The sequence below is a fragment of the Clostridium sp. DFI.5.61 genome, from assembly GCF_024462915.1.
Taxonomy (GTDB): Bacteria; Bacillota; Clostridia; order Oscillospirales; family Oscillospiraceae; genus Lawsonibacter; species Lawsonibacter asaccharolyticus.
Genome location: NZ_JANGBZ010000006.1, coordinates 56332 through 113691, shown reverse-complemented (window position 1 = coordinate 113691; position 57360 = coordinate 56332). Strand labels below are relative to the sequence as shown.

53 protein-coding genes, 1 tRNA gene and 1 pseudogene (2 of these 55 cut by a window edge) are annotated in these 57360 nt (G+C 63.8%); 34 read left to right on the top strand and 21 right to left on the bottom strand.

Annotated elements, in window-relative coordinates; translation table 11 throughout:
- The 6 genes in view from NE584_RS05190 to NE584_RS05165 are tightly spaced (at most 44 nt apart) and all read left to right on the top strand, a layout consistent with a single transcriptional unit that may run on beyond the window.
- Positions 1-228, top strand: partial view of a V-type ATPase subunit gene (locus NE584_RS05190; RefSeq protein WP_108980533.1) — the end only. It extends 771 nt beyond the left edge of the window; the window shows 228 of its 999 coding nt (coding positions 772-999); the start codon falls outside the window, past its left edge; its stop codon occupies positions 226-228.
- 13 nt (positions 229-241) lie between these two features.
- On the top strand, positions 242-550 hold the full coding sequence (locus tag NE584_RS05185; RefSeq protein WP_050623427.1) for a V-type ATP synthase subunit F: 309 nt from the start codon (positions 242-244) through the stop codon (positions 548-550).
- Positions 547-1059 (top strand): GNAT family N-acetyltransferase, encoded by a 513-nt coding sequence (locus tag NE584_RS05180; RefSeq protein ID WP_108980534.1) that lies wholly within the window; start codon positions 547-549, stop codon positions 1057-1059. Before NE584_RS05185 ends, NE584_RS05180 begins: the two co-directional genes overlap by 4 nt.
- A 44-nt stretch (positions 1060-1103) precedes the next feature.
- Entirely contained in the window at positions 1104-2879 is a 1776-nt protein-coding gene (locus tag NE584_RS05175) for a V-type ATP synthase subunit A (protein WP_108980535.1), read from the top strand.
- Entirely contained in the window at positions 2876-4252 is a 1377-nt protein-coding gene (locus NE584_RS05170) for a V-type ATP synthase subunit B (protein ID WP_050623430.1), read from the top strand. The genes NE584_RS05175 and NE584_RS05170 overlap by 4 nt, the downstream gene beginning before the upstream one ends.
- 12 nt (positions 4253-4264) lie before the next feature.
- On the top strand, positions 4265-4978 hold the full coding sequence (locus tag NE584_RS05165) for a V-type ATP synthase subunit D (RefSeq protein ID WP_108980536.1): 714 nt from the start codon (positions 4265-4267) through the stop codon (positions 4976-4978).
- Between the two features lie 71 nt (positions 4979-5049).
- Here the strand turns inward: NE584_RS05165 and NE584_RS05160 are convergent, their stop codons facing one another.
- Positions 5050-5958 carry a LysR family transcriptional regulator gene (locus NE584_RS05160; RefSeq protein WP_133248298.1) on the bottom strand — a complete coding sequence of 303 codons (909 nt, stop codon included), beginning with the start codon at positions 5956-5958 and terminating at the stop codon, positions 5050-5052.
- 244 nt (positions 5959-6202) lie between these two features.
- Between NE584_RS05160 and NE584_RS05155 the strand changes: the two genes are divergently transcribed.
- The 3 genes from NE584_RS05155 (at position 6203) to NE584_RS05145 (ending at position 9134) form a co-directional block, all read left to right on the top strand.
- The gene (locus tag NE584_RS05155; RefSeq protein WP_108980538.1) at positions 6203-6955 is read left to right on the top strand and encodes an SDR family NAD(P)-dependent oxidoreductase; all 753 of its coding nucleotides are present in this window, start codon (positions 6203-6205) and stop codon (positions 6953-6955) included.
- 78 nt (positions 6956-7033) lie between these two features.
- On the top strand, positions 7034-8152 hold the full coding sequence (locus tag NE584_RS05150; protein WP_108980539.1) for a TRAP transporter substrate-binding protein: 1119 nt from the start codon (positions 7034-7036) through the stop codon (positions 8150-8152).
- A gap of 163 nt (positions 8153-8315) precedes the next feature.
- Complete coding sequence (locus NE584_RS05145; protein ID WP_050623435.1) at positions 8316-9134, top strand: sugar phosphate isomerase/epimerase; 819 nt, start codon at positions 8316-8318, stop codon at positions 9132-9134.
- A 63-nt stretch (positions 9135-9197) separates the two neighbouring features.
- Here the strand turns inward: NE584_RS05145 and sstT are convergent, their stop codons facing one another.
- The 11 genes from sstT to NE584_RS05090 all read right to left on the bottom strand — a co-directional run bounded on the left by sstT (position 9198) and on the right by NE584_RS05090 (position 19951).
- Entirely contained in the window at positions 9198-10409 is a 1212-nt protein-coding gene (sstT, locus tag NE584_RS05140; protein WP_108980540.1) for a serine/threonine transporter SstT, read from the bottom strand.
- A 119-nt stretch (positions 10410-10528) separates the two neighbouring features.
- A tRNA-Gly gene (locus tag NE584_RS05135) sits at positions 10529-10604 on the bottom strand.
- Positions 10605-10673: 69 nt separating this feature from the next.
- On the bottom strand, positions 10674-11834 hold the full coding sequence (locus NE584_RS05130) for a hypothetical protein (RefSeq protein ID WP_108980541.1): 1161 nt from the start codon (positions 11832-11834) through the stop codon (positions 10674-10676).
- Positions 11835-11865: 31 nt separating this feature from the next.
- Positions 11866-12456 (bottom strand): lactate utilization protein, encoded by a 591-nt coding sequence (locus NE584_RS05125; protein ID WP_108980542.1) that lies wholly within the window; start codon positions 12454-12456, stop codon positions 11866-11868.
- Positions 12457-12485: 29 nt separating this feature from the next.
- Positions 12486-13358 (bottom strand): YitT family protein, encoded by an 873-nt coding sequence (locus NE584_RS05120; protein WP_256182051.1) that lies wholly within the window; start codon positions 13356-13358, stop codon positions 12486-12488.
- A 59-nt stretch (positions 13359-13417) separates the two neighbouring features.
- Positions 13418-15661, bottom strand: coding sequence for a DNA topoisomerase (ATP-hydrolyzing) subunit A (locus NE584_RS05115; RefSeq protein ID WP_108980543.1), 2244 nt, complete (start codon positions 15659-15661; stop codon positions 13418-13420).
- A gap of 65 nt (positions 15662-15726) precedes the next feature.
- Complete coding sequence (locus tag NE584_RS05110) at positions 15727-16104, bottom strand: hypothetical protein (protein ID WP_108980544.1); 378 nt, start codon at positions 16102-16104, stop codon at positions 15727-15729.
- A 1-nt stretch (position 16105) separates the two neighbouring features.
- A complete protein-coding gene (gene sdaAA / locus NE584_RS05105) occupies positions 16106-16969 on the bottom strand; it encodes an L-serine ammonia-lyase, iron-sulfur-dependent, subunit alpha (protein ID WP_256182074.1) in 864 nt (287 codons plus the stop codon).
- Positions 16969-17646, bottom strand: a complete 678-nt coding sequence (sdaAB, locus tag NE584_RS05100) for an L-serine ammonia-lyase, iron-sulfur-dependent subunit beta (protein WP_108980545.1) — start codon at positions 17644-17646, stop codon at positions 16969-16971. Before sdaAB ends, sdaAA begins: the two co-directional genes overlap by 1 nt.
- Positions 17647-17669: 23 nt before the next feature.
- Positions 17670-17936 carry a hypothetical protein gene (locus NE584_RS05095; RefSeq protein WP_108980546.1) on the bottom strand — a complete coding sequence of 89 codons (267 nt, stop codon included), beginning with the start codon at positions 17934-17936 and terminating at the stop codon, positions 17670-17672.
- A gap of 32 nt (positions 17937-17968) precedes the next feature.
- Positions 17969-19951 carry a type IIA DNA topoisomerase subunit B gene (locus NE584_RS05090; RefSeq protein ID WP_108980547.1) on the bottom strand — a complete coding sequence of 661 codons (1983 nt, stop codon included), beginning with the start codon at positions 19949-19951 and terminating at the stop codon, positions 17969-17971.
- A gap of 216 nt (positions 19952-20167) precedes the next feature.
- Here NE584_RS05090 and NE584_RS05085 point away from each other — a divergent pair, with 216 nt between their 5' ends.
- Positions 20168-20647, top strand: a complete 480-nt coding sequence (locus tag NE584_RS05085; protein ID WP_108980548.1) for a hypothetical protein — start codon at positions 20168-20170, stop codon at positions 20645-20647.
- Positions 20648-20691: 44 nt separating this feature from the next.
- Here NE584_RS05085 and NE584_RS05080 read toward each other — a convergent pair whose 3' ends face one another.
- Both NE584_RS05080 and NE584_RS05075 read right to left on the bottom strand, forming a co-directional pair.
- A complete protein-coding gene (locus NE584_RS05080) occupies positions 20692-22839 on the bottom strand; it encodes a Tex family protein (RefSeq protein WP_108980549.1) in 2148 nt (715 codons plus the stop codon).
- A gap of 72 nt (positions 22840-22911) precedes the next feature.
- The gene (locus NE584_RS05075; RefSeq protein WP_108980550.1) at positions 22912-23409 is read right to left on the bottom strand and encodes a hypothetical protein; all 498 of its coding nucleotides are present in this window, start codon (positions 23407-23409) and stop codon (positions 22912-22914) included.
- Between the two features lie 678 nt (positions 23410-24087).
- Here NE584_RS05075 and NE584_RS05070 point away from each other — a divergent pair.
- From NE584_RS05070 to NE584_RS05045, 6 genes are all read left to right on the top strand, one after another.
- The gene (locus tag NE584_RS05070; RefSeq protein WP_050623448.1) at positions 24088-24315 is read left to right on the top strand and encodes a helix-turn-helix domain-containing protein; all 228 of its coding nucleotides are present in this window, start codon (positions 24088-24090) and stop codon (positions 24313-24315) included.
- A 754-nt stretch (positions 24316-25069) separates the two neighbouring features.
- Entirely contained in the window at positions 25070-26014 is a 945-nt protein-coding gene (locus NE584_RS05065; RefSeq protein WP_108980551.1) for a hypothetical protein, read from the top strand.
- Positions 26015-26042: 28 nt separating this feature from the next.
- Positions 26043-26768 (top strand): NAD-dependent protein deacylase, encoded by a 726-nt coding sequence (locus NE584_RS05060; protein WP_050623450.1) that lies wholly within the window; start codon positions 26043-26045, stop codon positions 26766-26768.
- A 9-nt stretch (positions 26769-26777) separates the two neighbouring features.
- Positions 26778-28034: a WYL domain-containing protein gene (locus NE584_RS05055; RefSeq protein WP_108980552.1), complete on the top strand. Its 1257-nt coding sequence runs from the start codon at positions 26778-26780 to the stop codon at positions 28032-28034.
- Positions 28035-28339: 305 nt separating this feature from the next.
- Positions 28340-28834 carry an RNA polymerase sigma factor gene (locus NE584_RS05050; protein ID WP_108980553.1) on the top strand — a complete coding sequence of 165 codons (495 nt, stop codon included), beginning with the start codon at positions 28340-28342 and terminating at the stop codon, positions 28832-28834.
- Positions 28824-29573 carry a zf-HC2 domain-containing protein gene (locus NE584_RS05045; RefSeq protein WP_108980554.1) on the top strand — a complete coding sequence of 250 codons (750 nt, stop codon included), beginning with the start codon at positions 28824-28826 and terminating at the stop codon, positions 29571-29573. Before NE584_RS05050 ends, NE584_RS05045 begins: the two co-directional genes overlap by 11 nt.
- 91 nt (positions 29574-29664) lie before the next feature.
- Here the strand turns inward: NE584_RS05045 and NE584_RS05040 are convergent, their stop codons facing one another.
- The 5 genes from NE584_RS05040 to NE584_RS05020 all read right to left on the bottom strand — a co-directional run bounded on the left by NE584_RS05040 (position 29665) and on the right by NE584_RS05020 (position 34913).
- Positions 29665-30363 carry an ABC transporter ATP-binding protein gene (locus NE584_RS05040; protein ID WP_050623453.1) on the bottom strand — a complete coding sequence of 233 codons (699 nt, stop codon included), beginning with the start codon at positions 30361-30363 and terminating at the stop codon, positions 29665-29667.
- Complete coding sequence (locus NE584_RS05035) at positions 30350-31204, bottom strand: ABC transporter ATP-binding protein (RefSeq protein WP_050623454.1); 855 nt, start codon at positions 31202-31204, stop codon at positions 30350-30352. The genes NE584_RS05040 and NE584_RS05035 overlap by 14 nt, the downstream gene beginning before the upstream one ends.
- The gene (locus NE584_RS05030; protein WP_050623455.1) at positions 31201-32571 is read right to left on the bottom strand and encodes a branched-chain amino acid ABC transporter permease; all 1371 of its coding nucleotides are present in this window, start codon (positions 32569-32571) and stop codon (positions 31201-31203) included. The genes NE584_RS05035 and NE584_RS05030 overlap by 4 nt, the downstream gene beginning before the upstream one ends.
- A 15-nt stretch (positions 32572-32586) precedes the next feature.
- Positions 32587-33495, bottom strand: coding sequence for a branched-chain amino acid ABC transporter permease (locus NE584_RS05025; protein WP_050623456.1), 909 nt, complete (start codon positions 33493-33495; stop codon positions 32587-32589).
- A gap of 191 nt (positions 33496-33686) precedes the next feature.
- On the bottom strand, positions 33687-34913 hold the full coding sequence (locus tag NE584_RS05020) for an ABC transporter substrate-binding protein (protein WP_108980555.1): 1227 nt from the start codon (positions 34911-34913) through the stop codon (positions 33687-33689).
- A gap of 368 nt (positions 34914-35281) precedes the next feature.
- Here NE584_RS05020 and NE584_RS05015 point away from each other — a divergent pair, with 368 nt between their 5' ends.
- From NE584_RS05015 to murI, 12 genes are all read left to right on the top strand, one after another.
- A complete protein-coding gene (locus NE584_RS05015; protein ID WP_108980556.1) occupies positions 35282-36871 on the top strand; it encodes an amidohydrolase in 1590 nt (529 codons plus the stop codon).
- A gap of 42 nt (positions 36872-36913) precedes the next feature.
- Positions 36914-37513, top strand: coding sequence for an HdeD family acid-resistance protein (locus NE584_RS05010; protein ID WP_050623459.1), 600 nt, complete (start codon positions 36914-36916; stop codon positions 37511-37513).
- Entirely contained in the window at positions 37506-37850 is a 345-nt protein-coding gene (locus tag NE584_RS05005) for a hypothetical protein (RefSeq protein WP_108980557.1), read from the top strand. Before NE584_RS05010 ends, NE584_RS05005 begins: the two co-directional genes overlap by 8 nt.
- A gap of 229 nt (positions 37851-38079) precedes the next feature.
- The gene (locus NE584_RS05000) at positions 38080-39453 is read left to right on the top strand and encodes a sodium:alanine symporter family protein (RefSeq protein ID WP_256182046.1); all 1374 of its coding nucleotides are present in this window, start codon (positions 38080-38082) and stop codon (positions 39451-39453) included.
- Positions 39454-39754: 301 nt separating this feature from the next.
- The gene (udp, locus tag NE584_RS04995) at positions 39755-40540 is read left to right on the top strand and encodes a uridine phosphorylase (RefSeq protein ID WP_108980559.1); all 786 of its coding nucleotides are present in this window, start codon (positions 39755-39757) and stop codon (positions 40538-40540) included.
- A gap of 20 nt (positions 40541-40560) precedes the next feature.
- Entirely contained in the window at positions 40561-40998 is a 438-nt protein-coding gene (locus NE584_RS04990) for a hypothetical protein (RefSeq protein ID WP_256182045.1), read from the top strand.
- Between the two features lie 158 nt (positions 40999-41156).
- Positions 41157-41693, top strand: a complete 537-nt coding sequence (locus NE584_RS04985) for an NUDIX domain-containing protein (protein WP_256182043.1) — start codon at positions 41157-41159, stop codon at positions 41691-41693.
- Between the two features lie 24 nt (positions 41694-41717).
- Positions 41718-42422, top strand: coding sequence for a response regulator (locus tag NE584_RS04980; RefSeq protein WP_108980561.1), 705 nt, complete (start codon positions 41718-41720; stop codon positions 42420-42422).
- Between the two features lie 369 nt (positions 42423-42791).
- Positions 42792-44561 carry an ATP-binding protein gene (locus NE584_RS04975; protein WP_050623466.1) on the top strand — a complete coding sequence of 590 codons (1770 nt, stop codon included), beginning with the start codon at positions 42792-42794 and terminating at the stop codon, positions 44559-44561.
- Positions 44554-45861, top strand: coding sequence for a hypothetical protein (locus NE584_RS04970; RefSeq protein WP_108980562.1), 1308 nt, complete (start codon positions 44554-44556; stop codon positions 45859-45861). The genes NE584_RS04975 and NE584_RS04970 overlap by 8 nt, the downstream gene beginning before the upstream one ends.
- A 25-nt stretch (positions 45862-45886) precedes the next feature.
- On the top strand, positions 45887-46744 hold the full coding sequence (locus NE584_RS04965; protein WP_108980563.1) for a hypothetical protein: 858 nt from the start codon (positions 45887-45889) through the stop codon (positions 46742-46744).
- Between the two features lie 67 nt (positions 46745-46811).
- Entirely contained in the window at positions 46812-47627 is an 816-nt protein-coding gene (gene murI / locus NE584_RS04960) for a glutamate racemase (RefSeq protein WP_108980564.1), read from the top strand.
- 81 nt (positions 47628-47708) lie between these two features.
- Here the strand turns inward: murI and NE584_RS04955 are convergent, their stop codons facing one another.
- Positions 47709-48773 (bottom strand): branched-chain amino acid aminotransferase, encoded by a 1065-nt coding sequence (locus NE584_RS04955; protein ID WP_256182041.1) that lies wholly within the window; start codon positions 48771-48773, stop codon positions 47709-47711.
- A 371-nt stretch (positions 48774-49144) separates the two neighbouring features.
- Between NE584_RS04955 and NE584_RS04950 the strand changes: the two genes are divergently transcribed.
- The 6 genes and pseudogenes from NE584_RS04950 to ftsH all read left to right on the top strand — a co-directional run bounded on the left by NE584_RS04950 (position 49145) and on the right by ftsH (position 57043).
- Positions 49145-51133, top strand: coding sequence for a DHH family phosphoesterase (locus NE584_RS04950; RefSeq protein WP_256182040.1), 1989 nt, complete (start codon positions 49145-49147; stop codon positions 51131-51133).
- 68 nt (positions 51134-51201) lie between these two features.
- A complete protein-coding gene (rplI, locus tag NE584_RS04945; RefSeq protein WP_050623471.1) occupies positions 51202-51648 on the top strand; it encodes a 50S ribosomal protein L9 in 447 nt (148 codons plus the stop codon).
- A gap of 137 nt (positions 51649-51785) precedes the next feature.
- A complete protein-coding gene (gene dnaB / locus NE584_RS04940; protein WP_108980566.1) occupies positions 51786-53141 on the top strand; it encodes a replicative DNA helicase in 1356 nt (451 codons plus the stop codon).
- Between the two features lie 2 nt (positions 53142-53143).
- Positions 53144-54508, top strand: a pseudogene (tilS, locus tag NE584_RS19680) (tRNA lysidine(34) synthetase TilS); the annotation flags it as partial.
- A 39-nt stretch (positions 54509-54547) separates the two neighbouring features.
- Complete coding sequence (hpt, locus tag NE584_RS04925) at positions 54548-55090, top strand: hypoxanthine phosphoribosyltransferase (protein ID WP_050625406.1); 543 nt, start codon at positions 54548-54550, stop codon at positions 55088-55090.
- 57 nt (positions 55091-55147) lie between these two features.
- The gene (ftsH, locus tag NE584_RS04920) at positions 55148-57043 is read left to right on the top strand and encodes an ATP-dependent zinc metalloprotease FtsH (protein WP_256182037.1); all 1896 of its coding nucleotides are present in this window, start codon (positions 55148-55150) and stop codon (positions 57041-57043) included.
- A gap of 247 nt (positions 57044-57290) precedes the next feature.
- Here the strand turns inward: ftsH and NE584_RS04915 are convergent, their stop codons facing one another.
- On the bottom strand, positions 57291-57360 hold the 3' end of the coding sequence (locus tag NE584_RS04915) for a hypothetical protein (RefSeq protein WP_242850285.1). It continues 149 nt past the right edge of the window; the window shows 70 of its 219 coding nt (coding positions 150-219); the start codon falls outside the window, past its right edge; its stop codon occupies positions 57291-57293.

The window sequence follows — 57360 nt, the reverse complement described above, 5'->3', positions numbered from 1 at the left end:
ACCCAGCCGGATTCTGGTCCTCTCACCGAATTTGAGCGCCTGTGTGATAATGCGGTCACGGGATATCTGGCCTCGGCCAGCCGGGTCCCCTTCGGGGAGGAGACGGTGATCGGCTATCTCTACGCCCGGGAGGCGGAGATCACCGCTGTGCGCATCATCATGGCGGGACGCATGGCCGGCCTGGATGGGGAGACCATCCGCAGCCGCCTGCGGGCCACCTATGTATAAGGGGGAGAGGAGCATGTATAAGATCGCGGTGGTGGGCGACCGAGACAGCGTGCTGGGCTTCAAGGCCCTGGGGCTGGAGGTCTGTCCTGCCCAGAGCGCGGACGAGGCCAGAGAGATCATCCACCGTCTGGCGAAAGAGAACTGTGCCATCCTCTACCTCACGGAGCAGCTGGCGGTCCAGCTCCAGAGTGAGCTTCAGCGCTATAAGGACGCCCTCACCCCCGCTATCATCCTGATCCCGGGCAAAGAGGGCTCCCTGGGGATCGGGATGGCCAATGTGAAGACCGCCGTGGAGCGGGCGGTGGGGGCGGATATCCTATGAGAGATGGATTCGGTACCTTCCGCAGGGCGGCAGCAGGGGAGGCGGAGCAGGTCTTTGACCTGATCCGGCAGCGGATCGCCTGGATGGATGAGCGGGGCATCCAGCAGTGGAACCACCCCGGCTACCTCAGGCGGTATCCCTTGGACTATTTCCGGCAGTGCGCTGAAGAGGGACAGCTCTACGCCCTGTGGACGGAGTGCGGCGCTCTGGCCGCGGGGGCCGTGGTGTTGGAGGAGGACCCGCGCTGGACCGGCTATGGCGGGAAAGCGCTCTATGTGCATAATCTGGCGGCCAGCCTCCACTTCTCCGGAGCGGGCACGGAGCTGCTCAGGCGCTGCCTGGCCCTGGCCGCGGAGCGGGGGCAGGACTATCTCCGCCTGGACTGCGCCCGGGACAACCCGGTTTTGCATGATTATTATGAACGTTTTGGCTTCCGATTTGTGGCGCCTGTGGAGGACCAGGGGTATCTCGGGGATCTCCTTCAGTACCCCCTGGGGTCCCGGGACTGAGCGGGACGGCGGCACAGGAAGGATCAGAAAGAAGGTTTGAGCCAATGGGAAAAATCGTCAAGGTCTCCGGCCCGCTGGTGGTGGCCACCGGGCTCCAGGAGGCCAACATGGCCGACGTGGTCCGGGTGGGCGAGCAGGGCCTGATCGGAGAAGTGCTGACCATGAATGGGGACACCGCCTCCATCCAGGTCTATGAGGAGACTTCCGGCCTGGGTCCCGGGGCGGAGGTGGTCACCACCGGCGCCCCCCTGTCCGTGGAACTGGGCCCCGGCCTGATCGAGAACATCTACGACGGCATCCAGCGCCCGCTGGAGGTCATCATGGAGACGGTGAAGGGAAATAACCTCCCCAGAGGTGTGGAGGTGCCCGCCCTGGACCGGGAGAAGAAGTGGGATTTCCAGGCCGTGGTGGAGCCGGGCACCCAGGTAGTGGGGGGCGACATCATCGGCACGGTGCAGGAGACCCCCTCTATCCTCCACAAGATCATGATCCCGCCCAGGATGCAAGGGAAGATCGTCTCCATCCAGTCCGGCTCCTACACCGTCACCGAAACAGTGGCCGTGCTGGAACGGGAGGACGGCTCCCGGGTAGAGCTGCCCATGATGCAGAAGTGGCCCGTCCGCGTGGGACGGCCCTATAAGCACAAATATCCCCCTGTGGTCCCACTGTCCTCCGGCCAGCGCATCGTGGACACCTTCTTCCCGGTGGCCAAGGGCGGCACAGCCGCCATCCCCGGTCCCTTCGGCTCGGGCAAGACGGTGATGCAGCACGCCCTGGCCAAGTGGTCTGATGTGGACATGGTGGTGTATATCGGCTGCGGCGAGCGGGGCAACGAGATGACCGACGTGCTGCGGGAATTCCCCGAGCTGGTGGACCCCCGCACCGGCGAGACCCTGATGAAGCGCACTGTGCTGATCGCCAACACCTCCGACATGCCGGTGGCCGCCCGGGAGGCGTCCATCTACACTGGCATCACCATCGCCGAGTATTTCCGGGACATGGGCTACGCCGTGGCCGTCATCGCCGACTCCACCTCCCGCTGGGCGGAGGCGCTGCGGGAGATGTCCGGCCGCCTGGAGGAGATGCCCGGCGAGGAGGGCTACCCCGCCTACCTGTCCTCCCGCCTGGCCCAGTTCTATGAGCGGGCGGGCTCGGTGTCCTGTCTGGGCTCTGAGGAGGACCGCAGAGGCTCCCTCACCGCTGTGGGCGCGGTCTCGCCCCCTGGCGGCGACCTGTCCGAGCCCGTGTCCCAGGCCACCATGCGCATCGTCAAGGTGTTCTGGGCCCTGGACTCCTCCCTGGCCTACCGCCGCCACTTCCCCGCCATCAACTGGCTCAACTCCTACTCCCTCTATCTGGACTCCCTGAAGCCCTGGTACGACGAGCACCTGGGCCCTGAGTTCCTCCAGAACCGGGAGTGGGCTATGGCGGTCCTCCAGGAGGAGGCCAGCCTGAACGAGATCGTCCAGCTGGTGGGCAAGGATTCCCTGTCCGCCAAGGACCAGATCACCCTGGAGACGGCCAAGATGATCCGGGAGGATTTCCTCCAGCAGAACTCCTTTGTGGACATCGATTCCTTCTCCGAGTATGACCGGCAGGAGAAGATGCTGGCCATGATCCGAAGCTATGACCGGCAGTGCCGGGCCGCCGCTGAGAAGGGCGGGGCGCTGGCCGAGCTGTTCACCATCCCCGCCCGGGAGGGCATCGGCCGGGCCAAGTCTGTCCCCGCCGACCGGTATGTGGAGGCCTATGCCCAGCTGGTCCGCCAGATGGAGGAGCAGATCTCCGCCGTGGCTGAGAAGGGAGAGAAAGCGCTGTGATTCGGGAATATAAGACGATCCAGGAGATCTCCGGCCCCCTGATGGTGGTGGACCATGTGCAGGGCGTCACCTATGACGAGCTGGGGGAGATCGAGCTGTCTGACGGTACCATCCGCCGCTGCCAGGTGCTGGAGGTCAACGGTGATTCCGCCGTGGTGCAGCTGTTTGAGAGCTCTGCGGGCATCAATCTGGCGGAGTCCAAGATCCGCTTTTTGGGGCACCCCCTCCAGCTGGGGGTGTCGGAGGACATGCTGGGCCGGGTCTTTAACGGCATGGGCCGGCCCATCGACGGCGGACCTGCCATCCTGGCTGACGAGTACCGGGATATCAACGGCCTGCCCATGAACCCTGCCGGCCGGGACTACCCCAACGAGTTCATCCAGACGGGCATCTCCACCATCGACGGACTGAACACCCTGGTCCGGGGCCAGAAGCTGCCAATTTTCAGCGGGTCCGGCCTGCCCCACGCCGCGCTGGCCGCTCAGATCGCCCGCCAGGCCAAAGTGCTGGATGGGGAATCCAACTTCGCGGTGGTCTTTGCCGCCATCGGCATCACCTTTGAGGAGTCGGAGTTCTTTGTCAGCGAGTTTAAGCGCACCGGTGCCATCGACCGCACGGTGCTCTTCACCAACCTGGCCAACGACCCGGCGGTGGAGCGCATTGCCACCCCCCGTATGGCCCTGACCGCTGCGGAGTACCTGGCCTTTGAAAAGGGGATGCACGTACTGGTCATCATGACCGACATCACCAACTACGCCGAGGCCCTGCGGGAGATCTCCGCCGCCAAGAAGGAGGTCCCGGGCCGCCGGGGCTACCCCGGCTATCTGTACACCAACCTGGCCACCATCTACGAGCGGGCGGGCCGCCAGCTGGGCAAGGAGGGCTCTATTACCCTCATCCCCATCCTGACCATGCCGGAGGACGACAAGACCCACCCCATCCCTGATCTGACGGGGTATATCACCGAGGGACAGATCATCCTCTCCCGGGAGCTGTTCCGCCGGGGCATCAATCCGCCGGTGGACGTGCTGCCCTCCCTGTCCCGCCTGAAGGACAAGGGCATCGGCGTGGGCAGGACCCGGGAGGACCACTCGGGCACCATGAACCAGCTCTTCGCCGCCTATGCCACCGGTAAGGAGAACAAGGAGCTGATGTCCATCCTGGGCGAGGCCGCCCTCAGCCCCACCGACCTGCTGTATGCCAAGTTCGCGGACGAGTTTGAAAAGCGCTATGTTTCCCAGGGAACAGAGGAGAACCGCTCCATCCAGGAGACACTGGACCTGGGCTGGGAGCTGCTGTCTATCCTGCCCACCGCGGAGCTCAAGCGCATCAAGCCGGAGCTGATCGAGAAGTATCTGCCCCAAAAGGGCTAAGGGGGGACCAGAATGCCTTCCACGACCATAAATCCCACCCGTATGGAGCTGACCCGCCTGAAGGGCCGCCTGCGCACCGCCCAGCGGGGCCACAAGCTGCTCAAGGACAAGCGGGATGAGCTGATGAAGCAGTTCATGGAGGTGGTGCGGGAGAACCGGGCCCTCCGCCGCCGGGTGGAGGAGCAGCTGATGCGCGCCCAGAGCTCCTTCACGGTGGCTGCCGCCGTCATGTCCCCGGAGATGCTGGAGCAGTCCCTGCTCTATCCCAAGCAGAGCGTAGAACTGGACATGACTTTTCAGAATATCATGTCGGTGGATGTGCCTCAGTACCACTTCAGGACCCACAGCCAGGACCCGGGGGAGATCTACCCCTACGGCTTCGCCAACACCTCGGGAGAGCTGGATGACGCGGTCTCTGCCATGTCCCAGGTGTTCCAGGATATGCTGAAGCTGGCCGAGATCGAAAAGACCTCCCAGCTGCTGGCGGAGGAGATCGAAAAGACCCGCCGCCGAGTCAATGCCCTGGAGTATGTAAAGATCCCGGAGATGCAGGAAAATATCAAATATATCACCATGAAGCTGGACGAAAACGAGCGGGCCAACACCATACGCCTGATGAAGGTGAAGGAGCTCCTGCTCAGAGACGCCATTGAGGAGCGGAGAGAGGCCGACGCCAAGGCGGTGGAGGCCTTCGCCGGATACCCGGAGAGGCCGGCAGGCGTTTGACGCCCAGCAGGATCTGCATGAAAGAGCCCGGATGGGACCATAGGGTCCCATCCGGGCTTTTCGCAGCCCGTTCAGCTGTGCCGCTGAGAGTCGGACTGCGCCCGGGCCCGCTGGAGGACGAAACGCAGGAAGGCCTGCATAGAGGGGGGCTGCTCCTCATCCCGGCGATAGGCCATATAGATGGTGCGCTTGTAGAGGCGGTCCTTCAGGTGAAGGAGCTTCACCTGGCTGTTGTCCAGCACGTCCGTTTTGGCCACAATGGACACTCCGAAGCCGCTGGCCACCAGAGAGGAGATGCTGGCCTCTCCGGTGGCATTGCAGAATACCTGAGGCGTCCAGCCGCTCTGGGAGATGTACGCCATGATATCCCGGTAGATCTGGACATGGGGCATATAGGTGATAAAGGGGTAGGGGGCGAGCTGACTGAGCAGGATCTGGTCCTCCGCAGCCAGCGGATGGTCCGGCGGCACGATGGCCACCAGCTCCTGGTCCAGCAGGGGGACGAACTCCACCTCCGGCTCGCCCTCCTCGTAGATACAGAAGACCACGTCATAGAGGAAGGTCTTCAGCCCGTCCAGCAGCTCCCGGGTGGGCAGCTCCCGAAAGCCGAAGGTGACCTGCTCATAGCCTGGCTGCTGGAGAAAGGCCCGCACCGTCTCGGGCATGAATTTGGGGGAGAGGGGGGCGATGTAGCCCACGTCGATGTGGCCCTGCCCCGGGCGGGCGGCCCGCTTCAGGGTGGCGTTCACAGAGTCCAGGCGGCCCAGGAGGGCGTCCACCTCCTTAAAATAGAGCAGGCCGTATTTGCTCAGTTCCAGGTGGCGTCCCTTTCGGAGAAAGAGGGGGACTCCCAGCTCCCGTTCCAGGCTGGCGATGGCGGCGCTGAGGGAGGGCTGGGAGATCATCAGCTGTTCCGCGGTCCGGTGGAAGTTCAGCTGTCCGGCTGCTGTCCTAAAATAATAGAGCTGATTCAATGTCAAATTGCTGCACCTCCCCAAAAATGCGGAAAAATATCCTATATATTTCCCTATATTTTATTAAAGATTGAGAAGTTTGTCAAGAAATAAACAAATATTAATAAAATTAAATCTATCAAAAAGGAAATGAATTGGTATTTTACTTTTTGACGGCTTGGCTGGATAATAGAGACAGGAAAAGGAAAAGAAAACCCGATTGGATTTGTGATAATATTCAAAGAAAGAGCTTTAGAAATGAGGGATCGATATGGAGCGTTATCAGGATAAAGTGGTGCTGATCACCGGTGCGGGTGACGTGGCCGAGGCGGCTGCTAAGCGGCTGCTGTGTGAGGGAGCAAAGGTGGCTTTCTCTGACTTCTCCCAGGAGGCGCTGGACGCAGCCATCTCCGGGCTGAAGGCCGAGGGGTGGGACGGGGAGCGCCTTATGGGCATAAAGTGCGACGTGCGGAAGTATGAGGAGTGCGAGGCGGCGGCCAATGCCGTCCTGGCCAGGTGGGGGCAGATCGACACCCTGGTAGCCACCGCCGGCATCATCCGCCACTGTCCCATCGACGAGATGACTGAAGCCCAGTGGCAGGATGTTGTGGACATCAACCTCACCGGCGTGTTCCACGCGGTGAAGTCGGTGGTCCCCTCCATGAAGGAGCGGAAATACGGACATATCGTGGTCATCTCCTCCATTGGAGGTCGGACGGGCCGTCCCGGCGTGGGTGTCAACTACGCTGCCACCAAGGCCGGTGTGAACGGGTTGGTGATGTGCCTGGGCTATGAGCTGGGGCCCTGGCAGATCACGGTGAACAGCGTGGCCCCCGGCCCCCTGAAGGGAAAGATGTTCGCCGGCATGACCCAGGACCGTATCGAATCCCTGTCCGCCGGTATCCGCCTCCAGAGGATGGGCGAACTGAGCGACGTGGCCGCCGCCATCGCCTATCTGGGCAGCGACGACGCCGCCTGGACCACCGGCGAGGTGCTGGATGTGAACGGCGGCCTCCAGTATTGAGGCCGGCAGATCCTTTGTGCAAAAGCCGTGAAAACGGCGCTGATCCATAGCTGATACATAAAACGAGGAGGAAAGACAATGAAAAAAGCGATTGCCCTGATTCTGACCCTGGCCATGTCCCTGAGCCTGGCCGCCTGCTCAGGCGGTGGAAGCGGCTCCGGAGCCGCTTCCAATCCCCCGGCTGCTTCCGGCGGTAGCAGCACATCTGGTACGGTCTCTTCCGGTTCTGCTTCCGGGGCCTATGCGGATCTGGAGCCTGTGGAGCTGACTCTGGCGGACTCTGCTGCGGTGGGAGCGGCTGGAGAGATTTTTGACCGCCTGTTTGCAGAGAAAGTGGAGGAGATCACCGGCGGCAAGATGACGGTCTATTTGTATCTTAACGGCGAGTTGGGCAACGATATGGATCTGCTGTCCCAGATGCAGGCGGGCTATATTGATCTGGTGGGCTGCCAGATCGCTCCCGTGGTCTCCTTTGTCCCCGAGATGGCCATCTTCGACCTGCCCATGGTGTTTGCCCAGTATGACGGTGAGACCATCGACCAGGTGCTCAACGGCGACAGCCAGACCCATGCCGCCATGTCCGCCGCCTATGAGAAAGTGGGTCTGGAGCTGCTGGGCATCCAGCAGTACGCCACCTACCGCCTCACCACTGCCAATCGGGAGTTGCGCAAACTGGAGGATTTCAAAAACCTCCAGATCCGCACCATGGAGAACAGCAACCACATGGCCTTCTGGACTGCCATCGGCGCCGCCCCCACTCCTCTGGCCTGGGCTGAGGTGTTCATTTCCCTTCAGAACGGCACCATCGACGCCCAGGAGAACGCAGCGGATACCTGCGCCAGCACCAACTTTCAGGAGGTCCAGAAGTACCTGGCCTGTACTAACCATATCCTGTACGCCAACCAGCTGTCCATGAACAAGGAGAAGTATGACTCCCTGGATCCCGCTTACCAGGAGGCGATCAATCAGGCAGTCGCAGAGGCGATTGAAGAGATGAAATCCCAGATGGTGGAGAGCGATGAGACCAACAAGCAGACCTTGGTGGATGGTGGCATGACCCTCATTGAGTATGATGACGCCTTCTTCCAGGAGATCCTGGCGCTGGATACTGTCCAGGCCCTCTACGATAAGATCGATGCGGATGTAAATGGTCTGGGCACCACCCTTCAGGAGGAGCTTGCCGCCGCTCAGGGCTGATCTATCCCGCGATATTCCGCTTAGCAGCAGTTTCTTCCTGTTGCTCCTCTTAAACCGAATGCCTCTTTGCGGTCCGCTGGTCAGAGCGGGCCGTAAGGGGGCATTCCCCTTCCAGCAATCAAACAGACGGGCGAACGCCCCACAGAATAAGGAGGTCTCTCTTATGAGCAAGTTTTTTTCCCTGGCCTATCTGACTCTGCCCAACACCCACCCGGTGGATCAGATCGAGATCGCCGCCCAGTGCGGCTATGAGGGGGTGGGCCTGCGGACCATCTCCCAGCACCTGCCCGGAGAGCCGGACTACGCCCTGGCCAACGGCCGAATGTTCCAGATGGTCCGCGCTGCCCTGGAGCGCACCGGCGTGAGGCTGATGGACATCGAACTGGCCCGGGTGGCGGACGGGGTGGACGTAATGAGCTACGAGAAGGAGTTCGCCCTGGGGGCCGAGCTGGGGGCGAAATACGCTATCGCCAGCGTGTGGAGTGCGGACCGGGACTTCTCCCGGGTGCAGTTCGAGAAGATGTGCGATCTGGCGGACAAATACGGCATGAAGCTCAATCTGGAGTTCGTCCCCTTCTCAAACATCCCCGGCCTGACCGAAGCCCTGGCCTGGATGGACCTGATGGACCGGCCCAATGTGCAGGTGCTGGTGGACACTCTGCACGCCCACCGGGTGAAGGTCACCCCAGAACAGCTGCGGGAGGTAGCGGCAGAGCGATTCGGCTTCGTCCACCTGTGCGACGGTCCGGCCTTCATCCCGCCGGTGGACCACCCGGACATGGTGGGCGTGGCCCGGGGCGGACGGCTGTACGTGGGAGAGGGCGGCATCGACCTGGCGGGGATGCTGAAGAACATCCCTGATCCCCCCTACTATTCCATCGAGCTGCCCAACGCGGCGGAGGTGGCGATCCGGGGCAAGCTGGAGCACGCCAGACGCTGCCTGGAGACCGCCAAAACCTTCTTCGCGGCGCACCAGATCTGAAGAGAAAAGAGGGCCCGGGGGGGCCCGGGATCTTCTGATCCCGGGCCTCTTTTTGGCGTTTGGTCAGTCCTGACGAGCGGCCAGGCGGCGGCTGCGGAACTCGGCGGCCGCGGTGAACAGCACGTCGGAGGAGGAGTTCAGTGCCGTCTCGCAGGAGTCCTGGACGACGCCGATGATGAAGCCGATGCCCACCACCTGCATGGCGATGTCGTTGGGAATGCCGAACAGGCTGCACGCCATGGGAATCAGCAGCAGGGAGCCCCCCGCCACACCGGAGGAGCCGCAGGCGGCGATGGAGGCTACCACGCTGAGCAGGAAGGCGGTAGGAAAGTCCACCGAGATGCCCAGGGTGTTGGCAGCGGCCAGGGTGAGGACCGAGATGGTGATGGCGGCCCCAGCCATGTTGATGGTGGCTCCCAAGGGGATGGAGACGGAGTACTTCTCCTCGTCCAGGCCCAGCTCCTTGCACAGCCGCAGGTTGACCGGGATATTAGCGGCGGAGCTGCGGGTGAAGAAGGCCATGATGCCGCTCTCCTTCAGGCAGCGGAACACCAGAGGATAGGGGTTGCGCCGGATGCACAGGAAGACCAGAATGGGGTTGACGATCAAGGCCACGAAGAACATGCAGCCCGCCAGGACGCAGAGCAGGCGGCCGTAGTCCAGGAAGGAGGAGAAGCCGGTCTCCGATACCGTGGTGAACACCAGACCCAGGATGCCGAAGGGGGCGCAGCTGATGACCCAGCGGATGGCGGTGGAGAGGGCGTCAGACAGATCGCCCAGCACCTGCTTGGTGCGGTCGGAGGCGTCCCGCAGGGCGATGCCGAAGACCACAGCCCACAGCAGCACCCCGATATAGTTGGCCTCCGCCATAGCGGAGATGGGGTTGCTCACCGCGTTGTTGAGCAGGGTCTGGAGGATCTCGCCGATGCCGCCGGGGGCGCTGGAGGCGGCCTCCTGGGCCAGCGCCAGGGTGGAGGGAAACAGAAAGCTGGCAACCACCGCACACAGCGCAGCCAGAAGGGTGCCGATGAGGTAGAGCGCGATGACGGTGCTCATGTTGCTCTTGGCCCCTTTCTTGTGCTGTGCCAGGGAGTGCAAGACCAGGAAAAAGACAAGCAGGGGGGCCAGGGCCTTCAGCGCGCCTACGAACAGGGTGCCCAGGAGGCTGAGGAAGGAGGCGCCGGGCAGGAGGAAGCCCAGGACAGCGCCCAGGATCAGGCCGATCAGAATACGTTTGACCAGGCTGAGCTGGTTCCATTTGCAAAGCAGTTCCATGAAGAGGTTCCTTTCTGGCCAAAGGCCGGGGAATGGAGGGTGTTCCGCCGGAAGAGGACATCTGTCCGTCCGGACAAAGAGGCCAAAAAAAGACACGCTTAGAAGCGTGTCTTTCTTTTTGGAGCGAGTGACGGGGCTCGAACCCGCTACCTCCACCTTGGCAAGGTGGCGCTCTACCAGATGAGCTACACTCGCAACAACAAAGCATATTATAGCAGAAAATTTGTCGCTGTCAAGCATAAAATGAAAAAATTGAGAATGATCTCATTCCGCCCCGTCGGAGGAGGCGGAGGAGGTGCCGGGAACCTCCTCCGTCCCCTCCTGGCTGTCCGACGGCTCCCCGCAGGGGGGGACCGCCTGGGTATCCCACTGGTAGCCCAGGGCGGCCATCTCCCGGTCAGAGAGGAGGGGGTACTGCCCGCGGCTGTCCGCCCCCCGGGTGAGGTCCAGATGGCGATAGCCGCTCTCGGTGCGGACGACGTTCCAGAAGTGGGGTGACCCGTCCAGGGTGCCCGGTACCACCATGCCGGTCAGCTCCAGCCGTTGGGCCAACAGCAGGGCGGCCAGGGCAAGTCCCTCGCTGTCTGCTGCCCCCGCCACCAGGGCGTCATAAGCGCTGGCCCCCCCCTCCGGATCGTAGTGTCCGGCGTCCAGCACGGCGGCAGATACGGTCTGGATGGCCTCGTCCCCCTCGGTCCCCCAGATGGAGACCACGATCTCATTGGCGCGCCGGGCCAGGGCAGTCCGGCGGCGCTGGAGCTCTTTCTGCTCCAGGTGGTAGGTAAGCAGGACCTCCACGATGCGCTGGCGGCCGCTCTCCTCCCCTTGGGGATAGATATAGACCTGGGCCTCGGGCAGATCCAGGGCGGTGTCCGGACTGGCATAGTAGGCCTCCCGGAAGAGGGTTTGGATGTAGGTCTCGTCCCCCTCGAAGTAGCTGATGCGCAGGGCGGCCTCGGTGCCGAAGGAGGAGAGCAGGTCCTTGAGTTGGGAGCGGATGGCGGTGGCACCGGTGGCGGCCACGATGGCGGAGACCTGCTCCCGGGTGCGGCGGTAGGTGATCTCCACAGCGGCCTCATAGTAGGAGACAATAGGGGTCACATCATAGCGGATGAAGTCCACTGAATAGGCTCCCAGAGGGTCCTCCTGGACCACCTCCAGACAGGCGTTGGACAGGGACTGCTCCACATCCTGGTCGTAGTTGTACATCCGGACAGTGCCCTCCTCCTCACCCAGGGAGATGAGGTAGATCAGGGCATTGACCAGCTCCTGGTAGTTCTCCACCCGAAGGATGGAGGAGTCCCCCTCGGCAGGGGGCGTGGCGCTGTGGGGAGTCACGCTGGTGTAGCTGCGGGCGAGCAGTGAGGAGCACCCGGACAGCAGCAGGGACAGCGCGGCCACGGCCGCGCAGAGCCTCCATTTCATCAGATCCCTCCTCCCATGTTCCCGCCGGGGCTCACATCCCCAGCGCCTCTCCGATCAGTACGACTTCCATCTCCTCTGTGGCATTGGGACGAGCCCAAAGAACCGCAAGTCCTCGGCAGATGCGCTCCGGGCTCTTGCAGTCATAGCACCGGTCTGCCTTGGCGGCGCAGGGGGTCCTGCACCCCATGGACTGTGCCCGCTTGGGGGCGGCCACGTTCCGGGCCCGCCACAGTGCCGCCTCAAAATCGGGGGCGACCTTGTTGACACCCACCAGGAAGTAGACCTTCTGGTGGCCGTACAGGGTGGAGGAGACCCGGTTGCCGTTGCCATCGATGTTGACGATCTCCCCAGTCTCCGCCAGCGCGTTGGCGGAGGTGATGTACACATCGGTGAGGACGGAGTCCCTCAGGGCGCCCCCCTCCCAGTGCCAGACCACCTGGTTGTGGGCAGCCAGCCTGGGGTAGAGCCCCATCTCCTTCACCGTCATGGACCCGCCGATGCCCACCGTTTTCCCATCGATCTGGCCGTCCAGATAGGCGGCCGCCTCATCTGCGGTGGGGAAGTAGGCGGTGCGGAAGCCGCGGGCCTCCAGGTTGGCGCGGAGTTTTTCCAGATCTGCCATGGTGATACCTCCCTGAAAAAATGAATGGATCACAGGTCATGCTGGTGATAGCTGTGGAAGCCCTGGCCCAGCACCTCGTGGGCATCGCACACGATGAGAAAGGCGGAGGGGTCGGTCTCCTTTACCGCCCGCTTCAGGGCCACGATCTGCTTCTGCTTGAAGGCGCACATGAGCACGTCTTTTGCCTCCCCGGACCAGGCCCCGGCCCCCCGGAGGATGGTGACGCCCCGGTCCAGCTCCGCACTGATGGAGCGGATGATCTCCTGGGGGCGGTCGCTGATGATATAGGCCACCTTGGCGTTGTCCAGGCCGTAGAGCACCCGGTCGATGACCAGGGAGGAGATATACAGGGAGACCAGCCCGTACAGGGCGCTGCTCAGGCTGTGGAAGGCCAGAGCGGCCAGGGCGATGACCACCAGGTCCACCGCCATGACCAGGGTGCCCATGGGCAGATGGCCGAAGCGGAGCTTCAGCAGCCGGGCGATGAGATCGGTGCCGCCGGTGGTGGCTCCCTGGAGGAACACCATCCCAAGGGACAGCCCGATCAGCGCGCCGCCGAAGACGGAGGCCAGCATGGGGTCCATGGGCGGGAAGGAGTAACGGGCGGCCAGCAGGTCCACCCCCAGGGAGGTGGCGGCGGTGGCGAAGAGGGAGGAGGCCAGCAGCTTCCACCCCAGCAGCCGCCAGCCCAGCAGGAACAGGGGCAGGTTGAGGGCGATGACCGCACTGCCCACCGGGATGGCGGGGACGATGGCATGGATGATCTGCCCCAGGCCGGTCATCCCGCCCAAGGTGATCTGGTTGGGAACATAGCACCAGTCAAAGCCCAGGGCAAAGACAGCGGAGGCCAGTGTGATCCACAGATAGGGCCGGAAGGCGGCCCAGAGCTTGCCGGTGCGCACAAAAAAACTTCCTTTCCTTTTCTGGTTGGGCGGCGCGGCGGCTGCCCGGGACGGTGGTGTTACAGCAGGGTCATCTGCTCCTCTCCCCGGTCGGGCTCCCGAAGGAGGGCTCCCGCAATGGGCAGGGAGCGGGCCCGGTAGCGGGCGGCGTTGCGGATGGGGGTCTGAGCCAGGGGCAGGGCCTTCTCCACCCGGTATTTAGGCTTGAGGGACATGACGTTGACCCCCTGGGTGGTGCGGGTAGTCTTGGGGGAGAGGGCGGAGGTGTGGAAGATCATGCAGCGCCCCTCGGTGGAGTAGACCGCCATCTCCTGGTCCTCCTCCAGCAGGAAGGCGGAGACCAGGGGGGCCTTGTCGGAATAGGCCCCGGTGAGCTTTTTCCGGCGGGTCTGGGTCTGGTAGGCGGACAGTTCCACCCGGGCCGCCTTGCCGTTGTCAAAGAAGAAGAGCAGCTGGCGGCGGTAGTCCCCGGGGATGCAGGCCCAGACCACCCGCTCCTCCTGGTCCATGGCAAGCTTGGTGGGCAGGTAGTCCCCCAGCACGCTGGCCTTGGTGTCCTCAAATTCGCTGAGCCGGGTCTTATAGCACTGCTGCCTGTCGGTAAAGACCAGCAGCTCGTCCCGGTTGGAGGCCTCCCAGGTAAGGAAGGGGCCGTCGCCGTCCTTATACTTCTGCTCGCCGGACATCCGCAGGGACTGGGGGGTGATTTTCTTCAGATATCCCTCCCGGGACAGGAAGAGATTCACCGGGTAGTCGGGGACCTCCTCCTCAGCGGTGAGCAGCTCCTCGGTCTGGTGGTCATAGACGATATCGGTGCGGCGGGGGAGGGCGTACTTTTTCTTGACTTGCTCCAGCTCACCGATGATGACCTGACGGATGCGGCGGGGGCTGTTCACCAGGTCCTGGAGGTCAGCGATCTCCTCCTCCAGGGAGTCCACCTCCTGGGTGCGCTTGAGGATGTACTCCTTGTTGATGTTCCGCAGGCGGATGTCGGCTACGAACTCGGCCTGGATCTGGTCAATGCCAAAGCCGATCATCAGGTTGGGCACTACCTCCGCGTCCTCCTCGGTCTCCCGGATGATGCGGATGGCCCGGTCGATGTCCAGCAGGATGCGCTTGAGGCCCTTGAGCAGGTGCAGCTTCTCCTGCTTCTTCTTCAGGGAGAAGTATGTGCGGCGGCGCACGCAGTCGCTGCGCCAGGCGGTCCACTCCTCCAGGATCTCCCGCACCCCCATCACCCGGGGCATCCCGGCGATGAGGATGTTGAAGTTGCAGGACTGGCTGTCCATCAGGGGGGTGGACTTGAACAGCTTGGCCATCAGCTTGTCCGGGTCAGTGCCCCGCTTCAGGTCGATAGTCAGCTTCAGGCCGGACAGGTCGGTCTCGTCCCGCATGTCGGTGATCTCACGGATCTTGCCCGACTTGATGAGCTCAGCCACCTTGTCCATGATGGCCTCCACGGTGGTGGAGTAGGGGATTTCGTAGACCTCGATGATGTTGTCCGCCTTGAGGTAGCGCCACTTGGCGCGCACCTTGAAGGAGCCCCGTCCGGTGCGGTAGATGGAGGCCAGCTCCGAGGCGTCGTAGAGCAGTTCACCGCCGGTGGGCAGGTCGGGGGCCTTCAGGGTGGACATGAGATCGTGGTCCGGGTCCTTCAGATAGGCGATGGTGGTGTCGCACACCTCCCCCAGGTTGAAGCCGCACAGGTTGCTGGCCATGCCAACGGCGATGCCCTGGTTGGCGGAGACCAGCACGTTGGGAAAGGTGGTGGGCAGGAGGGTGGGCTCCTTCAGCTTGCCGTCGTAGTTGTCCACAAAGTCCACGGTGTCCTGGTCGATGTCCCGAAACAGCTCGGCGCAGATGGGGTCCAGCCGCACCTCGGTGTATCGGCTGGCGGCCCAGGCCATGTCTCGGGAGTACACCTTTCCAAAGTTGCCCTTGGAGTCCACAAGGGGGTGGAGCAGGGCCCCGTAGCCCCGGGAGAGGCGGACCAAGGTGTCGTAGATGGCGGCGTCCCCGTGAGGGTTGAGCTTCATGGTCTGGCCTACTACGTTAGCGCTCTTGGTACGGGCCCCGCCCAGCAGTTTCATCTGATACATGGTGTAGAGCAGCTTCCGGTGGGAGGGCTTGAAGCCGTCGATCTCCGGGATGGCCCGGGAGACGATGACCGACATGGCATAGGGCATATAGTTGATCTCCAGCGTCTCGGTGATGGGCTGCTCCAGCACCTCGGCCCGCAGGCCCATGACGTTGGGGTTGGTTACCTTGGGTTTGGTCTCGTCGGGGTTTTTCTTCTTTGGCATAGGGATATCCGTCCTATCTTCTGCCCCAGCTTAGGGGGACATTTTCAATCAAACACTGAAAGAGATCACGCATCTGCCCGATATAGAGGGATCAGGCTGGCAAAACAAATGCTCAAAGATCCAAAGATTTGAGTACATAAAATAAGATCCTGGTCGAACCGCAGAAAAAACCACAGAAGAAAACCTGTGGGGCAGAGCGCTCCATTGAGCAAAAACAGAGCTCCGAGGATCTTTTTCCAGTGATCCCATACGGCGGAGGAAACTTTCCGACTTGTCCAGGCGGAAGGCATTCCGCTGGCCGTCAGAAAGGATACACCGAATAACAGAGAGAAAATGGTCATGCAGGCGTACAGAGCGGGGAGAGAGGGAAAACTGTGTGAGAAGACATTCAGAAAAGCGATGGATGCCAGTGTATAGAAAAAGAGATGTGTGAGCCGTTTCATATCACCCCTCCTTGGGTGCGTACGCCATCCCAAAGGGTGTTGCGGCCAGGCCGCCCTTTCCCGTCTCCCGGAGGGAGGGGGGCAGGGAACGGCCCACCTCTGCCATGGCGTCCAGAACCTGGTCTGGGGGGACCCGGCTCTCGATGCCGGCCAGAGCCATCTGGGCCGCCGAAAGGGCGTCCATGGCCCCGATGACGTTGCGCTTGACGCAGGGGACCTCCACCAGCCCGCCCACAGGATCGCACACCAGCCCCAGCAGATTCTTCACAGCCATGGCGCAGGCGTGAGCCATCATGGAGGGAGTGCCGCCCCGGAGGTGGACCAGGGCGGGGGCGGCCATGGCGGCGGCAGAGCCGATCTCCGCCTGACAGCCGCCCTCGGCCCCGGAGATGGAGGCCCGGGCGGCGATGACCATTCCGAAGCCGGAGGCCACATACAGGGCCTGGACCAGCTGCTCCCTGGAGAGAGAGAAGTGCCGGGCGCAGGGGAGGAGCACCGCGGGCAGCACGCCGCAGGCCCCCGCCGTGGGGGCGGCCACGATGCGCTTCATGCAGGCGTTGCACTCCCCCATCCGCAGAGCCCCGGCCATCACCTGGGAGAGAAGGGGGCCGCACAGGGGGTCCCCGGCGGCGTACAGGGTCATTTTGGCCCCGTCACCCCCAGACAGGCCGCTGTGGGAGCGGTCCTGGGCCTGATAGCTCTCGTCCGCCTGCACCATGGCGTCCAGCATGGCCCCCATCCGCTCCAGAGAGCGGGCGCGGGGCAGGTCCTGCCGCCGGCAGTCGGATTCCAGAATGTTTTCCCAGAGGGGCAGGCCGAACTGTTCCGTATCCTGGAGCATCTGGGCGATGGAGTCAAAGGCGATCAAAGGGGCACCTCCTGTTCTTCCGGGGTGTAGCGGGTGACCCGCAGGATGCCGGGCAGGGCCCGCACGTCCCGGGCGGCGTCCTCGGGGATAGGCTGGTCGCACTCGATGACCATGACGGCGCTGCCGCCCCGGCCGCCCCGATTGAGCTGGAGGGTGGCCACGTTGAGGCCCCGCCTGGCCAGCACGCCGGTGACCTGACTGACGCAGCCGGGCTGGTCGGTGTTGTGGACCACCAGGGTGGGCAGCTCCCCGCTGAAGGAGGTGTGCAGTCCATCCACCTGAAAGACCCGGATGCGCCCGCCCCCAGGGGAGGAGGCCCCCACCTCCAGCTGTCCGCCCCCGGCATCCTCAAGACGGATGAGGGCGCTGTTGGGGTGGACGTCCCGCAGGACGCAGGTGCCGAAGGAGAAGGACAGCCCCCGCTCCCGGGCCAGACGGAAGCTGTCTGGGACCCGGACGTCGGCCGGGGAGAGGCCCAGCAGCCCGGCCACCAGGGCCTGGTGGGTGCCGTGGCCCTCTCCGGTGGAGGCAAAGGAGCCGTGGAGCAGCAGCTGGGCCCGGACGGGCTCCTGCCCCAGCAGAGCCCGGGCCATGCGGCCGATGCGCACCGCCCCCGCCGTGTGGGAGCTGGAGGGCCCCACCATGACGGGACCCAGGATGTCGAACAGGTTCATAGGTGTGTTCCTCCGCTGCGATCTCATGTGAAGTAAAGCAATAAAAGAAAGAGAAACATCAGGCAGGAAAGGCCGATCACAAAGCGCCCCAGCCATCTGGCCAGCCGACGGCGGTCCTCCGGCGTGTCGTCGGCAAGTCGCCTGCCGTTTTTGACCAGATAGATGCCTCCGTCCTTAAAATAGCAGAGGGCCTGAATTGCAGCGTCAGTCCTGTACAGGATGATGCCCAGCAGGAGAAAGAAGATACACAGGATGGAAAATCCAAACATCACAATGGAATCGTCTGACATTGGGCTTCTCCCTGCCGCTCGTGATGAGATGATTACGAGATGTCCGCCAGCTCCAGATATTTGTAGCCGTTGTCCGCGATGTGGCTCTTGCGCCCCTGGAGGTCATCCCCCAGCAGCAGGTCAAAGACCTGGGCGGTGCGCTCCACGTCCTCCGGCATCACCTTGATGAGCCGGCGGGTCTCAGGGTTCATGGTGGTCAGCCACATCATATCGGGCTCGTTCTCGCCCAGGCCCTTGGAGCGCTGCACATCGCACTTTTTTCCCTCCAGAGAGGCGACGATGTCGTTTTTTTCCTTGTCTGAGTAGGCAAACCAGGTCTTTTCCTTACAGGTGATCTCGTACAGGGGGGACTCCGCGATGTAGACATAGCCCTGCTGGATCAGGGTGGGGGTTAGGCGGTAGAGCATGGTGAGGATCAGGGTGCGGATCTGGAAGCCGTCCACGTCGGCATCGGTGCAGATGACCACCTTGTTCCAGCGCAGGCTGTCCAGGTCAAAGGAGGCCAGGTCCTTCACGTGCTTGTCCTGGACCTCCACTCCGCAGCCCATGACCTTGAGCAGGTCGGTAATGATCTCGTTTTTGAAGATCTTGGCGTAATCCGCCTTGAGGCAGTTGAGGATCTTGCCCCGGACGGGCATGATGCCCTGGTACTCCGCGTCCCGGCTGAGCTTCACCGCCCCCATGGCAGAGTCTCCCTCCACGATGTAGAGCTCCCGGCGGGACACGTCCTTGGTGCGGCAGTCCACGAACTTCTGCACCCGGTTGGAGATGTCCATGGAGCCGGACAGCTTCTTTTTGATGTTCAGGCGGGTCTTTTCCGCGGTCTCCCGGCTGCGCTTGTTGATGAGCACCTGCTCGCAGATCTTGTCTGCGTCGAAGGGGTTCTCGATGAAATAGACCTCCAGCTGGGCGCGGAGGAAATCAGTCATAGCCTCCTGGACGAATTTGTTGTTGATGGCCTTTTTAGTCTGGTTCTCGTAGCTGGTCTGGGTGGAGAAGTTGTTGGAGACCAGTACCAGGCAATCCTGGATGTCGTTGAAGCTGATCTTGCCCTCCGACTTCTGGTACTTGCCCAGCTGCTTGAGCCGGGCGTCGATGGCGGAGACGAAGGCGGATTTCATGGCCTTCTCCGGGCTGCCCCCGTGCTCCAGCCAGGAGGAGTTGTGGTAGTGCTCCACGATGGACACCCGGTTGGAGAAGCAGAAGGAGACCGACAGCTTCACCTTGTACTCCGGCTTGTCCTCCCGGTCCCGGCCCTTCCGCTCGGTCTGCCAAAACACAGGCTGGGTCAGGGGATTTTCCCCGGCCAGTTCAGTGACATAGTCCAGGATGCCGTTGTCATAGCGGAAGTCGGTGGTCTCGAACTTCCCACCGGTCTGGTTGCGGAAGCGGAAGGTGACGCCGGAGTTAACCACAGCCTGGCGCTTCATCACGTCCAGGTAGTACTCCACGGGGATGTCGATGTCGGTAAAGACCTCCAGGTCGGGCTTCCAGCGGAAGGTGGAGCCCGTCTTTCTGCCCCGGTCAGTGGGCTCTTTGTGGAGCCCGCCGATATTCTCCCCCTTCTCAAAGTGGAGGGTGTATTTGGAGCCGTCCCGGTAGATGGTTGCGTCGAAATACTCGCTGGCGTACTGGGTGGCGCAGGAGCCCAGGCCGTTGAGGCCCAGGGAATACTCATAGTTGTCGCCGTCCCCGCCGTACTTGCCGCCGGCGTACAGCTCACAGAACACCAGCTCCCAGTTGTAGCGCTGCTCCTTTTCGTTCCAGTCCACCGGACAGCCCCGGCCGAAGTCCTCCACCTGGATGGACTTGTCCTCGAACCGGGTGACGATGATGAGATCGCCGTGGCCCTCCCGGGCCTCGTCGATGGCGTTGGACATGATCTCAAACACGGCATGCTCGCAGCCCTCCAGCCCGTCGGAGCCGAAGATGACGCCGGGGCGCTTGCGGACCCGGTCGGCCCCTTTTAGGGCGGAGATGGATTCGTTGCCGTAGCTGGGTTTCTTCTGAGCCATAGTAATAAAGATCCCTCACAGTACAATGCGGCGCGGGACCGCGCAAAATAACAATTATAATAATACCCCATTTGGACGGAGAAAGTCAAGAAAAGGGCGGAGCGGCCTGGGACAGAAAAAAGAGGCTGGGAGACAGACAAAAAAGGGAAAGAATGGGTGGGACGGGAATAAAAAGAGGGGAAATGCCCCAGACTGAGGAGGAAAGGGGCGGGATCTGTGGAGAATTTCTGGGTAGCCGAGGAGAGCGAGGGCATCGGGGAGGCGGTGCGCCGGCAGCTGGGGGAGCGGGACCGGCGCACTGTAGCGGGAGGATCACCCTGGCTGCTGGTGGTCTCCCCCCGGGCAGCGGAGCGGAGGAGGCAGCTGCCCACTGGGTGCCGGACGGTGCTTCTGCCCGGCGGAGCGGGGGGGCTGCTCTCCGGGCTGGACCCCGCGGCGGCGGTAAGCTACGGCACCGGGCCCAGGGACACCCTGACCCTGTCCAGCCGGGAGGGGCGGCAGCTGTGGTGCGCCATCCAGCGGGAGCTGGTGACGGTGGAGGGACGGGTGGTGGAGCGGCAGGAGCTGCCCCTCCGCCTGCCGGATCACATGTCTCCCCTGTCTGTGCTGGCGGCGGCGGGGGCCCTGCTGCTGCTGGGGGTGCCCCCGGAGGAGCTGGGCCGGGACCGCGGGGCGGTCAGGGGCGGCCAGGGATGAAAGACCGGCGGCCGGAGGTGTCCCCTCCGGCCGCCGCACCCGTGTTACGGTTTTTTCATGGTCAGGCTGATGCGCTTTTTCTTCTCGTCCACCTCCAGAACCCACACCGTGACCACATCTCCCACGGAAAGCAGCTGGGAGGGGTGCTTCACCCGCTGGGGCAGCTTGCTGATGTGGACCAGCCCATCCTGATGGACCCCGATGTCCACAAATGCCCCGAAGTCGATGACGTTGCGCACCGTCCCCTGGAGCTCCATCCCGGGCTTCAGGTCCCGGGCCTCCATCACATCGGTGCGCAGGATGGGGGCGGGCAGCTCGTCCCGGGGGTCCCGGCCGGGCTTCATCAGCTCCTTGATGATGTCCGCCAGGGTGGGGACGCCCACGCCGCACACCCGGGCCAGCGCCTCCAGGCCCATGGCCTCCGCCTTCTCCTTCAGGGCCCCCATGGCCCCCGCCCTGACGTCGGACAGGGTGTAGCCGCACTGGGCCAGCAGCGCCTCCGCGGCGGCGTAGCTCTCCGGATGGACACCGGTGTTGTCCAGAACGGAGGCGCTCTCCGGCACCCGCAGGAAGCCGGCGCACTGCTCAAAGGCCTTGGGGCCCAGCTTGGGCACCTTCAGGACCTGCCTGCGGGTGGTGAAGGCCCCGTTCTCCTCCCGGTATTTCACCAGGTTTTTGGCAGTGGCGGCGGTGAGGCCGGACACCCGCTGGAGCAGGGAGGGGGAGGCGGTGTTCACATCCACGCCCACCGCGTTGACGCAGTCCTCCACCACCCCGTCCAGGGCCTCGCCCAGCCGGGCCTGGGGCATGTCGTGCTGGTACTGGCCCACGCCGATGGCCTTAGGGTCGATCTTCACCAGCTCAGCCAGGGGGTCCTGGAGCCGCCGGGCGATAGACACGGCGGAGCGCAGGTTCACATCGTACTCGGGGAACTCCTCGGCGGCCAGCTTGGAGGCGGAGTAGACCGAGGCCCCGGCCTCGCTGACGATCATATAGCTCAGGCCGCCCCCCAGTCTGTGGATCAGCTCCACCGCCATCTGCTCGGTCTCCCGGCTGGCGGTGCCGTTGCCGATGGCGATGTGCTCCACGCCGTGCTTTCTCACCAGATGGGACAGCTTGGCGATGGCCTCCTGTTTCTGCCGCTCCCCATAGGTGGGGTAGACTACCGCCGTGTCCAGCACCTTGCCGGTGCCGTCCACCACCGCCACCTTGCAGCCCATGCGGTAGCCCGGGTCCAGCCCCATGGTGACCCGCCCCTTCACCGGGGGCTGCATCAGCAGGGGCTTCAGGTTCAGGGCGAAGTTGTGGATGGCACCCTCGTCCGCCTGCTCAGTGAGGTGGGCGCGGATCTCCCGCTCCATGGAGGGCTGGATCAGGCGGTCATAGGCGTCGTCCGCCGCCGCCCGGACAAAGTCCATGCAGGCCGCGCCGGGCACCACGGCCCGGCGCACCGCCACGTGGGCGGTCTCCGGGTCCAGCTCCACCGTGACCTTGAGCACCCCCTCCCGCTCACCTCGGTTGACGGCCAGCACCTGGTGGCCCTGGGCCCGGCCCACCGGGACCTTGAAGTCGTAGTACAGGCGGTAGACCGTGTCCTCCGGCTCCTTGGCCGCAGCCCGGGAGGCCAGCACGCCCCGGCGCAGATACAGCTGCCGCAGCTCCCTGCGGATGTCGGCGTCGTCGGAGATCTCCTCGGCCAGGATGTCGCTGGCCCCCTGGAGGGCGTCCTCCGCCGTCTCCACCCCCTTGTCCGGGTCCAGAAAGTCCAGGGCCGCCTGACGGGGGTCCACCGCCGGGCCCTGAGCGGAGAGCAGCCGGGCCAGGGGTTCCAGCCCCTTCTCCCGGGCGATGGTGGCCCGGGTGCGCCGCTTCTGCTTATAGGGGCGGTACAGGTCCTCCACCTCCGCCAGAGTGGCGGCCGCAGCGATGGCGTCGGAGAGCTCCTGGGTGAGCTTGCCCTGGTTCTCGATAGCGGCGGCGACCTCCCCCTTCCGGGCCTCCAGGTTCCGCAGGTACTGAAGGCGGTCCGCCAGCCGGCGCAGCAGCTGGTCGTCCATGGAGCCGTGGAGCTCCTTGCGGTAGCGGGCGATAAAAGGAATGGTGGCACCCTCGTCGATGAGGGTCACCACATTCTGTACATGCTCCGGAGAGCGTTCCAGCTCCCGGGCGAGCGTTTGAAGGATGGCGTCCATGCAAAAGTCTCCTTGGTTCAGAAATCCCTCCCAGTGTAACCGAATTGGAAGAAAAAGTCCAGGGGGAAAGGGTCACCAGGTGATATGGATCTCCCACTGGTCCCACTCCCCGTCCCAGGTGAGAGTGAGAAAACAGTCCTCCGCCTGAACGGCCTCCCCTGCCCGGAGCCCCCAGACGACCGTGTAGTCCTGGTTCTGGTCCAGCATCTGGAAACGGCCCAGAGACTGGTCCGGCCTGTGGCGGAGGCAGTAGAGAGGATGGGGGCCCGGGTCATCCGCGAAGCGGACGATGCCCGTCCGGGCGGTGGAGGAGCACTCGCTGTGCATGCCGGTCTTGATGTCCAGCATGGAGACGCCGTCGGAGTGACAGTGGCGGTAGACGGACAGGGGCTCCAGATAGCCGCCCCTGGTGTCCCAGATGTAGGTCTCGCCGTTGCTGATGAAGTAGTCCTGGCACAGGGGGCAGAAGGCACCGTTGGAGACGACGAAGTACAGGCCGGTGACCAGAAGGAAAAGCGCAGTCAGCCCCAGGACCATAACGTCGAATTTGGTGGGCTTGAATTTTTTCATCCGGATTCCTCCCTCAAAGACAACAGTTTTCTGTAAAGCACGCCCTCCTGCAGAGCCCGGTGCCCCTGTCGGGCGGCGTGCCGTTTTCCCCAAAGCCTTCCCCCTCTGGGGGGAAGGTGTCACGGCGCATGCCGTGACGGATGAGGGGTCTTCCTTCCCGTGTCCCAGCCGTGGGATGGCGAAAGGGGTTCCGCCCTGCGGGGCGGGTCCCTTTCCCAGCGATGGGAAAGGAACCAAAGGATCGCCGGGGGACACTCCCGGCGGGACCACGGCTCCACGTGCGTTCCGCCTGGGTCCCACAGTCCGCTTTCCCCCGGCCTCCCAGGCACGTGAGCCACCGAGCGGAGTTGTCTGAAACCTGACCGGCGTGGCAATGCTTTCGCACTGACCAGCGCCTTGCGCCGCTGCCGCTGATGCCCTGCGTCATTTGGGTCCATGCGCTGTGCCAGCTTTGCGCCTAGTGTTTCCGGCCTGGCAGGGGTTGCGGCCCCCTGTTCGCGTTGCTGCCGCGAGTGCGTTCAATGGGAGCGGCCCAACGATAATCTTGCACATTTGCTCAAGATACATGATATAAGAGGGAGGGCTGTCCAGGAAGATATTCACAATGCATATATATGCAGTTTGAATATCTGGTAAAAAATCTCAGTTAATTTATAATGATATGCAGAGGTTTAGCTTATGAACTCTGCATATCACCGCCTATACAGAACATTAGGCATCAATATTGCCTATTATCGAAATATGAAAGATATGAGTCAGGAACAGCTCGGAGACAGGTTGGAGATCGACCAGAGCCATGTCAGCAAAATCGAGAGGGCTTCCATCGGGATATCCATGGATATGCTGTGTGATATTGCAAAGGAACTGGGGGTAGAACCGTACCTCCTGCTGAAACCGAAGGATTGAAAAGGAAAATAAAGTTGGGACCGGGCCGTCTGCATCACCAGACGGCCCGGTCCTATTGTTTTGTGCCGCCCCTAAAGCCTTCCCCCTCAGGGGGGAAGGTGTCACGGCGGATGCCGTGACGGATGAGGGGTCTTCCTACTCCCGTCTCTGTTCCAGTCATGGGACCTACCAGAGAGGTTCCGCCCTGCGGGGCTGGTTCCTTTCTGAGCGTCCAGAAAGGAACCAAAGAGACGCCGGGGAACGCTCCCGGCGGGACCACGGCTCCACGTGCGTTCCGCCTGGGGCCCGCAGTCCGCTTTCCCCCGGCCCCCCGATGCGAGAGACGCGGGCCTTGGACATGGCACCGGCGTCCGGCGCGGGTGGGGGACGACACACAGTTCCCCCGTTTGCGCTACCGCCGCTGGTGTGTCCAATGGGCATGCACACCCCGCGGTGGTGTCGCGCCTGGATTGGCAGAATAGGGGCAGCAGGTGCGAAATCAGCGGGCGCGCAAAAGCTGAAGATATCTCCTCGCAGGGGCGGCTTCCAGCCGCCCGAAAAGCCTTCCCCCCTCAGGGGGGAAGGTGTCACGGCGGATGCCGTGACGGATGAGGGGTCTTTCTTTCCGCGTCCCAGTCACAGGATAGGGAAAGGGGGTACGCCCCGGGGGGGGTACCCCCTTTCCCCTGCATCTCCCACTGTCCCCGAGGAGAAAACCATGGTATAATGAAGGACAAGAGACCCCTGAAACAAAGACAGAACAGGAGGGACTGCTGTGAGGACATTGGAGGATATCAACGCCGAGCTGGAGCAGGTGCGGCAGAAGCTGGACCGGGCCCGGAAGCTGTCCGCCGTGATGGAGGATCTGAAGGCCCAGCATGAGGAGCGCAAGCGGGCGGCGGAGGACGCCCTGAAGGTGCTGTACCGGGAGCAGGAGGATGTGGAGGAGCTGGAGCGGCTCTCCTTTGCCTCCTTCCTGGCCAGAATTCGGGGGGAGCAGGCGGAACGGCTGGACCAAGAGCGGAGGGAGGCGGTGGCGGCCAAAGCCCGCTATGACGCGGCCCGCCGTGATCTGGAGGATCTGGAGGCCCGCTTTCAGGCGGCCCAGAAGGAGCGGGCGGGTCTGGAGGGCCTGAGGGGGCGCTGGAAGGCCCTGATGGAGGAGAAGGAGGAACTGCTCTGCCAGGCGGGAGGGGAGCGGGCGAAGCGCCTGATCCAGATCGGCTGTGATCTGGACAGCCTGGGCGCCCAGATCCGGGAGCTGGATGAGGCCATATGTGCGGGAAAAGATGTGGGCTATGCTCTGGACCAGATGATCGGCCAGCTGGACTCGGCGGCAGGCTGGGGCACCTGGGACATCCTGGGGGGCGGCATGCTGGCCACCATGGCCAAGCATGGACGTATGAACGATGCGCAAAACGCGACTTTCCAAGCCCGACAGGCCATAAGCCGCTTCCGCACCGAGCTGGCCGACGTGTCCCAGCTCCGGGTGCCCGACCTTCAGGTGGGGGAGTTCACTTCCTTTGCGGACTATTTCTTCGACGGATTGTTCGTGGACCTGTACATCCAGGACAAGATCGGGACGGCCCGGCGTTCCGCGGAAGAGACGGCGGCCCAGGTGGAGGACCTGCTCTCCCAGCTGCGCCGGGAGCGGGACCGGACAGCGGAGCGGGCCGCCGAGCTGGAGCGGGAGCGGGAGAGACTGCTGGCCGGCATGTGAGGACAGCGGCCAGGAAAGGAGCATGGATATGGAACAGGAGCAGAGGACCCTGCAGAAATGGGTCGATGAGAGCAGACGCATCGTCTTTTTCGGCGGGGCGGGCGTGAGCACGGAGTCGGGCATCCCCGACTTCCGCAGCGTGGACGGGCTGTATCACCAGAAGTATGACTATCCCCCGGAGGAGATCCTCAGCCGCAGCTTTTTTGATGCCCGACCGGAGGAATTTTACCGCTTTTACCGGGAGAAGATGCTCTGCCTGGACGCCCAGCCCAACCCGGCCCACCGGAAGCTGGCGGAGCTGGAGGCGGCGGGGAAGCTGACCAGTGTGGTGACCCAGAACATCGACGGACTGCACCAGCGGGCGGGCTCCCGGCGGGTGTGGGAGCTCCACGGAAGCGTCCACCGCAACCACTGCATGAGGTGCGGCAGGGCCTATCCCGTGGAGTTCGTGCGGGACAGCGGAGGTGTGCCCCGATGTGCCTGCGGGGGCATCGTCAAGCCCGATGTGGTGCTCTATGAGGAGCAGCTGGACGGGCATACCCTGCAGGGGGCTCTTTCGGACATCCAGGGGGCGGATATGCTCATCATCGGCGGCACTTCACTGGCGGTGTACCCCGCCGCCAGCCTGGTGAACTACTACCGGGGGCACCGCCTGGTGCTCATCAACAAGTCCCCCACCCCCTACGACGCCCACGCCGACCTGGTGATCGCCGGCCCCATCGGGGAGATCCTGGGCGGCGTAGCGGTGGTGTGAGGGCGCGGGATGAAAAACGGCCGCCTGTTTGAGCTGCTCTATCTGCTGGTGGAGCGCCGCGCCCTCACCGCCGGGGAGCTGGCGGAGCGCTTCGAGGTGTCGGAGCGGACCATCTACCGGGACGTGGACGCCCTTTCCGCCGCCGGTGTGCCGGTCTATACCCAGCGGGGACAGGGGGGCGGCATCCGCCTGATGGATCAGTTCGTGCTGGACCGCTGCCTCCTCTCCCCCAGGGAGCAGGATGAGGTGCTCTTTGCCCTGCGGGCCCTGCTGTCCACCGGCGGGCTGGAGGGGGCGGAGGCCCTGGAACGGCTGTCCGCCCTGTTCCGGCGGGAGGCGGAGGGCTGGGTGGAGGTGGACTTCACCGACTGGGGCAGCGGGGAGCAGGAGAGGGAGAATTTCCGCATCGTGAGGGAAGGCATCCTGGGGCGCCGCCTGCTGGATTTCACCTACTACGCCTCCTCCGGCACCCGCACCCGCCGCAGGGTGGAGCCGGGCAAGCTGGTGTTCAAATCCGGTTGCTGGTATCTCCAGGCGTTCTGTCTTGCCAGGAGGGACTGGAGGATTTTTCGACTTGCGCGGATGGAGGGGCTGTGTCTGGAACGGGAGGGCTTTCCTCCCAGACGACCGCCGGAGCAGCTGGAGGTTCCTTCCCCGGAACAGCGGCAGAATGGGACCCTGACCCTCCGTTTTGCCCCCTCCGCGGCCTGGCGGGTGCGGGACTATTTTGCCCCGGGCCAGATCTGGGCGGGAGAGGACGGCTGCCTGCTGGTGGAGTGTGACTTTCCTCAGGACGGGTGGCTGCTGGGCTTTCTTCTCTCTTTCGGAGACCAGGTGGAGGTGCTCGCCCCTGCCTCTTGGCGGGAGGTCCTGAGCCGGACTGGGAAAAAGATCGCGGCCCTGTATGAAACTGGACATTCCATGTCAGGTATCCAGGCGTATCCTGAGGGCACAGAGGAGGGGAGCACCCCTCCCGAACAAAAGGAGGAACCTGATATGGAAGAGCGGATCTTTTGCCAGTGCTGCGGCATGCCCCTGGATGCCTCCGAGGACATGGGGAGCAACGCCGACGGAAGCCCCAACCGGGATTACTGCCGCTGGTGCTATCAGAGGGGCGCATTCACCGCGCCGGAGGCCACAGTGGAGGACATGATCGCCTTTGACCTGAAATTCAATGAGGAAAACGGACATCCCTTCGGCCCCCAGGAGGAGGCGGAGAGGCTCCTGCGGGCCTGGCTCCCCACCTTGAAGCGGTGGCGGAAGTAGGAAATGGCAATTGGGGCAGGGCCTGCGGCTGGCCGGCTTTTCTCCGTGCAGGGTGTCGGGCGCATGATATGCGCCCCTGCGAAATAGACGGAGCCCCACGCCTCCCCCAAGGGGGAAGGCGTGGGGGCGTCCTTCTGCGGGGCCGGATCAACAGGATGGACAGGCCCCCCCTCTCTGAGGGAGGTGTAAAAACAGCTGCTTCCGGGGCGGCCCTGACGGACGGAGCCCTCCGCAAACAAAAAACGGACGGATCTTGTAACAGATCCGCCCCTTGGCCGTTATACAGACAGAGGGGAGGGAGCCCGTTGGACTTTGGACGCATCTATGAGGAATACTTCCGGGAGCTTCAGCGGTACCTCCTGAGCCTGTGCCGGGACAGCCGAATAGCGGAGGAACTGACCCAGGAGACCTTTTTCCGGGCCGTCCGCTCCGCCGGGCAGTTCCGGGAGGGGAGCGACCTGCGGGCCTGGCTGTACACCATTGCCCGGAACGTGTTCCTGGACCAGGCGCGGCGGAAGCGGAACACCGAGATCCAGCTGCCCCGGGAGCTGCCGGACACGGCGGGAGTCACTTTGACGGAGGCGCTGGAGGACCGGGAGGAGGCCCTGCGGCTCCACTGCCTGCTCCACGGCCTGGAGGAGCCTTACAAGGAGGTGTTCCATCTGCGGGTGTTCGGGGAACTGCCCTTTGGGGACATCGCCCGGGTATTTGGGCGGACGGAGAGCTGGGCGCGGGTGACCTTTTACCGGGCCAAGCAGAAGATCATCGCGGGATTGGAGGAGGAGAAGCATGGCGGATAGACCCATGGGCTGCGGGGTGATCCAGGATCTGCTGCCCCTGTATGTGGACGGCGCGGCGGGGGAGGAGTCCCGGGCCCTGGTGGAGGAGCATCTCAGATCCTGCTCCGTCTGCCGCCGGGAGCTGGAGCAGCTGCGGGGGCGGGTGGTCCTTCCGCCGGAGACGGACGGAGGGGAGGTCCGGGCCTGGGAGAAGGGCATCCGACGCCGGCTGGAGCGGCGGGTGACGGCCGCAGCCGCCGGGGTGGCGCTGCTGCTCATTGCCGCCATGCTGGCGGCCTCCCAGTTCGTCCGCTTCGGGATACCGGGCTGGCAGCTGGCGGAGCGGGACCGGGGAGAGGAGGGGCAGCCGGTGGTGCTGTCAGAGGCGCGGAACGGGGACATGGCCTTTTTCCTCTATCAGGAGGGCTCCAGCCTGCGCTACACCTACTATGAAAACGAGCCTGGGCTGGACTTCGGCTATCACTTTCGGGCCAGCGGCACCGGCCATGAGGAGACCGGGGTGTATGTGGTGCAGCACGGGGAGACACTGCTGGTGGTCTCGCTGAACCGAGTGGAGGAGGTGGAGGGGATCGAGGTGACCGACCCGGAGAGCGGTACGGTCCGGCAGACATATCCGGTGGCCCCGGGGGAGCCCTTCGCGGTGCTGGTGACTCTGGGAGAAGGGGCGGAGGACTTGGCCCTCCGGGCAGTGGACCGCAGGGGGGAGACCGTTCCCTTTGAGAACTACTACGTGCGGTGAACGGGAACGAAACCGCAGAAAAAGCAGGGGCAGGACAATACAAAATGTATTGTCCTGCCCCTGCTTTACGATTTGGATAGAGACTGGGCTCTCAGGTGCCCAGATAGGCCTTCTTCACGTCCTCGTTTTTCAGCAGATCCCGGCCGGAGCCGGTAAGGGTGATGCGGCCGGTCTCCAGCACATAGCCCAGGTCCGCGATCTTCAGGGCCATGTTGGCGTTCTGCTCGATGAGCAGCACGGTGACCCCCTGCTTATTGATCTCCTGGATGATCTCAAAGATCCCCTTGACCACCAGGGGGGCCAGTCCCAGGGAGGGCTCATCCATCATGATGATCTTCGGCCGGGACATGAGGGCCCGGGCCACGGCCAGCATCTGCTGCTCACCGCCGGACAGGGTGCCCGCCGCCTGCCAGGAGCGCTCCTTCAGCCGGGGAAACAGATCGTACACCCAGTTCAGGTCGTCTTCCAGGTCGTCCTTCCGCAGATAGGCCCCGATCTTCAGATTCTCCACCACCGACAGGTCGGGAAACACCCGGCGTCCCTCGGGGACCAGGGTGACCCCCTTGGAGACGATGCGGTCGGGGGACAGACCGGTGATGTCCTCCCCCTGGAGATGGATGCGGCCGTGGGCGGGCTTTACCAGCCCGGCGATGGTGCGCAGGGTGGTGGACTTGCCTGCTCCGTTGGCGCCGATCAGGGTGACGATCTGCCGCTCGGGCACTTCAAAGGTGATGCCCTTCACGGCCTCGATACCGCCATAGCTCACCTTCAGTTCATCAATCTTCAGCATCGTCTGCCACCCCCAAATATGCCTCGATGACCCGAGGATCGTTCTGGACCTCCGCCGGTGTGCCCTGGGCGATCTGCTTGCCGAAGTCCAGGACGTAAATGCGGTCGGAGATCCGCATGACCAGGTCCATGTGGTGCTCGATCATCAGGATGGACAGGTCGTACTCATCCCGGATCTTGTGGATGAAATCGGTGAGCTCCTGGGTCTCCTGGGGGTTCATGCCGGCGGCCGGCTCGTCCAGGAGCAGGAGCTTGGGGGCAGTGGCCAGGGCCCGGGCGATCTCCAGATGGCGCTGGAGGCCATAGGGCAGGGAGCCGGCCACCTCGTCCTTCAGGTGGGCCAGGTTCTGCTCCTCCAGCAGGGACATGGCCTCCTCCCGCATCCGCTTCTCCTCCGCCCTGTTGAGGCGGAAGGCGGCCGAAAACACGTTCTGCCTGGCACGCATGTGCTTGGCGATGAGCACGTTTTCAAATACCGTCAGGGCCGAGAACAGGCGGATGTTCTGAAAGGTACGGGCGATGCCCTTCTGGGTGATCCGGTCCGGGGTGGGGGAGAGGACCTGGGAAAACATACCCTGGTTCTCCCCCTGATAGAGCTTCTGCATTCTGCCTTGGGGGTGGTTTTCCACTATGGGTTCTCCCAGAAAGGAGATCCGCCCGTTGGTGGGCTCATACACTCCGGTGATGCAGTTGAAGGCAGTGGTCTTGCCGGCGCCGTTGGGGCCGATCAGAGCCACGATCTCCCCTTGGTTCACCTCCAGGGACAGGTCGTTCACCGCCACCACGCCGCCGAACTGCATGGTGACGTGCTCCAGCCGGAGGACATTTTCCACTTGGCTCATTTCACCGCCCCCTTTCCGGACGCCTTGCGGCGGGCAAACAGAATGTCAGAGAATTCCTTGTCCCCCATTATGCCCCGGCGGAAGAAGAGGACCACGATCATGATGATGACCGAGAAGACCACCATACGGAAGCCGGTGCGCAGCAGGGGAACGGTGAGGGAGCCGCTGATGATGAAGAAAGCCAGCCAGACCAGCAGGGCCAGGGCCGCCAGGGAAACCAGCAGCTCCTTCCAAACCTTTTTGGTGGTGCGGCGCTCCCGGCGGATCAGCAGGAGGGCCCCGCCGATGACCAGGGCGGCGAAGACCAGGATGAAGAGGATGCGCCGGGTGTCGGTAACGGAGGTGAAGGTCATGGGGCTGTCCAGAAAGCGCAGCCACCACTCGGCGCAGGCCACATACAGGAAGGTGGCCAGGCAGGAGCCGGAGATGGAGCCGATGCCGCCGATGACCACGATGAGCAGGATCTCATAGGTCATGGTGGAGGTGTACACCTTGGCCTGGGCGTTGTTGACGAACATGGCAAACAGGGCGCCCCCCACTCCGGCGAAGAAGGAAGAGATGCAGAAGGAGAGCATCTTGTGCTTGGCCAGGTTGATGCCCATGGCTTCGGCGGCGATCTCGTCCTCCCGGATGGCCTTGAAAGCCCGGCCGTAGGAGGAGTTGATGAGCATCACGATGACGATAATGCAGAGAATCGCGATGAGGAAGGGGAAGAAGGTGGACAGGCGGAGGAACACCTTCCCGCTCCCGTCGGTGAGGTTGAAGTTGTTGAAGGAGGGGATCTGAGTGATCATATTGGCGCCGTTGGTGACGGGCCCAAGGGCCTGCCACTGGAACACCGCCCGGATGATCTCTGCAAAGCCCAGGGTGGCAATGGCCAGGTAGTCGCTCTTCAGACGCAGCACAGGCAGGCCGATGAGCCAGGCAAAGAGGGCGGCCACGCATCCGCCCAGCAGGATGGCCAGCAGCACCCCCAGGATCAGGCCCGCGGGGGTGTCCACCCCGCCGAACAGGTCAGGCAGGGAGAAGGGCACCGCCGAGCCCCCGTACAGGTAGTACACCGAATCTTTGGCAGAGACGGGGACGGTGAGGATGGCGTAGGTATAGGCGCCCAGCAGCATGAAGCCCGCCTGCCCCAGGGAGAACAGGCCGGTGAAGCCGTTGAGCAGGTTCATGGACACGGCCACCAGGGAGTAGACCGCCCCCTTTTTCAGTACAGTGAACAGCTGGCTGGTGGGCTGAAGGACGGCGGGGACGCTGGGCAGCAGGCTGCTCAGGTTCTCCAGCAGGACCACCAGCACCAGCACCACAGCGGCGAAGATCAGCCCCGCCGCGGCGCCCTTTTTGCTTTTTCTGTCTTGGATCATGTCGTCATTCCCTCCTTACACCTTGTCGGTGGCCTTTTCCCCGAAGAGGCCGGTGGGTTTGAAGACCAGGATGATGATGAGCAGGGCGAAGGTAAAGGCGTCCACGAAGGTGGTGGCGCCGTCAAAGGGCATGATCTTCACAAAGTTCTCACAGATGCCGATGAGAAAGGCCCCGATCACCGCTCCTGGAATGGAGCCGATGCCGCCGAACACCGCGGCCACGAAGGCCTTCAGGCCGGGCATGGCACCCGCAGTGGGGACAATGGCGGGGTAGGTGGTGAAGTAGAGCATGGAGCCCACCGCAGCCAGGGCGGAGCCGATGACGAAGGTGACGGAGATCACCGAGTTGATCTTGATGCCCATGAGCTGGCTGGTCTCGAAATCCTTGGCCACAGCCCGCATGGCCATGCCCACCTTGGTATGGTTGATGAGCTGGGTGAGCACCAGCACCAGGGCGGCCACCAGGAAGGGGGTGAGGATGACCACCCACTTGATGGAGGTCCCCGCCAGGGAGATGGTGTCCGACAGGAAGGGAATGGAGGGGTAGGTCATGGGCTGGCCGCCGGTGATGTAGGTGGCCGAGTTCTGGAGCAGGTAGCTCACCCCGATGGCCGAGATCATTACGCTCATCCGGGGAGCGGAGCGCAGGGGCTTATAGGCTGCCCGCTCGATACAGAAGCCCAGGGCCACCGTCAGCGCCAGAACCAGCAGCAGGCTGACGGGGATGACGGCGGCGGGGGGCAGGTAGGCGGAGAGAAAGCTGCTGAGGTAGATGCCCAGCAGGCCGGCCACCATGAACACGTCGCCGTGGGCGAAGTTGATGAGGCGGAGGATGCCGTACACCATGGTGTAGCCAATGGCGATCAGGGCGTACTGTCCCCCCACCGAGATGCCGAAGAGCAGGGTGGAGACAAAAAATTCCATAGGGGTTCCTCCCATTTGCTGTTTTTCAGGCCGCAGGGCCTGGAGAGGCGGCGGAACGGTCTCTGTGGGACAGGTCTGGACTGTCTCAAAAAGAGGCGGGACTGCCTCCTTTTGAGGCGGCCCAGTCCGGTACGGCGGGGACCTGGAGGCCCCCGCCGTACCGGAAAGCGGTATCAGTCAGAGAGCGGCGCTCACTGAACGGTCTGCTGGGTCTCCAGCTCCCAGGCGCCGTCGTTGGTGGAGTGCTTGATGTAGGCGGTGTCACGGACGGCGTCGCCGTTTTCGTCGTCAAAGGCGATGTGGCCGGAAACACCGTCATGCTCCACATCCCACAGCGCGGCCTTGATGGCGGCGGGGTCCACGGAGTCGGCGGCCTTGATGGCCTCCAGAGCCACATAGTATGCGTCATAGCCCATGGCGGACACCGCGGCGACGGTGTCGTTTCCGCCGTTGGCCTCCAGAGCGCCGGAGGCGGTGTTGATGTACTCCTTGATGCCCGCGTCAAACTCGGGGTTGCCGCCCTCCTGATAGAAGGTGGACACATACAGCTGCACGTCGGTGCCCTTGGCGGCCTCCAGCACCATGTTGTCGTCCAGGGTGTCGGAGCCCAGGAAGGGGATGTCGATGCCCAGAGAGGCGGCCTGGGAAATGATCTGGGTGGCGTAGGCGATGGAGACTGGGGTGAAGATGACGTCGGCCCCCTCGGCCTTGGCCTTGTTCAGATAGGAGTTGAAGTCGGAGTTGTTGGTGGGGAAGGCGTCCTTGATGACTTTGCCGCCGGCGGCGGTGAAGGCCTGCTCAAAGAAGTTGATCAGGCCCTGGTCATACTCATTGCCCGCCTCGCCCAACAGATAGGCGGTCTTGGCCTGGAACTTCTCCATGGCGAAGTTGGCCAGGACGGTGCCCTGGAAGGGGTCCAGGAAGCAGATGCGGAAATAGTAGTCATTGCCGGCGGTGACCATGGGGTTGGTGCAGGTGACGCCGATGGCAGGCAGCCCCGCGTTGCCGAAGGTGGGGCCTGCGGCGATGGACACGCCGGAGCCGTAGGAGCCCAGCACCAGAGAAACGCCCTCGCTCACCAGCTGGGTGGCGGCGGTCAGGGCCTTGTCAGTGGAGGAGCCGTTGTCGGCGTAGACCAGCTGGATCTGATACTCCTGGCCGCCCACAGTGACGGTGGGGGTCTCAGAGTTGGCGTACTGCATGCCCAGCATCTCCTTCTTGCCGCCGGAGGCGGAGTCGCCGGTGGAGGGCTCGAACACGCCGATCTTGAGGACATTGTCCCCGGAGACAGCCGGGGTGGAGACGGCGGCACCGCTGCCGGCGGGGGCATTGCCGCTGCTGGAACCGGCGCCGGCACAGCCGGCCAGCAGGCCCAGCATCATAGAGGCGGAGAGCACGCAGGCAAGAAACTTTTTCATCTTCGATACTCCTTTTTTCAGTTGGATTCAAGTGATTCACCGCACTGAAATGTCTGTGCAACAAAAACACTTGTGCGCGGATATAAAGGAATTATACCTTGCCAGACGGAAAAAAGCAATACAAAATGCAAAATGGATCAGAAAAAATTGCAGAAAGGGGACAGGCTCAGGGAAACGCATTAACGGGAGGCTGTCGGGCGGTGAGAAATACGGCCCATCCGCTTGTTCTCCGGGGAGGGGTGTGATACAATAAAAAACGAGGAAAGGAAAAGCGGGGCGCGGGACCCGGATGCCCCATAAAAAGCAGCCGGACCGCCATACTAGAGGCAGCACAGCGTGCCGCCCGGGGCGGCTCAGGGAGGTCATTTATGTCTCAGACACTGTATTTTGGAGGGCCTATCGTCACGATGGAGCGGGAGCTCTATGTCCAGGCGCTGCTGACAGAGGGGGAGCGGATCCTCTACGCCGGCAGTCTGCACGGCGCGGAGGAACGAGCGGAAGGGACTGTGCGCCGGGTGGACCTGAAGGGGCGGGCCCTGCTCCCTGCCTTTGTGGACGCCCACAGCCACCTGACCGCCTATGCCAACACCTTCCTCCAGGCCGGCCTGGAGGAGTGCGCCAGCTGGGAGGAGCTGGGGCGGCGGCTGTCCGCCTTCGCGGCAAGGGAGGGCCTGGCCCCGGGAGAATGGGTCCGGGGAGAGGGCTACGACCACAATGAGCTGGCGGAGGGGAGGCATCCCGCCCGCCAGCTGCTGGACGCGGCCTGTCCGGGCCATCCGGTGATGATCCAGCACCGCTCAGGACACGTGGGGGTCTTTAACACCTTGGCACTGGAGCGGCTGGGGGTAAATGAGGAGACCCCGTGCCCGCCGGGCGGGAGGATGGAGAGGGGCCCTGACGGGAAGCTCACCGGATATATGGAGGAGAACGCATTCCTGCAGCTCCAGAAGCGGGTGCCCTTGCCAGACACAGAAGACCTGCTGGCGGCTTATGACAAGGCCCAGAGGAGCTATGCCTCCTACGGCGTGGCCACAGTACAGGAGGGGATGATGCCGGACCAGCTCATCCCCCTCTACCGCCAGCTGCTGGAGCGGGACCTGCTCTGGCTGGACGTGGTGGGCTACGCTGATGCCGACGGACAGGCGGCGGAGGCGTTCTCCGGCCATATCCGGGCGTACAGCGGCCATTTCAAGCTGGGGGGGTATAAGATATTTCTGGACGGCTCGCCTCAGGGACGCACCGCCTGGATGCGCACCCCCTATCTGGGAGGCGGACCCCAGGACCGGGGCTACCCGGTCCTCACCGACCGGCAGGTGTATGACCGGATGGCCCTGGCCCTGGACCAGGGGATGCAGCTGCTGGCACACTGCAACGGCGACGCGGCGGCAGGGCAGTACTTGTCCGTGCTGGAGCAGCTGGAGCGGGAACGGGAGGCACATCTGGAGCGGCCGGTGATGATCCATGCCCAGCTGCTGGATCTGGACCAGCTGGACAAGGTGAAGGAGCTGGGGGTGGTGCCCTCCTTCTTCGCGGCTCATGTGTACCACTGGGGAGACGTGCATGTGAAAAACTTTGGGGCGGAGCGGGCGGCCCGGATCAGCCCCGCCGGGGCGGCCCTGGAGCGGGACATCCCCTTCACCTTCCACCAGGACACCCCGGTGCTCCCGCCAGACATGCTGGAGACGGTGTGGTGCGGAGTGAACCGGCTGACTCGCTCCGGCGCGGTGCTGGGGCCGGAGCAGAAGATCCCCGTGGTGGAGGCCCTAGCCGCAGTGACCATCCGGGCGGCCTGGCAGTATTTTGAGGAGGGGGAGAAGGGTAGCCTGCGGGAGGGGAAGCGGGCGGACCTGGTGCTGCTGGAGCGGGACCCGCTCACTGCGGACCCCATGAGCCTGCGGGACATCCCCGTGCTGGCCACCTGGAAGGATGGCCGGCTGATCTACCGCCGGGAGGGTTGAAGCCCTGGGGGCGCAAAATAAAGAAAGAGGTGCCTGACTATTATGAAAACCATCTTGCAGGAACAGCGGCGCAGCAGCGTCATCGTGGCTTTGATCACCATGGTGCTGGGGGCGGTGCTGGTGGTGTGGCCCGACCGGTCTGTGCGGCTGATGTGCACCCTGCTGGGGGCGGCCCTGCTGATCTGCGGCCTTGTGTATATCCTGGGCTGGCTGGTCCGCAGGCGGGAGGGGGGCATATCGGCCTTCACCCTGATCCCCGGCGTGGTGCTCTCCGGCCTGGGGATCTGGCTGATGACCAGCTCCGACTCGGTGATCGCCCTGGTGCAGTATGTGTTCGGCGCTGTGGTCATCTTCCACGGCGTGCTGGATGTCCAGAGCTCGGTCTCCCTGATGCGCCAGGGAGCGGCTCGGTGGTGGCTGGACCTGGCCCTCTCCGCCCTGACCCTGGCCCTGGGGGCGCTGATCCTCATCAACCCCTTCGGCACCTTCGCCGCCCTGGTGACCCTGATCGGCCTGGTGCTGATCTACGACGGGCTCAGCGACCTGTGGATCATCCACCGGCTGAGCCGGATGGTGCGGGACCTGGAGCGGGATCTGAATGGGGACATCATCGAGACAAGGGGGCGGGACTTGGATGAATGACCTGCGGGAGGTGGACCTGGAGCGGGGCATGCCCCGGGCCGAGCAGGCTATCCGTCAGATGCTCTTTGAGCTGCGCCGCAGCCCCGGCCTGGGGTGCTCCGCGGTGAAGCTTATCCACGGCTACGGCTCCTCCGGCGCGGGAGGGCGCATCCGGGTGGAAGCCAGGCGGCGCCTGGATCGGATGAAGGCGGGGGGAGAGATCTGGGGCTACATCCCCGGAGAGTCCTTCTCCATCTTTGACTCCGACACCCTGGCCGCCTTTCAGCGCTGTCCCACCCTGCGGAGGGACCGGGACCTGGAGCGGCACAACAACGGCGTGACCTTCGTCCTGCTGTAAGGGAGCGGCAGAGTTCTGCCCTGGACAGAAAAAATGAAGGATAAAAAATTTTTCTTGCATTTTGGGGCGGGAACCCTTATAATTCCTTTCAAAAGAGCGGGGCGGAGAAGGATGGGAGGCCCCGCGGGGAGAGTTCCGGAGATCAATAGAGCGCGGCTGCCTCGGACCGCGCTCTTTTTTTACCCTGGCCGGGCCGGACGCTCCCAGAAACAGGAAAGGAAGGGAAACCATGATTGAAATCATCACCAAGATCAACTCGGCCGTCAACAACTTCGTGTGGGGGCCGGTGATGCTGCTGCTCCTGGTGGGCACGGGCGTCTACCTCACCGCCCGCACCGGGTGCATCCAGGCCGCAAAATTTGGGTATATCATGCGCAATACGGTGGGCTCACTGTTTCGCAGGCGGGAGAAGCGGGACAAGGATGCCAAGAACCTCACCCCCTTTCAGGCAGTGACCACTGCTCTGGCCGGCACCGTGGGCACTGGCAACATCGCCGGTGTCACCGGGGCTATCTTCGCCGGAGGGCCGGGGGCGGTGTTCTGGATGTGGTTCGCGGCTTTCTTTGGGATGTTCACCAAATTTGCGGAGATCGTACTGGCCCTGAAGTACCGGCAGGTTGACGAGAACGGGGTCCACTACGGCGGGCCCATGTATTACATCGAAAAGGGCCTGGGCATGAAGTGGCTGGCGGTGCTGTTTTCACTGGTGGCGGGCTTCGCCTGCTTCGGGATCGGGAACATCTCCCAGAGCAGCGAGATCGCCGGGGCGATGGAGGGGCTGTTCGGGATGAGCGGCCTGACCACCGGCGTGCTCCTGGCGGTGGTGGTAGGCATTGTGGTGCTGGGCGGAGTCCAGCGAATCGGCCGGGTGACCTCCTACATGGTGCCCTTCATGGCCATCTTTTACATTGGGGCGGGGCTGGCGGTGATCCTGCTGCGGATCGACCAAGTGCCGGCGGCCCTGGCCTCCATCTTCACCAGCGCCTTCAGCTTTGAGGCGGTGGGGGGCGGCGTATTCGGCTATGCCATTATGGTGGCTATGCGCCAAGGATTTGCCCGGGGCGTATTCTCCAACGAGGCGGGCCTTGGCTCCGCCCCCATGGCCCATGCGGCCTCCGAGACCCAGGAGCCGGTGGAGCAGGGGATGTGGGGCGTGTTTGAGGTGTTCATCGACACCATCGTCATCTGCACGCTGACCTCCCTGGCCGTCATTCTATCCGGTGTGCTGGACGTGGGGCTGGACAGCTACGCCACCAACGGCGCGGCGGCGGTGGCCGCCTTCAATGCCATCCTGCCCGGGACCATCGGCGGGACCATCATTCAGATCAGCCTGCTTTTCTTTGCCCTGTCCACCATCCTGGGCTGGAGCTACTACGGTGAGCGGTGCTGGGCCTATCTGTCCAACAACAATAAAGCGGTGGTGTGGGTCTTTAAGGTGGTCTTTGTTCTGGTGTGCATCGTAGGTGCCACCGGAAACGGCACCCTGATGTGGGATATCTCCGACACCCTGAACGGCATGATGGCCATCCCTAACCTCATTGGCCTGCTGCTGCTGTCCAATGTGATCATTCGCAGCACCAACGACTATTTCAAAAAGCACTGACTTCCGGGAGAGACCTGGTATTTTGAAGCACCGGCCGGATGCTGGAAAAGCCCGCGGCCCCCGCCTGCCCCAGAGCAGGCGGGGGCTTTTGCTGTGGAGCTGGCACCGCAGGGGCGCCAGGAGCCATCCCTGTTTTCGGACGGAGTGCCTTTTTCCGCAGAGGGGTGAGCCATTCCCCTGCAAGGGGTACAGGCGGCAAAAGAAAACCGGCGGATGGACGCTTGCGTCTGTGGGGTGGAACCGATATAATATAGAAAGAAAAACGGAGGTCCGCCTGAGGCGGGGAAAGGAAGGCCAGATCATGCAGGAGAGAGCACTACAATTTCATATCCAGTGCGGTCCGGGGGATGTGGGGGGCTACTGTGTCCTGCCGGGTGATCCGGGCAGATGCCGCTCCATTGCCCAGCGGCTGGAGGGGGCGGTCCATGTGCGCACCAATCGGGAGTTTGAGACCTGGACCGGCTCCCTGCTGGGGGAGAAGGTGAGCGTGGTCTCCACCGGCATCGGCGGCCCCTCCGCCGCCATTGCCATGGAGGAGCTGGCCAACCTGGGGACCCACACCTTTGTCCGGGTGGGTACCTGCGGCGGCATCCGCCTGGATGTCCGCAGCGGAGACGTGGTGGTGGCCACCGGCGCGGTGCGAATGGAGGGGACCAGCCGGGAGTACGCCCCCATCGAGTACCCCGCTGTCCCTGATTTCCAGGTGGCCGGCGCGCTGGTGCAGGCCTGCCAGGCGCTGGGGAAGCCCTGGCACGCGGGGGTGGTCCAGTGCAAGGACTCCTTTTACGGACAGCACGACCCCGCCCGGATGCCGGTATCTGGGGAGCTGGAGGCGAAGTGGGAGGCATGGAAGCGGCTGGGGGTGCTGGCCTCAGAGATGGAGTCTGCGGCTCTGTTCACCGTGGCAGCGGCCCGGGGAGTGCGGTGCGGCTCTGTGTTCCACGTGATCTGGAATCAGGAGCGGGAGCAGGCGGGGCTGGACCAGCAGGAGTCCCACGACACCGCGCTGGCCATCGACGTAGGGGTGGAGGCGCTGAAGCTGCTGATCCGCCAGGACGCCCAGAGCCGGGCCGGAGAAGGCCGCTAGACAGAAGAGGGAGGAGCCCCATGGAGCAGGAGAAGAGACAGAAGGAGATTACCCGGCACGGCCTGATCCGGGTGGGACTGTGGCTCGGCGGGGGCTGGCTGCTGCTGGTCCTGTGCGCCTGGGGCATCCTCCCAGACCGGGAGGTGCCCGGGATCCTCTGGGTAGGGCTGGGCTTGCTGACCGCGGAACTAGCCATCCTGTGGGGGAAGACGTGGTGGGAGAGCCGGGGACGCGGCCAGGCGATCCCCGCCGGAGCGCACTGGTGGCAGGCAGAGAAGGAGGAGCTGGCGGCCGCCGCTGTGATGCTGGCGGTGTGGTGGGGCTTTCTGGCCCTGTGCGCCGCGGGGGTGCTCCCCCACATGGAACCGGACCGGTACAGCTGGCTCCTGGCGGGAGCGGTGACCATCCTCTTCGGGGCGGAGCTGCTGCTCTGGCAGAGAGGGAGGCGGGACCGGTAGCCGGTGGCGCCTGCCACCGGCGGGCCCCGGCCGTCAGGCGGCCGGGGCTTTTTTCCGGCTGACCGCTTTTAGTTGGCAAACGGGGAAAAGCGTGGTATAATGGCCCTGAATTTGAAGCAGGCCGCCCCAAATGGGACGCGCCGGGGAGGGAGCGGAAAATGGACCTGACAGAGCGCACCATTGAAAGCAAAACGATGTTCCAGGGCCGGATCATCACGGTCCTGCTGGATACCGCCGGCCTGCCGGACGGGGGGACCGCCCAGCGGGAGGTGGTGCTCCACCCAGGGGGCGTGGCCGTTTTGGCATTGGATGAGGCGGACAACGTGGCGCTGGTGCGGCAGTACCGCTATCCGCTCCACGGTCTGCTGCTGGAGCTGCCCGCCGGCAAGCTGGACCCGGGGGAGGACCACCGCCCCGCCGCCCTTCGGGAGCTGAGCGAGGAGACCGGCCTGGAGGCGGGGGAACTGACCTATCTGGGCCATATCTATGCCTCACCTGGATTCTGCGACGAGGCGCTGCACATGTATCTGGCGCGGGACCTGACCCGCGCCCGGCAGCACTTGGACGAGGACGAGTTTCTGGATGTGGTGACCATGCCCTTTGACACATTGGTGGAGCAGGTCATGTCCGGGGAGATCACAGACGCGAAGACAGTGGCCACCGTGCTGAAGGTCAAGACTCTGCTGGGCCGCTGATATGGACGACAAGGAGGGATTTCTGTGGGAAAGAGCATCCTGATCGTAGAGGATGAGCAGAACATCGTGGATATTTTGTCCTTCAACCTGAGCCGGGAGGGGTATGACACCCTGGAGGCCTACGACGGCCCCACTGGGCTCCAACTGGCGCTGGAGCAGGACCCGGACCTGATCCTGCTGGACCTGATGCTGCCCGGGATGGACGGCTTTGAGGTGTGCCGCCAGGTGCGGGAGAGCGGCTCCTCAACCCCTATTATCATGCTCACCGCCCGGGAGGAGGAGACCGACAAGGTCCTGGGCCTGGAGCTGGGGGCGGACGACTACATCACAAAGCCATTCTCCATGCGGGAGCTGCTGGCCCGGGTGAAAGCCAATATCCGCCGTATGAGCATGGTGCCCGCTGGGAAGGGGGCGGCAGCCTCCGCCAACCGGATGGAGCTGGGCCGGGTGACAGTGGACACGGACCAGATGGCGGTGCTCAAGGACGGGCAGCCCCTTCAGCTGTCTCAGCGGGAGTACGATCTGATCCGTTTCCTGGCGGCCCAGCCGGGCAAGGTGTTTTCACGGGAGGCCCTGATGGAGCATGTGTGGGACTATGAAGGCTATGTGGGCGATGTGCGGGCGGTGGACGTGGCCGTCCGCCGCCTGAGAGAGAAGATCGAGGACGACCCCGCCAGTCCTAAATTCGTGGTGACAAAGCGGGGGATGGGGTACTACTTCGGCGGCTGAGCCGGAGGGGCCGAGGGCGGGGACGTCCTCGGGGACCCGCCGCAGGGGGGACGCCGGTGGTCCGGCGCGGACCCGGAGCGGGAGCGGAGGGTCCTCTCCGGGACGATCCATTCGTCCTGGAGATCAGAAAAAAGAAAAGGGCTCCCGCAGGACGAGTCCTGCGGGAAACTGACCCCGCCAGTCCTAAATTCGTAGTGACAAAGCGGGGGATGGGGCACTGCTTCGGCGGCTGAGCCGGAGACCGCCCAGGGTGCCGCAGAGGCCATTTCCCAGGGCGCCGAGGTGTGGTGCCTGTGACCGGCAGGCGGATGGAACAGAGCCCGCCCCCCTGAGACAGAGGGACGGAGAGAGAAGAGAGGAGGTGCCCCGATGCTGCGCAGCCTGCACATGAAGCTGGTGATGCTGATGGTGCTGCTCATCCTGTCGCTGATGACGGTGGTGGGGGCTTTCCTCATCAACTCTGTGGTGGCCTTTTACATCCAGGACTTTTACAGCCAGATGAGCACAGTGTTCGGAGACCAGGAGATCGTCTCCGACCTGCGCACCGCTGCGGATGGGGAGACCGACGGGGCAGGGGCGCTGAAGACGGTGCTGAATGCCTATGCCGGCCAGCTGGGCGTGGATACCCGCAACCGCAATTTCTACATCCTGGACGGGGAGGGGACCTCAGTGCTGGCCAGCTCCAACGGTGAGAGCGGCGCCTCCGGCTTGTCCTACACCGGGAACCTGATGACGGCTATCGAGTCCGGCCAGGTGGGAGACGAGAGCAACGCGGCCGCCGATTACATGGATGTGGCCATCCCCATCCAGCGGGGCGGCAGCGACTATATCATCTATATCCTGGACAACAAGGCCACCGTGTCCAACCTGAACAACCAGCTCTTCCTGCTGATCATGGAGGCGCTGCTGTTCGGTCTGGTGATCTCAGTGCTGCTGTCCTTCCTCCTCTCCAAGACCATGATCACTCCCATCCAGCGGCTGACGGAGGGAGCCATGCGGGTGGCAGAGGGGGACTTCGCCCATAAGATCGAGGTGGCCTCCCGGGACGAGATCGGCGTGCTCACCGACACCTTCAACGATATGGCGGGTCAGCTCCAGGACACCATCCGCCAGGTGGAGAACGAGCGCAACAAGCTCAACACCCTCTTTCTCCACATGACGGACGGCGTGGTGGCCTTCTCCCGGACTGGAGAGGTCATCCACTTCAATCCCTCCGCGGAGGAGATGCTCCACCGGCCCATCGGGACGGACACCACCTTCGGGGAGCTGTTCGGCGGCCTGGTCTCTCTGGAGCGGGTGCTGGCGGTGCCCGACTACCTCCAGGAGGAGCAGACGGTTGAGGAGCGATTCCTCCAGCTGCTGATGGCTCCCTTCGACCGGGACCGGCAGGGGGGCGTACTGGTGGTCATCCACGACGTCACCGAGCAGCGGAAGAACGAGGAGATGCGCCGGGAGTTCGTGGCCAACGTGTCCCACGAGCTGCGCACCCCCCTCACCAACATCCGCAGCTATGCCGAAACGCTGGTGGACAGCGCCGGAGACCTGCCCCCAGCCATGGAGAAGAAGTTCCTGGGAGTCATCCTCAACGAGAGCGACCGCATGACCCACATCGTGCAGGACCTGCTCACCCTGTCCCGGTTCGACTCGGGGCGCACCGATTTGAAGCTGACCCAGTTCTCCTTTTCTGCGGTGCTCCATGACCTGTATAACGCGGTCTATATGGAGGCCCAGCGCCACAGCCATGCCCTTGAGCTGAAGATCGAGCCGGAGCTGCCCGAGATCGTGGCCGACCGGGAGCGAGTGGTCCAAGTGATGATGAACATCGTGTCCAACTCCATCAAGTACACGCCGGACGGAGGGCGCATCGTCATCTCCGCCGGACGGCGGGGGGACCGGGTGTGGATGTTGGTGGATGACAACGGCATCGGCATCCCGCCGGAGGACCGGCCCCGCATCTTCGAGCGGTTTTATCGGGTGGACAAGGCCCGGTCCCGCCAGTCGGGCGGGACCGGACTGGGCCTGTCCATCGCCAAGGAGATCATCGACCGGCACCAGGGCGTGCTGGAGCTGGCCGACAAGGAGGGCCCGGGACTGGCGGTGCGGATGGAGCTGAAGATAGAGGGGCCGGACCATGAATAGAAAGAGCAAGCACGCCCGCCTGCTGGAGCTGGGCAAGGACGTGCTGATCGTCCTGCTGGCCTGCTCAGCGGTGTGGCTGACTACCAGGGTCCAGCGCACCGGGAGCTTGGGAGATCTGCTGGCGGACACGCCCCAGGAGGGGCAGGGCCAGACCCAGGCCCCCGGCCAGATGGAGATGGTCCGCCCGGTACGGATGGCGGCAGTGGGCAGGAGCGGAGAGACCACCATCCGCTATGGGGCACAGTATGACCAGCAGAGCACCGACGCCCTATTCCAGCAGGTGGCCAATCTGCTGGTGGAGGCGCTGAGCGACGGGGGAGAGATGAGCCCCGTCAGCCAGTGGGAGTGGCGCACCGCCCTGACCTCCCCGCCCAGCCTGTACTTCGACCTGATGGAGGGGGTCCCCCTGTCGGTGCTGACGGGCTGGCTCACCGGGGAGAGCACAGGGGGGGAGGTGTTCGTGCGCCGGCTGGCACTGGCCGCCTCCCGGGGACAGGTGTTCCTCTACTACCAGGATGAGGAGAGCGGGCAGTTTTACGCCGGCCCGGTGGACGTGATCAGCGTCAGCCGGCTGGAGTCCGCTGTCTCCGGCCTGTCGGACAACGGCGCCTGTTTTGCCTTTGAGAAGGAGGGGTACAGCCTCCTGTCTCCCTACACCCTGCTGATGCCGGGCACACCCCAGCCGGCGGTCTATCAGGTCTACAACCCCCTCAGCCGGGAGGAGGGCCTCAACAGCCTGCTGGAGGCACTGGACTTCCCGGCCAGCAGCAGCTACACCTATCAGGGGACCGACGGAGAGTTGGTGGTGCGCAACGGGTATGACACCCTGCGGGTATCTGCCCAGGGCACGGTGCGCTACCATACTACGGAGGGGGAGATATCCCGTTATCCGGTGGCCTCGGACACCGGCGGAACGGGGTGCTATGAAGCGGTAGAGGCCTGCCGGGTGCTGGTCTCCGAGACACTGGGCACCCAGTGCGGGGCCGCCCGGCTGGTGCTCACCCATGTGGAGCGGATCACGGGGGGCTGGGCGGTGGAGTTCGGCTACTGTCTGGACGGCGCGGCAGTCCAGGTGTACGAGGAGGGATGCGCGGCCCGGTTCCTGGTGCAGAACGGACAGATCGCGGAGATCACCCTCCAGGCCAGAAGCTATGAGGAGACGGCGGAGAGCGGGCTGGTGCTGCCCCGGCTCCAGGCCATGGCCGCCATGGAGGCGGCGGGGCTGGAGGGCCGGGAGCTGCTGCTGGGATATCAGGACAGCGGCGGCGGAACGGTCACCGCCGGCTGGATCGCCCGGTGAGAGAGACCGGAGGGGAGGGAGAGCCGTGGCCTGGCCCAAGATCAAAAATATCATCATCCTGATGCTGCTGGTGACCAACCTGTGCCTGCTGGCCTTTGTGGGCTGGCGGGAGATCCGGGACTGGCAGCTCCAGGACAAGGCGCTGGAGCAGGCCGTCTCCTTCCTGGCGGAGCGGGGCATCCAGGTGGACGAGCGCATCGTGCCCAGGTCTGCGGAGCTGCCGCCCATGGGCATGGAACGGGACCTGGAGGAAGAGCAGACCCTGGCAGCAGCGCTGCTGGGGGATGGCCTGACCCGGGAGGAACGCAGCGGCGAGGTCTATGTCTATGAGGGGGAGCGGGGGCTGCTCCAGTGCCACAGCAGCGGGGAGTTCTGGGCCGACTTTCAGAGCGGCGCCTTCCCGGTCCCAGAGGGGGCGGAGATGGCGGAGCATGCTCTGGAGACCATGGAGCTGCTCCACTTCCAGGGGGAGGTGGTGAGCAGCGCGGGCAACGCCCAGGACGGGAGCGTCACCCTGCGGCAGCTGTGGAACGGCGTGCCGGTGCTGCCCTGTCGGGCGACCTTGGTCTACGAGGGGGGCGAGCTGAAGCGGATCGAGGAGGGCCGGCGTCTCACCGGGACGCCCCAGACCACAGCAGGTACGCCCATCACGGCGACGACGGCGCTGATGCGCTTTTATGCGGGCCTGAGCGAGCGGATGGACATCTGCAGTGAGGTCCGGGAGATCGAGATTGCCTATACCCTCTCCAACGCCCTGGGGGGTCCCATCTCGCTGATCCCGGTCTGGCACATCACCACCGACACCGAGATATATGAGCTGAACACCTTGGACGGGAGCCTGGCTGCGGCAGGCGCCGAAGAGACAGAGCGGACGGAGCAGTAGAACGAGACCACTGACATGCCCGGCCGGAAGGGCCGGAGCGGGACAACAAAGAAAGAAGGAGATCATCATGTTCAGCAAAGAAAGCCCCATTGGGATCATCGATTCGGGGATAGGCGGCTTCAGCGTGGCCCGGAAGGTGCAGAAGCTGCTCCCGCGGGAGAATCTGGTCTATCTGGGGGACGGGGCCAACACGCCCTATGGCAACCACACCGCGGAGGAGATCCTCACTATGACCCGCTACATGCTGCGCTTCATGGAAGAAAAGGGGGTCAAGGCCCTGCTGGTGGCCTGCAACACCATTTCCTGCCTCATTGATCAGTACCGGGATGAGATGAGCTGCCCGGTGCTCAGCGTAGTCCAGGCGGGTGCGGACGCGGTAAAGGACTTGGATGTCCATAAGGTAGGAGTCATCTCCACCTGCTTCACTGCCTCCACTCACTGCTACCCGGATCTGATCGGCAAGGCAGCGCCGGACAAGGTGGTCATCAGCCATGGCTGCCCTGACCTGGCCAACGTGGTGGAGCGAAACGTGGGCAGGCCGGAGGGACAGGCGCTGATCGATGCAGATGTACAGAAGAACCTGGAGGGACTGGTCCGGGACGAGCAGATCGAATGCTGTGTGCTGGGCTGCACCCACTATCCCTTGGTGGAGGAAAATATCCACAGGCTCTTCCCGGGCCTGCGGCTGCTGGACCCGGCGGAGCAGATGGCCAAGGACGTGTTGGCCTATCTGGAGCGGGACGGCTTGGTGAACGACGGCCCTCAGCCCGGACGGCTGGACATCTTCACCACCGGCAGCGCGGAGGAGTACGCCATGAAGGCGGAGAAGGTGGGACTGGACCCGGTGACCTCGGTGCAGTTCTATCCCCCCATGAAACTGTAAAAATAGTCCGGCGGAGCCGGCGTCAGAAAAAAGGCTCAAGGGCCGCCCCACCGGGGCGGCCCTTGAGTTTAAAAAATCTGCTTACAGCTTCATGATCCAGCCGTGGGGATCGGGAACGCGGCCCCACTGAATGCCGGTGAGGGTGTCGTACAGCTTCTGGGTGACAGGGCCGATCTCATTGTGGTTGATGATGGCCTTCTCGTCCCCCTCGGCCAGCTCGCCGATGGGGGAGACCACAGCAGCGGTGCCGGTGCCCCAGGCCTCCTCCAGGGTTCCGTCCTTGGCGGCCTGGAAGAGCTCCTCGGCGGAGATGCGGCGCTCCTCCACCTCATAGCCCCAGTCCTTCAGCAGCTGGATGCAGGAGCGGCGGGTGATGCCGTCCAGCACGGAACCGTTCAGGTCGGGGGTGAGGATCTTGCCGTTCACCTTGAACATGACGTTCATAGCGCCTACTTCCTCAATATATTTGCGGTGGACGCCGTCCAGCCACAGGACCTGGGTGTAACCCTTCTGCTCGGCGCGGTTGCCCGCCCGCAGGGAGGCGGCGTAGTTGCCGCCGGTCTTGGCCATGCCGGTGCCGCCCCGAACGGCGCGGACGTCCTGGTCCTCGATATAGATCTTGGTGGGGGCCAGTCCCTCGGGGTAGTAGGCGCCCACAGGGCAGACGATGACGATATACTGGCAGTGGTGGGAGGTGTGGACGCCCAGGGCGGGGTCCAGACCAATGACAAAGGGACGGATATACAGGGAGGTGTCCTTCTCATAGGGGACCCACTCCTGATCCAGCTTGACCAGCTCAGTGATACCGGCCAGGGCCAGGTCTTCAGGCACCTCGGGCAGGGCAATGCGCTCGCAGGACAGGTTCAGCCGACGCACGTTGTCCATGGGGCGGAACAGCTGGATGGAGCCGTCTGCGGTGCGGTAGGCTTTCAGACCCTCGAAGATCTCCTGGGCGTAATGGAGGACCTTGGCGGCTGGGTCGATCTGGAGGGGGGCATAGGGGACGATGCGGGCGTCATGCCAGCCCTGACCCTCGTCATAGTCCACCACAAACATGTGGTCGGTCATATACTTGCCGAAGACCAGCTTGGAGGAGTCAGGCTTCTCCTTCCGCTGCTCGGCGCGGGTGATCTTGATCTCTTGCATCTTGGTTTCCTCCTAAAGTAAACTCAAATCGAGCGGTCCTGGTTTGGAGGACGGCTTTTCTGGTATTTCCATATTATATCAGCCTTTTTTTTCAGACGCAACGGGTAATCGTGGGAAAAGTGGGGCCGGCCCAACTTTTTAGGGAAAGAATTCCGCCATTTCCCCAGAGAATGGCCCCGCCTGGACGGTTTGCTATTGTTTTTCCCCTGGGGGTTTGATATAATATCACCAATCACCGCGCTGATACGGCGGCACGGCGCGGGAATGGGGCGTGAAGAAGGTCCTGCTGACGGGCGGACCTTTTTGTTGTGATAGGAGGTCCCGCCCCCGGGAGGGGGAGGAACGGCCGCCCCGAAGAGGAGGAACGGATCTTGAACCGAAAAATGACGCAGATGCTTCAGCCAAGCTTTCAGCTCTATTTCGTCTGTCTGATCCTGTTTGCCGCGGCATCCGCCTTTTTCAGCCTGTATCTGGCGGCGGCGGAGGCCGTGGTGGTGGTCCTGCTGGGGCTGTATTACCGGGAGAACAGCCGCCGGCGGCGGCGGGAGATAGCCAAGTACATCGAGAACGTCACCGGGAACATGGATGTGGCCACCAAGGACACCATGGTAAACTCCCCCCTGCCCATGGTGATCTTCCGGCCGGAGAGCGACGACATCATCTGGACCAATGACCGTTTTCTCCATCTGGCAGGGGGGAAGGAGCACCTGTTCGACGCCAAGCTGAGCAGCGTGATCCCGGATTTTGATACCCGCTGGCTCATGGAGGGGAAAAACGAGTGCCCCACCGAGGTCACCTTCGGTCCCCGCCGCTTTCTGGTGTACGGACACCTGGTCCGGGCCTCGGGCCGGGAGGGGGGCTTCCTGGCCACCACCTACTGGGTGGACGTGACCGAGTTCTGCCAGGTGCGGGACCAGTTCCGGGGGAGCCGCCCGGTGATGGCGGTGCTGCTGCTGGACAACTATGAGGACCTGATGAAGAACCAGACGGAGAACCAGCGATCCACCATCTACGCCGAGGTCAACGCCCGGCTGGATGCCTGGGTGGCGGGCACCGGGGGCATGCTCCGCAGAATGGAGCGGGACCGTTACCTGCTCCTGTTCGAGGAGCAGTACCTGTCCCGGTTCGTGGACCAGAAGTTCGACATCCTGGACACCATCCACCAGGTGGTCAATTCCAGCGGCCTGGCGGCGACCCTGTCCATCGGCATCGGCAAGGACGGCGGCAGCTTCCAGGAGCTGATGCAGTACGCTAACCTGTCCATTGAGATGGCCCTCTCCCGGGGGGGAGACCAGGCGGTCATCCGCAACAAGTTCACCTTTGAGTTTTATGGAGGCCACTCCACCGAGACGGAGAAGCGCACAAAGGTGAAGAGCCGGGTGATGGCAAACGCCCTGTCCGCCCTGGTGTCCGACTCCTCCAAACTGTTCATCATGGGCCACAAGATGCCCGACATGGACGCCACCGGCGCCGCGGTGGGCGTGTGCGCCATCGCCCGGAAAAAAGGAGTCCCCGCCTACATCATCCGGGAGGGGGGGACCAATCCCTCCAAGCCCATCCTGGATAAGCTGGACCAGCTGCCCGAGTACCGGGGGAATTTCCTCAGTGCCCAGGAGGCCCTGGTGGCGGCGGACAGCCGCTCCCTGGTGGTGGTGGTGGACACCAACCGCCCGGAGCAGGTCCAAGCCCAGGAGCTGCTGGAGTCCTGCAACCGGGTGGCGGTCATCGACCACCACCGGCGGGCGGCCACCTATATCGAGGGAGCGGCGCTGAACTACCACGAGCCCTACGCCTCCTCCGCCTGTGAGCTGGTCACCGAGCTGCTCCAGTACATCGCAGAGCCCACCGACCTGCTCCGCACAGAGGCGGAGGCCCTGCTGGCGGGCATCGTGCTGGATACCAAAAACTTCACCATGCGCACCGGCGGCCGCACCTTTGAGGCGGCAGCTTTCCTGCGCCGCTCCGGCGCCGACACCGGGGAGGTGAAGCGGCTGTTCCAGAACGACCTGTCCGGCACCATCGCCAAATACGATATCATCCAGAATGCGAAGCTGTACCGGGACCACATCGCCATTGCCGTGGTGGACCACACGGTGGGCCGGGTGACAGCGGCCCAGGCGGCGGACGAGCTGCTGAACATCGTGGGGATCAGCACCTCCTTTGTGCTCTTTCCCGACGGGGAGCAGATCATCATCTCAGGCCGCTCCATGGGAGACACCAACGTCCAGGTCATCCTGGAGCAGCTGGGGGGCGGAGGCAACGCCGCCGCCGCCGGCGGACAGGTGGCGGGCAAGACGCTGGAACAGGTGGCCGTGGAGCTGACACAGGCCATCGACCGCTATCTGGAGGAGGACTCCTGAGGGAGCCGCTCATTCCCAAATAAGATATTTCCTAAAATTATTACTGATAGTATTTGGAGGAACACAACATGAAAGTGATTTTACAGCAGGATGTCAAGGGCCAGGGCAAGAAGGGCCAGATGGTGGAGGTCTCCGACGGATACGCCCGCAACTTCCTTCTGCCCCGGAAGCTGGCCGTCTCTGCCACGGCGGACAATATCAACACCATGAAGCAGCAGGAGAAGGCACGCAAGGCCCAGGAGGCCGCCGAGAAGGCGCAGGCCGAGGCCACCGCCAAGCAGTTGGAGGGACTGATGGTGAAGATCACCGCCAAGGCCGGCGAGGGCGGGCGCCTCTTCGGCGCTGTGACGGCCAAGGAGATCTCCGAGGCCCTGGCCGAGCAGCACCAGGTGGAGATCGCCAAGACCAAGCTGGTTCTGGACGAACCCATCAAGGCCTGCGGCGGCTATCAGATCCGCGCCAAGCTGGGCTATGAGGTGGTCGGCACGGTAAACGTCATGGTGGCGGAGGCCTGAGAAGGACGGTGAGGGGTGAGGAGAGGGGCGCTGTGCAGAGCGTTGATGCGCGGCCCTCCCACCGTCCGGCGGTTCCGGGCACCAAAATCCCGAACTCTCGATTTTGAATTCCTGATTTGGAAGGCAGGTGGTCTCATATGGTGCTGGAAGAGGAAGAGCTGCTCCTTAAGCAGCTCCCCCATTCTGTGGAGGCGGAGCAGGCCGTGCTGGGCTCCATGCTCATCGACCCCCGCTGTGTCCCGGATGTGATCGAGCAGCTCCGGCCGGAGGACTTCTATATCCGGCAGAACCGGGAGATCTACGAGACCATTTACTCCATGTTCAACTTCTCCCTCACCATCGACCCGGTGACGGTGCTGGAGAACATGCGGAAAAACGGGGTCTACGACGAGAATGTCTCCCGCAACTACATCCTCCAGCTGATGGACACCACGCCCACTGCGGCCAACGTGGGGGAGTACGTGGCCATCATCAAGGACAAGACCCTGCTGCGGCGCATCGCCGAGACGGCGGGGGACATGACCGCTATGGTCCAGCAGGGCACAGACAGCGGCCAGGACGTGCTGGAGGCGGCGGAGCAGCGGGTCTACGCCATCCGGCAGGGGCGGGCCGCCCGGGGACTGACACCCATCTCCGCGGTGCTGCTGGATGTGTATGACCGGCTCAATGAGCTGGCCGCCAGCGATGCGGCGGTGCCCGGCCTGTCCACCGGACTGGGGGACCTGGATCTGGCCATCTCCGGCCTGAACAAGTCCGACCTGATCCTGCTGGCCGCCCGGCCCGGCATGGGAAAGACCTCCATGGCGCTGAACATCCTGCTCCACGCGGGCAAGTTCTCCGGGAAGAGCGTGGCCTTTTTCTCCCTGGAGATGAGCCGGGAGCAGCTGGTGCTGCGCCTGATCTCCAACGAATCCTTTGTGGACAACAAAAAGCTGGTGACCGGAAAGCTCAATGAGAGCGACTGGGAGAAAGTGGCCGCCGCCGCCGACGCCCTGAACCGCACTAAGATCCTCATCGACGACGACTCTACGGTGTCGGTGGCCGATATCAACGCCAAATGCCGCCGGGTGGAGGACCTGGGGCTGGTGGTCATCGACTACCTCCAGCTGATGACCTCCGCCGGCGGAAAGGAGCGCAGCGGCGACAACCGGCAGCAGATCGTCTCCGACATCTCTCGGGCCCTGAAGATCATGGCCAAGGAACTGAACGTGCCGGTGCTGTGCCTGTCTCAGCTCTCCCGTGCCAACGAGAGCCGGACCAATAAGCGGCCCATGCTCTCAGATCTGCGGGAATCGGGGGCCATCGAGCAGGACGCCGATATCGTCATGTTCCTCTACCGGGAGGACTACTACGAGAAAGAATCAGAAAACCACAACCTGGCCGAGTGCATCATCGCCAAAAACCGGCACGGGGAGACCCGGACGGTGGAGCTCCAGTGGCTGCCTGAGTACACCACCTTCTCCTCCATCGACCGGACCCATGAGGAGTATTGACCATGGCCCATTCCAGCCCGTTCCATGGGCTGAACGCCCTCATCGAGACCTACGGAATGATCCCGCCGGGGAGCACGGTGCTGTGCGCCTGCTCTGGGGGGGCGGACTCGGTGTATCTCCTGCACCGGCTGTACCTGCTCCGGGAGCGGATGGGGTTCCGTCTGGCTGCCGCCCACTACAACCATCAGCTGCGGGGGGAGGAATCCCGGCGGGACGAAGCATTCGTCCGCCGCTTCGTCGCCCAGTGGTGCGGCCCCGCCCAGGTGGACGGACATGAGCTGCCCGGTGTCCCCCTCTATGTGGGCCGGGGCGACGTGGCTGCCCAGGCCGGAGAGCTGGGACGAGGCCTGGAGGAGACCGCCCGGGAGATGCGTTACGCCTTCCTCCGGGAGACCGCGGCAGAGCTGGGCGGAGCCCTGATCGCCACCGCCCACACCGCGGATGACAATGGAGAGACCATCCTGCTCCACCTGCTCCGGGGCAGCGGCCTGCGGGGGCTGACCGGCATCCGCCCGGTGGGGGAGGGGCTGATCCGCCCCATGCTCACCACCACACGGGCCCAGGTGGAGGAATATCTGCGCCTCTACGGACTGCCCCATGTGGAGGACAGCTCCAACAGGGACGAGTCCTTTTCCCGCAACCGCCTGCGCTGGCAGGTGGTGCCGGAGCTGGAGGACATGTGCCCCGGCTTCGCCAGACGGACGGCGGAGACCGCAGCCCTGCTGCGGACAGACGAGGACTACCTCACCGGCCTGGCGGAAAAGGCGGTGGCGGACCTCCTCCCCCGCGCGGGGACCCTCCGCCTGCCCGCGGCAGCGGTGGGGGATCTGCCTGACGCCTTGGCGCCCCGGGCGGCCCGGCTGCTGCTGGCCCGCCTGCGGGACGGAGATACCGATCTGGCCGCCCCCCATCTGGGGGGGGTGGTGGCCCTGTGCCGGGGGAGGGACCCCTCTGCCCGGCTGGATCTGCCGGAGGGCATCACCGCCCGACGGGAGTATGAGATGCTGGTGCTCACCCGGGAGACTGCGCCCCCGGCACTGGAGGAGGCATCCCTCCCCATGCCCGGGCAGCTGCGGACGGGGGAGTGGACCCTGACCTGCGCGGCAGCGGTGTACCAAGGGGAGCCCCAGTCGGGCCGGGAATTCTGGCTGGCTGGGGCAGAGGGGCTCACCGTCCGTCCCCGGAGGACCGGGGACCGGCTGGAGCGTCCGGGCCGTCCGGGCCGAACCGTGAAAAAAATCATGATCGACCAGAAGCTGCCCAGGCACCTGCGGGATACCGTCCCTGTGCTGGACAGCGGCGGCAGGGTGGCTGCGGTGGCGGAGCTGGGGCCGGACGCGGCCTTTCTGCCCCGCCTGGGGGAGCCCTGCTGGCATATTACGGCGAAAAGAAAAGGAGAATATTTCATGTTGGAAAAGGATATCCAGGAAATACTGTTTTCAGAGGAACAGCTGGCCCAGCGGGTGAAGGAGATCGCCGGTGAGATCAACCGGGACTACGTCGGACAGGAGATCATGCTGGTCAGCGTGCTCCGAGGTTCCTTTGTGTTCATGGCGGACCTGTGCCGGCGCATCGATCTGCCCTGTACGGTGGACTTCATGGCGGTGTCCTCCTATGGCGGCGGGACCTCCTCCAGCGGCCAGGTGCAGATCACCAAGGACCTGTCCAGCGACATCACGGGGAAGAACATCATCGTGGTGGAGGATATCCTGGACAGCGGAAACACCCTGAGCTATCTGCTGAAGGTGCTAGAGCAGCGCAGCCCGGCCTCCATCCGGCTGTGTACCCTGCTGGACAAGCCGGAGCGCCGGGTCAAGCCAGTGGAGGTCCACTACTCCGGCTTCACCATTCCAGACGCCTTTGTGGTGGGCTATGGGCTGGATTACGCAGAGCATTACCGGAACCTGCCCTACATCGGCATCCTGAAGCCGGAGGTCTACGGCGGCTGAGCCGGAGAGACTTGGAGGGCGGCGGCCTCCTGAAATTTGTGATCCGCCGGAAAGGACGTGGTTTTCCTGAAACGGTTCAGCGCGCGGGACCTGATCTTCTATCTGCTGGCCATCCTGGTGATGGTGTTCACCTTCAATGCGGTGCAGCAGATGAACGAGCCGGATGACCCCACTTATAATGAGATCCGCCTGCTCTTTGAGCAGGAGAAGGTGAAGTACTTCTCCGTGGAGGACAATGTGCTCACTCTGACTCTGCGGGGGGAGGGGGAGGACACCTCCACCCTGAAGTACCACCTGGCCGACTTCAATGTGTTCTATAACGACCTGCACGAGCTTATCGACAGCCAGCGCCAGGCTGGGATCATCCAGGACTATGACTACCCCGCCGGCTGGGCGGAGCCTTGGTGGTTCGTCTATGTGCCCTACCTGGTGATCCTGCTGGGCTTCGGCATCCTGATGTACACCATGTATCTGCGGCAGAACACTGGGGGCGGCGGAGGAGGGGGGCCGTCCCGCTTCGGCCATGCCCGCACCCGCACCCTGGCAGACCAGGGGAAGAAGGTCACCTTCAACGATGTGGCCGGTGCGGATGAGGAGAAGGAGGAGTTGGAAGAGATCGTGGAGTTCCTCCGGGACCCCCAGAAGTTCACCGCCCTGGGCGCCCGCATCCCCAAGGGCGTGCTGCTGGTGGGGCCTCCGGGCACGGGCAAGACCCTCATCGCCAAGGCGGTGGCCGGCGAGGCGGGGGTCCACTTCCTGTCCATCTCGGGCTCTGACTTCGTGGAGCTGTATGTGGGTGTGGGTGCCAGCCGGGTGCGGGACCTGTTCGACCAGGCCAAGAAGGACGCCCCCGCCATCGTGTTCATCGACGAGATCGACGCGGTGGGCCGGCAGCGGGGCGCCGGCCTGGGCGGCGGCCACGACGAGCGGGAACAGACCCTGAACCAGCTGCTGGTGGAGATGGACGGCTTTGGCTCCAATGAGGGGGTCATCGTCATGGCGGCCACCAACCGGCCGGACATCCTGGACCCCGCCCTGCTGCGGCCTGGCCGGTTCGACCGCCAGATCTATGTGGGACTGCCCGACATCAAGGGCCGGGAGGAGATCCTGAAGGTCCACGCCCGGAAGAAGCCCCTGGCGGAGGACGTATCCCTCTCCGATGTGGCGAAGGCCACCTCCGGCTTCACCGGTGCGGATCTGGAGAACCTGCTCAATGAGGCGGCTCTGCTCTCTGCCCGGGAGGACCGGCGTTTCATTACCCGCCAGGACCTCCACGAGGCCATGATGAAAGTAATTGCCGGCCCGGAGAAGCGCAGCCGGGTGGTGACGCCCCATGCCAGGCGGCTTACCGCCTACCACGAGGCGGGCCACGCCGTGGTGATCCACGAGCTGGACAGCCAGGACCCCGTGCACCAGATTACCATCGTGCCCCGGGGACAGGCGGGAGGCATGACCATCTCTCTGCCCAGGGAGGACCGGGCCTATCTGTCCAAGCGGGAGCTGGAGGAGCGCATTGCTGTCTGCCTGGGCGGCCGGGTGGCGGAGCAGCTGGTGCTCAACGACATCTCCACCGGTGCCTCCAGCGACATCCAGAAGGCGTCTCAGACTGCCCGGGCTATGGTCACCAAGTACGGCATGAGCGAGCGGCTGGGGACCATCGCCTACGGCAACGAGAACGATGAAGTGTTCATCGGCCGCACCATGGCCCAGGCCCGGACCTACTCCGAGGAGGTGGCAGGCCAGATCGACGAGGAGGTCAAGGCGATCGTGGACCGGGCCTATGCCCGGTGTGAAGAGATCCTGACCCGGCGGCGGCAGGAGCTGGAGCTCACCGCACGCTATCTGCTGGTCCATGAGACCATGAGCGGCGAGATCTTTCAAAAAGTGTTCACTGACCCGGCGGCCCCTGAGCTGGCGCTTCCGGAGGAGGACCAGCCGGCCCAGGAGGGCTGAGCGCGGCGGCAGCCGGGAGGTGGAAGGACCTCCCGGCTGTTTCATATGGATAGGGAGAGGGGGACGGAGGATGAGAAAAAGAAGAGCTGGAGGGACGGCGGCGCTGGTCCTGCTGCCGCTGCTGGCCGGATGCGGCGCCTCAGGGCCGGAAGCGGCGGGCTCCGGGCTGGAGGAGGTGTCCTCCCGATAGGGGCCAGACGCACAGGGGGCGTGCCTGCTGGGCACGCCCCCTGTGCGTTATGTCATGTTACAGCTGACGCAGCTCCTGAATGGTCTCCTGGATGGTCCTCTGGGGCAGCCAGACGGCAGCCATCTCC

Coding starts and splice junctions, on each gene's coding strand:
- NE584_RS05185 (WP_050623427.1), top strand. CDS start 242: ATGTATAAGATCGCGGTGGTGGGCGACCGAGACAGCGTGCTGGGCTTC.
- NE584_RS05010 (WP_050623459.1), top strand. CDS start 36,914: ATGAAAACCATCTTGCAGGAACAGCGGCGCAGCAGCGTCATCGTGGCT.
- NE584_RS05055 (WP_108980552.1), top strand. CDS start 26,778: ATGAAAAACGGCCGCCTGTTTGAGCTGCTCTATCTGCTGGTGGAGCGC.
- NE584_RS05115 (WP_108980543.1), bottom strand. CDS start 15,661: ATGCCAAAGAAGAAAAACCCCGACGAGACCAAACCCAAGGTAACCAAC.
- NE584_RS05130 (WP_108980541.1), bottom strand. CDS start 11,834: ATGAAATGGAGGCTCTGCGCGGCCGTGGCCGCGCTGTCCCTGCTGCTG.
- NE584_RS05070 (WP_050623448.1), top strand. CDS start 24,088: ATGAACTCTGCATATCACCGCCTATACAGAACATTAGGCATCAATATT.
- NE584_RS05020 (WP_108980555.1), bottom strand. CDS start 34,913: ATGAAAAAGTTTCTTGCCTGCGTGCTCTCCGCCTCTATGATGCTGGGC.
- NE584_RS04990 (WP_256182045.1), top strand. CDS start 40,561: ATGGAGCAGGAGAAGAGACAGAAGGAGATTACCCGGCACGGCCTGATC.
- NE584_RS04985 (WP_256182043.1), top strand. CDS start 41,157: ATGGACCTGACAGAGCGCACCATTGAAAGCAAAACGATGTTCCAGGGC.
- NE584_RS05030 (WP_050623455.1), bottom strand. CDS start 32,571: ATGATCCAAGACAGAAAAAGCAAAAAGGGCGCCGCGGCGGGGCTGATC.
- hpt (WP_050625406.1), top strand. CDS start 54,548: ATGTTGGAAAAGGATATCCAGGAAATACTGTTTTCAGAGGAACAGCTG.
- NE584_RS05025 (WP_050623456.1), bottom strand. CDS start 33,495: ATGGAATTTTTTGTCTCCACCCTGCTCTTCGGCATCTCGGTGGGGGGA.
- NE584_RS05000 (WP_256182046.1), top strand. CDS start 38,080: ATGATTGAAATCATCACCAAGATCAACTCGGCCGTCAACAACTTCGTG.
- NE584_RS05015 (WP_108980556.1), top strand. CDS start 35,282: ATGTCTCAGACACTGTATTTTGGAGGGCCTATCGTCACGATGGAGCGG.
- NE584_RS05040 (WP_050623453.1), bottom strand. CDS start 30,363: ATGCTGAAGATTGATGAACTGAAGGTGAGCTATGGCGGTATCGAGGCC.
- NE584_RS05005 (WP_108980557.1), top strand. CDS start 37,506: ATGAATGACCTGCGGGAGGTGGACCTGGAGCGGGGCATGCCCCGGGCC.
- NE584_RS05155 (WP_108980538.1), top strand. CDS start 6,203: ATGGAGCGTTATCAGGATAAAGTGGTGCTGATCACCGGTGCGGGTGAC.
- NE584_RS05060 (WP_050623450.1), top strand. CDS start 26,043: ATGGAACAGGAGCAGAGGACCCTGCAGAAATGGGTCGATGAGAGCAGA.
- NE584_RS05035 (WP_050623454.1), bottom strand. CDS start 31,204: ATGAGCCAAGTGGAAAATGTCCTCCGGCTGGAGCACGTCACCATGCAG.
- NE584_RS05165 (WP_108980536.1), top strand. CDS start 4,265: ATGCCTTCCACGACCATAAATCCCACCCGTATGGAGCTGACCCGCCTG.
- NE584_RS05180 (WP_108980534.1), top strand. CDS start 547: ATGAGAGATGGATTCGGTACCTTCCGCAGGGCGGCAGCAGGGGAGGCG.
- rplI (WP_050623471.1), top strand. CDS start 51,202: ATGAAAGTGATTTTACAGCAGGATGTCAAGGGCCAGGGCAAGAAGGGC.
- dnaB (WP_108980566.1), top strand. CDS start 51,786: ATGGTGCTGGAAGAGGAAGAGCTGCTCCTTAAGCAGCTCCCCCATTCT.
- NE584_RS04975 (WP_050623466.1), top strand. CDS start 42,792: ATGCTGCGCAGCCTGCACATGAAGCTGGTGATGCTGATGGTGCTGCTC.
- NE584_RS05095 (WP_108980546.1), bottom strand. CDS start 17,936: ATGTCAGACGATTCCATTGTGATGTTTGGATTTTCCATCCTGTGTATC.
- NE584_RS05125 (WP_108980542.1), bottom strand. CDS start 12,456: ATGGCAGATCTGGAAAAACTCCGCGCCAACCTGGAGGCCCGCGGCTTC.
- NE584_RS05090 (WP_108980547.1), bottom strand. CDS start 19,951: ATGGCTCAGAAGAAACCCAGCTACGGCAACGAATCCATCTCCGCCCTA.
- NE584_RS04955 (WP_256182041.1), bottom strand. CDS start 48,773: ATGCAAGAGATCAAGATCACCCGCGCCGAGCAGCGGAAGGAGAAGCCT.
- NE584_RS05075 (WP_108980550.1), bottom strand. CDS start 23,409: ATGAAAAAATTCAAGCCCACCAAATTCGACGTTATGGTCCTGGGGCTG.
- NE584_RS04970 (WP_108980562.1), top strand. CDS start 44,554: ATGAATAGAAAGAGCAAGCACGCCCGCCTGCTGGAGCTGGGCAAGGAC.
- sdaAB (WP_108980545.1), bottom strand. CDS start 17,646: ATGAACCTGTTCGACATCCTGGGTCCCGTCATGGTGGGGCCCTCCAGC.
- NE584_RS05145 (WP_050623435.1), top strand. CDS start 8,316: ATGAGCAAGTTTTTTTCCCTGGCCTATCTGACTCTGCCCAACACCCAC.
- sstT (WP_108980540.1), bottom strand. CDS start 10,409: ATGGAACTGCTTTGCAAATGGAACCAGCTCAGCCTGGTCAAACGTATT.
- NE584_RS05080 (WP_108980549.1), bottom strand. CDS start 22,839: ATGGACGCCATCCTTCAAACGCTCGCCCGGGAGCTGGAACGCTCTCCG.
- NE584_RS05045 (WP_108980554.1), top strand. CDS start 28,824: ATGGCGGATAGACCCATGGGCTGCGGGGTGATCCAGGATCTGCTGCCC.
- NE584_RS05175 (WP_108980535.1), top strand. CDS start 1,104: ATGGGAAAAATCGTCAAGGTCTCCGGCCCGCTGGTGGTGGCCACCGGG.
- NE584_RS05150 (WP_108980539.1), top strand. CDS start 7,034: ATGAAAAAAGCGATTGCCCTGATTCTGACCCTGGCCATGTCCCTGAGC.
- udp (WP_108980559.1), top strand. CDS start 39,755: ATGCAGGAGAGAGCACTACAATTTCATATCCAGTGCGGTCCGGGGGAT.
- murI (WP_108980564.1), top strand. CDS start 46,812: ATGTTCAGCAAAGAAAGCCCCATTGGGATCATCGATTCGGGGATAGGC.
- NE584_RS05110 (WP_108980544.1), bottom strand. CDS start 16,104: ATGAAACGGCTCACACATCTCTTTTTCTATACACTGGCATCCATCGCT.